The organism is Phocaeicola plebeius (genome assembly GCF_003437535.1).
In the GTDB taxonomy this organism is placed as follows: Bacteria; Bacteroidota; Bacteroidia; order Bacteroidales; family Bacteroidaceae; genus Phocaeicola; species Phocaeicola plebeius_A.
Genome location: NZ_QSQT01000028.1, coordinates 1 through 43,066, shown reverse-complemented (window position 1 = coordinate 43,066; position 43,066 = coordinate 1). Strand labels below are relative to the sequence as shown.

At 45.2% G+C, this 43,066-nt stretch carries 34 protein-coding genes and 1 pseudogene; 25 read left to right on the top strand and 10 right to left on the bottom strand.

Annotation, left to right across the window (positions count from 1 at the left end; genetic code table 11):
• Positions 1-124 precede the first annotated feature (124 nt).
• The 3 genes from DXD04_RS17070 (at position 125) to DXD04_RS13255 (ending at position 3,299) form a co-directional block, all read left to right on the top strand.
• Positions 125-526 carry a glycoside hydrolase family 3 C-terminal domain-containing protein gene (locus DXD04_RS17070; RefSeq protein ID WP_284697872.1) on the top strand — a complete coding sequence of 134 codons (402 nt, stop codon included), beginning with the start codon at positions 125-127 and terminating at the stop codon, positions 524-526.
• Positions 527-532: 6 nt separating this feature from the next.
• Positions 533-769 (top strand): fibronectin type III-like domain-contianing protein, encoded by a 237-nt coding sequence (locus DXD04_RS17065; RefSeq protein ID WP_259319926.1) that lies wholly within the window; start codon positions 533-535, stop codon positions 767-769.
• 67 nt (positions 770-836) lie between these two features.
• On the top strand, positions 837-3,299 hold the full coding sequence (locus DXD04_RS13255; RefSeq protein WP_117673730.1) for a beta-glucosidase: 2,463 nt from the start codon (positions 837-839) through the stop codon (positions 3,297-3,299).
• Positions 3,300-3,357: 58 nt separating this feature from the next.
• Here DXD04_RS13255 and DXD04_RS13250 read toward each other — a convergent pair whose 3' ends face one another.
• Positions 3,358-3,936: an RNA polymerase sigma factor gene (locus DXD04_RS13250; RefSeq protein ID WP_117673729.1), complete on the bottom strand. Its 579-nt coding sequence runs from the start codon at positions 3,934-3,936 to the stop codon at positions 3,358-3,360.
• A gap of 258 nt (positions 3,937-4,194) precedes the next feature.
• On the opposite strand from DXD04_RS13250, the gene DXD04_RS13245 reads away from it, so the two are divergent.
• From DXD04_RS13245 to DXD04_RS13220, 6 genes are read left to right on the top strand one after another with little or no spacing between them, the layout of a single operon-like run.
• On the top strand, positions 4,195-4,845 hold the full coding sequence (locus tag DXD04_RS13245) for a PASTA domain-containing protein (RefSeq protein WP_117673728.1): 651 nt from the start codon (positions 4,195-4,197) through the stop codon (positions 4,843-4,845).
• A gap of 22 nt (positions 4,846-4,867) precedes the next feature.
• Positions 4,868-5,938 (top strand): RluA family pseudouridine synthase, encoded by a 1,071-nt coding sequence (locus DXD04_RS13240; protein WP_007564257.1) that lies wholly within the window; start codon positions 4,868-4,870, stop codon positions 5,936-5,938.
• 5 nt (positions 5,939-5,943) lie between these two features.
• The gene (locus DXD04_RS13235; RefSeq protein WP_117673727.1) at positions 5,944-6,921 is read left to right on the top strand and encodes a D-alanine--D-alanine ligase; all 978 of its coding nucleotides are present in this window, start codon (positions 5,944-5,946) and stop codon (positions 6,919-6,921) included.
• 36 nt (positions 6,922-6,957) lie between these two features.
• The gene (locus tag DXD04_RS13230) at positions 6,958-8,112 is read left to right on the top strand and encodes a 1-acyl-sn-glycerol-3-phosphate acyltransferase (protein ID WP_117673726.1); all 1,155 of its coding nucleotides are present in this window, start codon (positions 6,958-6,960) and stop codon (positions 8,110-8,112) included.
• Entirely contained in the window at positions 8,109-8,774 is a 666-nt protein-coding gene (locus tag DXD04_RS13225; RefSeq protein WP_117673725.1) for a NigD1/NigD2 family lipoprotein, read from the top strand. The genes DXD04_RS13230 and DXD04_RS13225 overlap by 4 nt, the downstream gene beginning before the upstream one ends.
• A 10-nt stretch (positions 8,775-8,784) precedes the next feature.
• The gene (locus DXD04_RS13220) at positions 8,785-9,183 is read left to right on the top strand and encodes a rhodanese-like domain-containing protein (RefSeq protein WP_022054547.1); all 399 of its coding nucleotides are present in this window, start codon (positions 8,785-8,787) and stop codon (positions 9,181-9,183) included.
• 81 nt (positions 9,184-9,264) lie between these two features.
• Here DXD04_RS13220 and DXD04_RS13215 read toward each other — a convergent pair whose 3' ends face one another.
• Positions 9,265-10,227: a Rossmann-fold NAD(P)-binding domain-containing protein gene (locus DXD04_RS13215; RefSeq protein ID WP_117673724.1), complete on the bottom strand. Its 963-nt coding sequence runs from the start codon at positions 10,225-10,227 to the stop codon at positions 9,265-9,267.
• Between the two features lie 72 nt (positions 10,228-10,299).
• The gene (locus DXD04_RS13210) at positions 10,300-11,550 is read right to left on the bottom strand and encodes a glutamate-5-semialdehyde dehydrogenase (protein WP_117673723.1); all 1,251 of its coding nucleotides are present in this window, start codon (positions 11,548-11,550) and stop codon (positions 10,300-10,302) included.
• A gap of 198 nt (positions 11,551-11,748) precedes the next feature.
• Between DXD04_RS13210 and DXD04_RS13205 the strand changes: the two genes are divergently transcribed.
• The 4 genes from DXD04_RS13205 to lacZ all read left to right on the top strand — a co-directional run bounded on the left by DXD04_RS13205 (position 11,749) and on the right by lacZ (position 16,855).
• Positions 11,749-11,976 (top strand): DUF2007-related protein, encoded by a 228-nt coding sequence (locus tag DXD04_RS13205; protein WP_117673722.1) that lies wholly within the window; start codon positions 11,749-11,751, stop codon positions 11,974-11,976.
• Positions 11,973-12,440 carry an amidohydrolase family protein gene (locus DXD04_RS13200; protein ID WP_117673721.1) on the top strand — a complete coding sequence of 156 codons (468 nt, stop codon included), beginning with the start codon at positions 11,973-11,975 and terminating at the stop codon, positions 12,438-12,440. The genes DXD04_RS13205 and DXD04_RS13200 overlap by 4 nt, the downstream gene beginning before the upstream one ends.
• Positions 12,441-12,733: 293 nt before the next feature.
• Positions 12,734-13,702, top strand: a complete 969-nt coding sequence (locus DXD04_RS13195) for a lytic transglycosylase domain-containing protein (RefSeq protein WP_117673720.1) — start codon at positions 12,734-12,736, stop codon at positions 13,700-13,702.
• Between the two features lie 39 nt (positions 13,703-13,741).
• Entirely contained in the window at positions 13,742-16,855 is a 3,114-nt protein-coding gene (gene lacZ, locus DXD04_RS13190) for a beta-galactosidase, LacZ type (RefSeq protein ID WP_117673719.1), read from the top strand.
• A 315-nt stretch (positions 16,856-17,170) separates the two neighbouring features.
• Here lacZ and DXD04_RS13185 read toward each other — a convergent pair.
• The 4 genes and pseudogenes from DXD04_RS13185 to DXD04_RS13170 form a co-directional block, all read right to left on the bottom strand.
• A pseudogene (locus DXD04_RS13185) lies at positions 17,171-18,981 on the bottom strand (mechanosensitive ion channel family protein).
• A 145-nt stretch (positions 18,982-19,126) separates the two neighbouring features.
• Positions 19,127-20,305 (bottom strand): mannonate dehydratase, encoded by a 1,179-nt coding sequence (gene uxuA / locus DXD04_RS13180; protein WP_117673718.1) that lies wholly within the window; start codon positions 20,303-20,305, stop codon positions 19,127-19,129.
• A gap of 30 nt (positions 20,306-20,335) precedes the next feature.
• The gene (locus DXD04_RS13175; RefSeq protein ID WP_007564241.1) at positions 20,336-21,151 is read right to left on the bottom strand and encodes an SDR family oxidoreductase; all 816 of its coding nucleotides are present in this window, start codon (positions 21,149-21,151) and stop codon (positions 20,336-20,338) included.
• Positions 21,152-21,156: 5 nt separating this feature from the next.
• Positions 21,157-22,242, bottom strand: coding sequence for a LacI family DNA-binding transcriptional regulator (locus DXD04_RS13170; protein ID WP_117673732.1), 1,086 nt, complete (start codon positions 22,240-22,242; stop codon positions 21,157-21,159).
• 212 nt (positions 22,243-22,454) lie between these two features.
• Here DXD04_RS13170 and DXD04_RS13165 point away from each other — a divergent pair, with 212 nt between their 5' ends.
• The gene (locus DXD04_RS13165; protein WP_117673717.1) at positions 22,455-24,251 is read left to right on the top strand and encodes a MutS family DNA mismatch repair protein; all 1,797 of its coding nucleotides are present in this window, start codon (positions 22,455-22,457) and stop codon (positions 24,249-24,251) included.
• A gap of 71 nt (positions 24,252-24,322) precedes the next feature.
• On the opposite strand, the gene rd is transcribed toward DXD04_RS13165, so the two are convergent.
• A complete protein-coding gene (rd, locus tag DXD04_RS13160) occupies positions 24,323-24,487 on the bottom strand; it encodes a rubredoxin (protein ID WP_022054538.1) in 165 nt (54 codons plus the stop codon).
• A gap of 76 nt (positions 24,488-24,563) precedes the next feature.
• A complete protein-coding gene (locus DXD04_RS13155; protein ID WP_117673716.1) occupies positions 24,564-25,271 on the bottom strand; it encodes an SIR2 family NAD-dependent protein deacylase in 708 nt (235 codons plus the stop codon).
• 147 nt (positions 25,272-25,418) lie between these two features.
• Between DXD04_RS13155 and DXD04_RS13150 the strand changes: the two genes are divergently transcribed.
• The 5 genes from DXD04_RS13150 (at position 25,419) to DXD04_RS13130 (ending at position 34,081) form a co-directional block, all read left to right on the top strand.
• The gene (locus DXD04_RS13150; protein WP_117673715.1) at positions 25,419-26,003 is read left to right on the top strand and encodes a BamJ family beta-barrel-assembly machinery protein; all 585 of its coding nucleotides are present in this window, start codon (positions 25,419-25,421) and stop codon (positions 26,001-26,003) included.
• 12 nt (positions 26,004-26,015) lie between these two features.
• The gene (locus DXD04_RS13145) at positions 26,016-26,870 is read left to right on the top strand and encodes a BamJ family beta-barrel-assembly machinery protein (RefSeq protein WP_022054535.1); all 855 of its coding nucleotides are present in this window, start codon (positions 26,016-26,018) and stop codon (positions 26,868-26,870) included.
• Between the two features lie 291 nt (positions 26,871-27,161).
• The gene (locus tag DXD04_RS13140; protein WP_117673714.1) at positions 27,162-30,329 is read left to right on the top strand and encodes a SusC/RagA family TonB-linked outer membrane protein; all 3,168 of its coding nucleotides are present in this window, start codon (positions 27,162-27,164) and stop codon (positions 30,327-30,329) included.
• A gap of 19 nt (positions 30,330-30,348) precedes the next feature.
• Positions 30,349-32,172 carry a RagB/SusD family nutrient uptake outer membrane protein gene (locus DXD04_RS13135; protein WP_117673713.1) on the top strand — a complete coding sequence of 608 codons (1,824 nt, stop codon included), beginning with the start codon at positions 30,349-30,351 and terminating at the stop codon, positions 32,170-32,172.
• Between the two features lie 130 nt (positions 32,173-32,302).
• Positions 32,303-34,081, top strand: a complete 1,779-nt coding sequence (locus DXD04_RS13130) for an alpha-1,3-galactosidase-related protein (protein ID WP_117673712.1) — start codon at positions 32,303-32,305, stop codon at positions 34,079-34,081.
• A 112-nt stretch (positions 34,082-34,193) separates the two neighbouring features.
• Here the strand turns inward: DXD04_RS13130 and DXD04_RS13125 are convergent, their stop codons facing one another.
• Positions 34,194-35,888 (bottom strand): Na/Pi cotransporter family protein, encoded by a 1,695-nt coding sequence (locus DXD04_RS13125; RefSeq protein WP_117673711.1) that lies wholly within the window; start codon positions 35,886-35,888, stop codon positions 34,194-34,196.
• Positions 35,889-35,969: 81 nt separating this feature from the next.
• On the opposite strand from DXD04_RS13125, the gene DXD04_RS13120 reads away from it, so the two are divergent.
• The 6 genes from DXD04_RS13120 to DXD04_RS13095 all read left to right on the top strand — a co-directional run bounded on the left by DXD04_RS13120 (position 35,970) and on the right by DXD04_RS13095 (position 42,678).
• Complete coding sequence (locus DXD04_RS13120) at positions 35,970-37,643, top strand: nucleoside kinase (RefSeq protein ID WP_181977485.1); 1,674 nt, start codon at positions 35,970-35,972, stop codon at positions 37,641-37,643.
• A 74-nt stretch (positions 37,644-37,717) separates the two neighbouring features.
• Entirely contained in the window at positions 37,718-39,199 is a 1,482-nt protein-coding gene (gene rpoN, locus DXD04_RS13115) for an RNA polymerase factor sigma-54 (RefSeq protein WP_117673709.1), read from the top strand.
• A 93-nt stretch (positions 39,200-39,292) separates the two neighbouring features.
• On the top strand, positions 39,293-39,889 hold the full coding sequence (locus DXD04_RS13110) for a hypothetical protein (protein WP_117673731.1): 597 nt from the start codon (positions 39,293-39,295) through the stop codon (positions 39,887-39,889).
• Positions 39,890-39,923: 34 nt separating this feature from the next.
• Complete coding sequence (gene gcvH, locus DXD04_RS13105) at positions 39,924-40,304, top strand: glycine cleavage system protein GcvH (RefSeq protein WP_007564194.1); 381 nt, start codon at positions 39,924-39,926, stop codon at positions 40,302-40,304.
• An 18-nt stretch (positions 40,305-40,322) separates the two neighbouring features.
• On the top strand, positions 40,323-40,832 hold the full coding sequence (purE, locus tag DXD04_RS13100; RefSeq protein ID WP_117673708.1) for a 5-(carboxyamino)imidazole ribonucleotide mutase: 510 nt from the start codon (positions 40,323-40,325) through the stop codon (positions 40,830-40,832).
• A gap of 4 nt (positions 40,833-40,836) precedes the next feature.
• Positions 40,837-42,678, top strand: a complete 1,842-nt coding sequence (locus DXD04_RS13095) for a 4-hydroxy-3-methylbut-2-en-1-yl diphosphate synthase (RefSeq protein WP_117673707.1) — start codon at positions 40,837-40,839, stop codon at positions 42,676-42,678.
• Positions 42,679-43,066: the final 388 nt, after the last annotated feature.

The window sequence follows — 43,066 nt, the reverse complement described above, 5'->3', positions numbered from 1 at the left end:
TACGCTGTTTGACAACATTTTAATTGATATACATAAGTTTAAATCACTTCATTGAAATACCAGAAGAACAGCAACAACTTATAAAAGAGTTAAAAAAACAGGAAAGCCTGTTATTACTCTACTGATGTGTGGCAGACCTGTTATTTTTAACAAAGTACGCAAACATTCAAATGCTATTTTATGCACATGGTGGTTAGGTAGCGAAGCTGGAAATGCAATATACAATGTTCTTTTGGGAAAATATAATCCTTCTGCAAAGCTTCCAATGACGTTTCCTACCAATATAGGACAAATCCCAATATTTTACCAATATAAAAGTACAGGAAGGCCAACACGGGAAGGTGTACATTATTGTACTTCTTATATTGACTCATCAACAGAGCCTGCCTATCCATTCGGATTTGGTTTGTCGTATACTGATTTCAAATATAGCAACCTTAAAATAACAGACAACTCTAATAATACTATTAGTTTACAAATAGATATCACTAATACTGGGACTATAGATGGAGAAGAAGTTGTATAACTTTATATACAAGACAAGGTTGCTAGTATCACCCGTCCCGTAAAAGAATTAAAAGGATTCCAGAAAATATTCATTAAATCTAGTGAGACCAAAACTGTAACATTTATAATAGATGAAAAAGCTTTAGGATTTTATGATAATAACATGAACTTCATAGTAGAAAATGGAGTATTTATTTTCATGATTGGAAGTAACAGTAGAGATACACAAAATATTTCATACACTTTTAACAAAAAAATATAGTCATCTCATATTTTAATATTATTTTTGCCATCGGACAATTTTTTATTAATAGCTTAAACCTTAAAACATGAACATTAAACAAAAAGCAAGTTGCTTGCTATTACTGTGCTGTGCTCTGAACTCAACTACAGCACAAGTAAGAATTACTCCCCAAGCGGAGCTAAGGGCAAAAAGCCTAGTAGAAAAAATGACACTAGAGGAGAAAATTGATTACATCTCCGGAGTTCGATCATTCTATATCAGAGCAATACCCCGATTGGGTATTCCTGAAATCAGAATGGCAGATGGTCCTCAAGGAATACGCAACAACACTCAAAGTACAATGTATCCTTCCGGTATCCTGTCTGCCTCTACATGGAACAGAGAATTGGTAAGAGAATTAGGAAACGGACTTGGAAGAGATGCCAAGGCAAGAGGTGTAAGTATCTTGTTAGGTCCAGGTGTAAACATCTACCGTTCGCCTTTATGCGGACGAAATTTTGAGTATTTCGGTGAAGACCCTTATCTAAGCAGTGAAACAGCCAAGCAATATATCCTTGGAGTACAGGATAAAGGAGTTATTGCTACAGTTAAACATTTTGCAGCCAACAATCAAGAATGGAGCAGACATCACGCCAGCTCCGATGTTGACGAACGTACATTGCAGGAAATTTATTTCCCCTCATTCCGTAAAGCTGTACAAGAGGCCGGTGTTGGAGCCGTAATGGACAGTTATAACCCCGTCAACGGAGTACATGCAACTGAGAATGCATGGATGAATATAGAAATACTTAGAAAACAATGGGGATTCAAAGGTATTCTTATGTCTGATTGGACTTCCGTATATTCTACAGTAGGCGCAGCCAATGGAGGACTTGATTTGGAAATGCCTATAGGTAAGTTTATGATAAAAGAAAAACTGATTCCAGTTATCGAAAATGGAATAGTAAAAGAAAAGACCATAGACGAGAAAGTACAGCATATACTGCAAACCTTAATAACATTTGGTCTATTTGACAATCCGCTAGAGGATAAATCTATAGAAAAAGATAACGCAGAATCAAAAGCAACTGCATTAAATTTAGCAAGAGAAGGTATTGTCATGCTAAAAAATGATGATAATGTACTTCCGCTCAAAAAAGGACATACACTTATTATCGGTCCAAATGCAGACATGATTCCTACAGGAGGAGGAAGTGGATTTGTAACTCCTTATTCAACTGTATCAGTTTACGAAGGTTTGACACAAATAAAAGGTGATAAGAAAATAACTCTTTTATCAGACAGTTTACTGTATAAAGATATTTCGAAAAATATTTTTACTGACAACAGCCTGAAAACACAAGGATTTACAGGATATTATTTTAAAGACAAAAAGTTATCAGGTAAACCATGCCATCAGGAAACTACCACAAGAATAAACTATGCTTGGAAATACGGTTCTCCATATCCAGACATTCAGGATGACCATTTCTCTGCTCAATGGAAAGGTATCTATAAGGCTGAACAAAGCGGAACTATACGCTTCCAGATTTCAGGAGATGACGGATACAGAATATTAGTCAATGGGAAAACAATTACAGGAGACTGGGGAAATCATGCCTTAAGCTCAAGAAACGCCTTCATGCAAGTGGAAAAAGACAGTCTTTACCAGTTGCAGATAGATTATTTTGAGAATGTAGGTGAAGCTACTATCAAATTTCAGGCAGGTATGTTGGATAAAAAACTGCTGAATTATGAATTGAAAAAAGCAGACAACGTAGTTATGTGCTTAGGATTTGACAGCAATATAGAATCTGAAGGATTTGACAGACCATTTGCTTTGCCATACGGTCAGGAGTTCCTCATTGATGAAGTAACAAAAGTACATAATAATGTAATAACAGTAATAAATTCAGGAGGAGGCATAGATTTCCGCAACTGGAGAAATAAAGTCAAAGCTATTCTTATGGCATGGTATCCGGGACAGGAAGGTGGAAAAGCAATAGCAGAAATACTAACAGGCAAAATATCTCCAAGTGGGAAATTACCTATTTCTATAGAAGAAAAATGGGAAGACAATCCTACATTCAACAACTACTATGACAAGCGTAATGTTCCGCACAAGAGAGTTCAATACGCTGAAGGCATATTTGTAGGCTACAGAGGTTACGACCGTACAGGAAAACAGCCACTTTATCCATTTGGTTTCGGATTATCATACAGTCAATTCACGTATGAAAATTTGCAACTTAGAAAAAAACAAAAGAACCAAGTAGAAGTGAGTTTTGAACTTAAAAACACGGGAAAAATGAATGCAGCAGAAGTTGCACAGATTTATGTAAAAGACTGTAAAGCTTCTGTTCCTCGTCCCCTAAAAGAACTAAAAGGTTACGAAAAAGTGTTCTTAAAAAAAGGCGAAACGAAACGTATAACAATTCTACTTAATGAAGACGCTTTTAGTTTTTATGATACTGATAAAAAGAATTTTGTCATAGAAAAAGGAGATTTTGAGATTTTAGTAGGCCCATCTTCCTCTGAACTACCTCTAAAAGGAATTATCAATTTATAAATATGCATACTAATTAATCATTTAGCCTGGCCTCTGGCCAGGCTTTTTTGCACACTCCTTATTGAAAATACGGAAGTAGAAAAAGCCACAATACCACTTCATCTTTTAAGGTTTCCATCAATTTTTTCATTGCATACGTCAAATGATTACTCACAGTTTTCACTGAAATATGCAATAAATCTGCGACCTCTGCATATGAAAGACGTTCTATCTTTACCAAATATAACACATGACGACTTTTAGATGGTAAAGAAGCGATAGCCGCATTTAAAATAGACAATTTTTCTTCCCCTATTAACTTTTCTTCTTGAGATGGGACTAACTCAAAAGTAAAGTCTTCAACCTCATCAAAAGACAGATTGGTATATTCAACGCTATCTTTACGAAGAAATGATATTGATTTGTTATATAAAATACGATATAGCCACCCTTTTATATTCTCTATTTTTCCTAATTTTTTCCGATGTTTCCATACTTCTAGAAAAACATCACTTACCACTTCCTCTGCACACTCCTTTTGATGAAGAATATTAAAAGCATAATGATATAAAGCAGAAGAATGATATTCAATAAACGCGATGAAAGCACGTTCATCACCCGCTACTAATTTGTCAATATTTATCTCCTTTTGCTCCACGATCTTATTTTGATTACATATTTTATCCTAGTCAGTACAAATTATAAGAATTCCCTACCTTTTCAGATACAAAGAAAGAAAAATCTTTTTTAAGCAAAAATTTTATTCTTAGTTTTTTATCTGAACAAAGCACTCACAAAAACATTTATTTTCTAAAGCTACAGATAACCATGTTAAAAAGACATAGGTTTCACCCGTAACTCCCCAGTATTCCAACAAAATATTGTATCTTTGCTCCGATTATATACTTGACACAACATGATAACTTTAAAAGAATTCTTTTCATTTAAAAAGAACCGCTTTTTCTGGCTGAATCTCATAGCCATGATTGTCGTAATAATTGGTGTATGCTGGGGTACCTTGCTCTGGCTGGACAGCTATACACACCATGGAGAAGCTTACATGGTGCCGAATGTGAAGAACAAAACATTGAACGAAGCTCAGCAGGCTCTCAGTAACCAGAAGCTGAAAGGGCTGGTTATCGACTCCAGCTATGTGAAAGGTGTGCCCGACGGCATGGTATTAGACCAAAATCCAGCAGGGGGAGCACGCGTGAAAGAGGGAAGAACGATTTATCTGACCGTCACCACTTCTAAGGTTCCTTTGGTAAAATTGCCGGACTTGATAGACAACAGTTCTTTGCGCCAGGCGGAAGCCAAATTAAAGGCGATGGGCTTCAAACTGACGGAACCAGAATACGTTTCGGGAGAGCAGGACTGGATTTACGGCATCAAATACCGTGGAAGAAGTCTGGTTAGCGGAGATAAAGTTCCCCATGAAGCCATGCTGACCCTCTGTGTAGGCAACACGGCGATTCGTGACTCTCTTGCCATGGATTCTACACAAATTACTATCGATATGAATTCGTCTGCCAACAGTGAAGCAGAGGTAGATGACTCTTGGTTCTAAATCTAACCCCCTAAAGAAAAAGATGGCAGAAGATTTGATTGATTACGAACTGGACGGAGAGGCGCCAGACGATATCGAGCCGATTCAGGGTGAGCCTGAATTGTATGAGCATTTCCGTACGGTAGTAGATAAAGGACAGGCTCCTGTCCGCATCGACAAGTATTTATTTGAGCGAATTGTCAACGCGTCGCGCAATCGGATTCAGATGGCAGCCGACAACGGCTTTGTCATGGCCAATGGGAAACCGGTGAAAAGCAGCTACAAGGTCAAGCCGCTGGACGTGCTGACCGTTATGATGGACCGCCCGCGCTATGAGAATGACATTATTCCGGAAGATATTCCACTGAACATTGTATATGAAGACGATGACCTGATGGTCATCAACAAGCCTGCGGGGTTGGTAGTACACCCGGGATGTGGAAATTACCACGGTACCCTGGTCAACGCCATCGCATGGCATCTGCGCGACGTACCGACCTATAACCCGAATGACCCGCAAGTGGGACTGGTGCACCGCATTGACAAGGATACCTCAGGACTATTGGTGGTAGCTAAAACCCCCGATGCAAAAACCAGTCTGGGACTTCAGTTTTACAACAAAACAACCAAGCGTGAATACAATGCGCTGGTCTGGGGGATTGTAGAACAAGATGAAGGAACCATCACCGGCAACATCGGACGTAATCCGCGCGACCGGATGCAGATGGCTGTCATGTCCGACCCGGAACAAGGTAAACACGCCGTGACACATTATCAGGTATTGGAACGATTGGGGTATGTCACACTGGTAAAGTGCGTACTCGAAACCGGGCGTACCCATCAGATTCGTGTACACATGAAACACATCGGGCATACCTTGTTTAATGATGAACGTTACGGTGGTCACGAAATCTTAAAAGGAACTCATTTCAGCAAATACAAACAATTTGTAAACAACTGTTTCGAAATCTGTCCCCGTCAGGCATTGCATGCCAAGACACTGGGCTTTGTACACCCTCGCACAGGAGAGGAAATGTTCTTCACTTCCGAACTGCCCGAGGATATGACCTGCCTGCTGGAACGATGGAGAACGTATATCAGTAACAGAGAATAACAACTATGAAACGTACAATTGCGATTGTAGCAGGAGGAGACTCATCTGAACATGGAGTCTCCATGAAAAGTGCAGAGGGTATCTACTCTTTTATCGATCAGGACAAATATACCCTCTATATCGTGGAACTGACTAAAGCACGCTGGGAAGCGATTCTTTCCGACGGCAGCCGTGCACAAGTGGATAAGAATGACTTCAGTTTCATGGATCATGGACAGAAAATCATACCCGACTTTGCTTATATCACCATCCACGGAACTCCGGGAGAAAACGGTATCCTGCAGGGATATTTTGAACTGTTAGGCATTCCCTACTCTACCTGCGACGTGCTGGTTTCTGCACTGACTTTCAGCAAATTCACTTTAAACCAGTACCTGAAGGGATTCGGAGTACGGGTAGCTGAATCCATGCTGGTAAACAAACGTCACGGTATCAGCGACGAAGATGTCATCGCAAAAATCGGCTTGCCTTGCTTCATCAAACCTAATGCCAGCGGTTCCAGCTTCGGTGTAACAAAGGTGAAAACAAAGGAACAGATTCAGCCGGCTTTGGAAGCAGCTTTCAAAGAGTCGGATGATGTGATGATTGAAGCTTTCATGGACGGTATCGAACTGGCCAACGGATGCTACAAGACCAAGAAAAATGAAGTGGTATTCCCTATCACGGAAGTAGTTAGCCAGAATGAATTCTTCGATTACAACGCCAAATACAAAGGCGAAGTAACAGAAATCACACCGGCTCGTCTCAGTCCGGAATTGACCAGCCGCGTACAGCAACTGACATCTGCCATCTACGACATACTGCGATGCAAAGGTATCGTGCGCGTGGATTACATCATCACAGAAGGTGAAAAAATCAATATGCTCGAAATCAATACCACTCCGGGAATGACGGCCACCAGTTTCATTCCGCAACAGGTACGGGCTGCCGGTCTGGATATTAAGGACGTTATGACCGACATTATTGAAGACCATTTCAATTAATTTTGTATCTTTGGAAAGAACAAGTCACTCAACATCATGAACATACCTGCAGAATTCGACGATATTCGTCCGTATACCCCCGAAGAACTTCCACAGATATTCGAGGAATTACTTTCTGACAAAGACTTTCAGGCTGTCATCCAATCGGTGATGCCGAATGTCCCTTTGGAAATGATTGCCGCACAATTGCGCCACTGCAAGACCAACCTGGACGTACAGAAAACGTTTTTCCACAAGCTGCTGCACGACATCATGCAACAGCACAGTGACGGTTTCGACATGAATGCTTCTTCGCTTCCTGACAAGAACCAAAGCTATACGTTTATTTCCAATCATCGGGACATTGTGCTCGACCCGGGATTTCTTTCAGTAGGCTTGCTGGACAACGGTTTCCCTACCACCGTAGAAATCGCCATCGGAGATAACCTGCTTATTTATCCGTGGATAAAGAAACTGGTGCGAGTGAACAAGTCGTTCATCGTACAGCGTGCTCTGAGCATGCGACAAATGCTGGAATCATCTGCACGCATGTCACGGTACATTCACTTTGCCGTAACACAAAAGCAAGAGAATGTGTGGATTGCACAACGTGAAGGCCGTGCGAAAGACTCCAACGACCGTACACAGGACAGCGTGTTGAAAATGCTGGCTATGGGAGGAGAAGGTGACATCATCGACCGTCTGAAGGAACTGCACATCGTACCGGTTGCCTTGTCGTACGAATACGACCCGTGTGATTTCCTGAAAGCCAAGGAAATGCAGCAGAAGAGAGACTCGGAAACATTCAAGAAGAGCCAGGCAGACGACCTGACCAATATGCAAACAGGTATCTTCGGTTACAAGGGACGAGTACACTTCCAGACAGGACCTTGCATAAACGAAGAACTGGAAGCGCTAAGAGGATTGCCTAAGACGGAAGTTTTCACTCAGGTATCTACACTGATTGACAAGCATATCCACCGTAACTACCGACTTTATCCGGGCAATTATGTAGCTTGCGACCTGCTGAATGGCACAGAAACATTTGCCGGGAAGTATACTCCGGAAGAAAAGAAGCGCTTTGAAGCTTACCTGCAAAAGAAGCTGGACTTGATTCAGCTTCCGAACAAGGACGAAGACTTCCTGCGCCAGCGAATCCTGACCATGTACGCCAATCCGGCTATCAATCACTTGAAGGCCATCGCACAATGAAGAAATTCGGCGTCATCTTATACAGTCTTCTTTGCATACTCCTTTTAGGGGCATGCAAAGAAGATGAATATGTCTATCCCAATGTAATCACCACTTTTATTGATGCGGCCACAGATGAAAGCGGTACACTACAGAAACTGATTACAGACAAAGGAGAGAGCCTGCAAATTCTCAACCGGGAAGGACTGGATGGTCTGACTCCAGACTCTATCTACAGAAGTGTATCCATCTATGAACCGAAAGAATCGGCAGATGAGGGACAAGCGACTGCCCTGCTCTATTCTTGTCAGCTTATTATTGCCGTGAAACCGGTCACAGTGGACAAACTACCAGAAGCGACCGCCAAGACTGACCCATTGGATATTCAGAGTGTATGGAAATCTGGGAACTATATCAACCTGATTCTGTTGCCTATGGCTAAAGAGAAAAGCCACATTTTTCACTTCATTGACGAAGGTATCTCAAATAACGGTGACGGAAGCCGGACACTCCATCTGACACTCTACCACAACCAGAACGGAGATTATGAGGCATTCACCCGCAAAAGCTACCTCTCCATCCCTCTGTGGGCCTACGAAGGACAACTGACTCAGGGGGACAAGGTCATGCTCCGCATCAACACCTACGAAAAAGGCTTTGTAAGCTATGAATTTACTTACTAAAACTACATTTATGATCAAGACTATTTACTTCATGTTCTTTATATGCATGTTTGCCGTAGCCATGGTGGCATGCAAAGGGAAATCAAACGACGACTTCAAGAACGTATCTGCTGATGAATTCGAAGGTTTTATCGGAAATGAACAGATACAGATTGTGGACGTAAGAACCGTAGCGGAATACAGCGAAGGACATATTCCCGGAAGCCTCAACATCAACGTACTGGATGAAAGTTTCTCAGCCAATGCCGATGAGTTGCTGAACCCGGAACAAACCATTGCTGTATATTGCAAAAGCGGTCGCCGAAGCCGGAATGCCGCAAAGATACTAGTCAAAAAAGGATTCAAGGTGTACAACCTGGACAAAGGTTTCGACAACTGGAAAGAGTTGGGTAAAGAAATCGAACAATAACCTCCTTATTTACAACAAGAATGCCGTGATATAAAAGAGTCCTGCTCTCTATATCACGGCATTTTTATAAACTCTATCTGATTACAAATTTTGCAGCATACGTTTCAATACCACCGTAGCAGAAATTTCACGGTTGGCTGCTTCCGGAATTACCAGTGAAGTTGGTGCTTCAATCACATCGTCCGTTACAATCATGTTACGACGTACCGGCAGGCAATGCATAAAGAACGCATTGTTAGTCCACGACATGTGTTCGGTATCTACCGTCCAACTCATATCCTTGCTCAGAATCTTTCCGTAATCTTCCGGACAAGTCACACCCGGGCAAGCCCAGTTCTTCGCATAAATAAAGTCCGCACCTTCAAAAGCTTTCTTCTGATCGTACTCCACCTTTGCTCCACGCACGAATTTCGGATCAAGTTCATAGCCCTGCGGATGAGTAATCACAAAGTCCACATCTGCCTCATTCATGAAATCGGCAAAAGAGTTGGGTACAGCCTGCGGAAGCGCACGTGGATGAGGTGCCCATGTCAAAACCACTTTCGGACGTTCGGTGCGCTTGTACTCTTCAATCGTAATCAAGTCAGCAAATGCCTGCAAAGGATGTCCCGTAGCCGCCTCCATAGAGAAAACCGGTTTACCGGAATACTGAATAAACTGATTCAGAATCTTTTCCGTATAATCATCTTCCCGACTTTCAAATCGCGCGAAAGAACGTACACCAATCACATCACAATAAGAAGCCATTACCGGAATAGCCTCCAGCAGATGCTCACTCTTGTCACCATCCATAATCACGCCACGCTCAGTTTCCAGCTTCCAGGCACCCTGATTCACATCCAGCACAATGACATCCATACCCAAATTACGGGCAGCCTTCTGCGTGCTCAGGCGTGTACGTAAACTATTATTAAAGAAAATAAGCAGACAAGTCTTATGCCTGCCCAACGCTTCATATTTATAACGGTCGTTCTTGATTTCAAACGCTTCTGCCAGGGCAGTCTTCAAATCGCCCAAATCGAATACATTGGTATAAGTTTTCATACGCAAAATTGTATATTAATTTATTTTTCCTCGCAAATATACTATAAAAATACAATACACCACTTATTTTATTCATTTTTTTCGTACCTGTCCGTCACCTTCCACAATCCACTTGTAGGTAGTCATCTCCCTTAATCCCATCGGACCACGAGCATGCAGTTTCTGGGTACTGATACCAATTTCTGCTCCCAAACCAAACTGAGCCCCATCGGTAAACGAAGTCGGCGCATTGACATAGACACAGGCGGCATCCACTGCCCGGGTAAAGAAAGCAGCCGCCTCTTTATCCTCTGTCACGATACACTCACTATGCCCGGAACCGTATGTATAAATATGCGTTACAGCTTCTACTACATCATTCACCGTTTTGATGGCCATCTTATAGTCTAAGAACTCGGTGCCATAACTTTCCAAAGTAGCAGGCTGCAACAATTCTGCCGGATAGTTTCCTTCCAAAGCCTGATAAGCCGGTTCATCTGCATATAGAATTACCCGGCTTTCCGCCAAAGGAGCACACAATGCCGGCAAATCTGCCAAACGTGCCCGATGCAACAGCAGACAGTCCATAGCATTGCAGACACTCACCCTGCGCGTCTTGGCATTATTGACAATGGCAGTTCCTTTGGTTAAATCACCCGCCTTGTCGAAATACGTATGACAGATTCCGGCTCCCGTCTCAATAACCGGTACAGTCGCTTCATGACGTACATACTGAATCAGGTTACTGCTGCCACGAGGAATAATTAAATCCACCCAACCTTCTGCATGCAGAAGCGCTTCTGTCGCCTCGCGAGTAGAAGGCAACAATTCCACGACGTGCGAATCGATACCAAACTCCTCCAATACCTCATGAATCAGCTGCACAATGGCACGGTTGGAGGCATCGGCATCACTTCCACCCTTCAGAATAGACGCATTTCCACTCTTCAGGCACAAGGAAAACACATCAAAACTGACATTCGGACGTGCCTCATAGATTACTCCTACCACCCCAAACGGCACGCTCACCTTCTGTAAACGAAGTCCGCTGGGTACCGTATAAGCTTCTCTCACTATTCCTAACGGTGAAGGCAAAGAAGCCACCTGACGCATATCGGCTGCTATTCCTTCCAAACGTTCCTGCGTCAGCTTCAAGCGGTCGTATTTCGGATTGGACGTTTCCATTCGCAGCAAGTCTTCCTGATTGGCTTTCAGCAGCACATCCGTTTTTTCTTCTATCTTGTCGGCTACGGCACATAACACTGTATTAATGGTCTGTGCATCCATCATCGCCAACTTACGAGATGCTGCTCGAACCGCCTTAAAAGTTTCATTCAGATTCATAATTGTTTTATTCAGATTGCAAATTATCGCAAAAATACAATTTCAAACAAAGTTTCAAAGCACAAACGTCAAAATAATCTGCCATTTCATAAGAAATATATTCCCAAACTGAATATTTATTCCCGAAAGTTTCTTATCTTTGAAATAAATAAGAGAGAGAGAAAACTTCTGATTTATTAACCCTTAAAACATGTGACTATGGAAGCGAAAAATTACGATTCATTGATTGAAGTTTTCAGAGGAGATCTCTGGGAAGCTGAGTTGATAAAGGGCTTATTAAAGTCTGCCGGTGTGGATGCCATGCTAAAAGATGAAACGCCATTGTCTGCCGTAACTTCTTCCTATGGAGGAGGTTCCGTATGCGTGCTGGTTAATAAGGAAGAAGAAGTATATGCACGAAAAGTAGTAGCCGAACGAAAAGTATGAAACATTTATTCTTAACCCTGATTGCATTTTTTTCAGTAGTCATTCCCGCGTTTGCACAAAACCTGAAAACAACCACATGGAGTTCGTATGGAGTTTCTTTCCAGGCTCCAGCCGACTTAGTAGTAGAAGATGATTCTTCCGAAGGATACATTGCCGGGAACGATACCTATTACCTCACCATCCAGCTTTTAGAGGGAGAAGGGCTGAAAAAAGAAGAATTAGGACAGGAATTAAAGGCTATTGCCACAGACGATGAAGTGACATCGCAAAGCAGCGTACAATCTTTTGAGCTGCCCCAGTTCCATGGTGTGCAGCTCAAAGGAAACTGTGAAGAAGAAAAATGCGTTTACAGTTACCTGCTAGCAAAAGACGGAAGCTGCGGCTTCTATGTTTCCATTGTATACCGTCAGGAAAATGACAAAACGCCAGAAACAATCCTGAAAAGTTTCCACATGGAAGAATAATCTTTTATGAGGAATATCATTTTGTGAAATAAATTAAAAAGGTAGCGTTTTCCCAAAGTTTATTTCGTATTTTAGAGCGATTTTTAAACAAAGAGCTGTTGATTTTTTGTGTCCTAAAGGCTCAAAACAGAAAAGGCATGTACATAACCAAACGGGGAATCAAGTAAGTTCAGACTTATTTTGAACGATTTTTACTTGACTTTTGCCTAATTTATGCCTCTGGCTTATATGAATAAGTCTTTATTTTTGCCACAGATTCACAAGAAATCGATAGTTACAAGAAGACCTTGAATATGAAATTGACAAAACGCTTATATACTTTATCGCTTACAGTTACTTTATTCGTAACCGGTTTTTTGTTACCCGGATTTTCCACTTCCTGCACCGCGCAGACCGAAACAAACTCATCTCCTGCTTACAGCTGTATCGAAGTCCCTAAAAGTATCAATTTTTGCGGCACGGAAATAGACCTGACGCGCTATGACCGGCGCGAACGAGTGGATAGGGAACTGATGGCATTTACTTACATGCACAGCACTTCCCTGCAAATCATCAAAAGAGCCAACCGCTATTTCCCCATCATTGAATCAATCTTAAAGGAACAAGGTGTACCCGATGACTTCAAGTACCTGATGGTCATCGAAAGCAATGTGAACCCGCTGGCACGGTCGGGAGCCGGAGCCGCCGGATTGTGGCAGTTCATGAGCGGCACCGCCCGTGAGTTCGGTCTGGAGGTCAATCATCATGTGGACGAACGTTATCATGTGGAGAAATCTACCGTAGCCGCCTGCAAGTACCTGAAACAAGCTTACCGTAAATTCGGTAATTGGGAAACCGTAGCTGCCTCCTACAATGCCGGACAAGGAAGAATCAGCCAGCAGCAGGAAAAACAATATACAGATAATGCACTAGACCTGTATTTAGTGGAAGAAACTTCCCGCTATGTATACCGGATACTGGCAGCCAAGCTTCTGCTTACCGACCCTACCCGTTTCGGTTTTCACCTGAGAGCCAGCGACCTGTATCCTCCTATTCCTTATCGTACCATAAAAGTGACAGAAGATATTGACGACCTGGCACGCTTTTCCAAAGGCCAGGGCATCAACTACAGTTTGCTCAAGAGCATGAATCCCTGGCTTAGAGGAAGTTCTCTTCCCAACCATGGCGGAAAAGAATACCAGATTCGTATCCCCGACTCTACGGAGATGTATTACAATCCGAGGGTGACACACCCTCATAACCCCGCGTGGGTGAGTGAATAAAGACACATAGTTATCATTTTTTATTATAATCATTAATCCATGAAAAAACAATTAGTGTTAGGACTCTTAGGTGCCTGTGTGCTTTCGGGCAATGCACAGACATTTAAAGAATGGCAGGACCCGGAAATAAATGCCATCAACCGGGCACCGATGCACGCAAACTTCTTTGCGTACGAAAATGCAGAAATGGCTGCCAAGGCAGTCAAGGAAGACTCCAAGAACTTTATGAGCCTGAACGGAACCTGGAAATTCTTCTGGGTGCGGAATGCAGATGCACGCCCCACAGATTTCTGGAAAACCGGCTTCAACGATAAAGGTTGGGACAACCTTCAGGTGCCAGGAGTATGGGAAACTCACGGATACGGCGACCCTATCTACATCAACGTAGGTTATGGATGGCGCAGCCGTTTCGAAAACAATCCTCCTTACGTACCGACTGAAGAAAACCACGTAGGTTCTTACCGTCGTGAAATCATGGTTCCGGCCGACTGGAAAGGCAAAGACATCATCGCTCATTTTGGAGCAGTCAGCTCGAACATGTACCTGTGGGTAAACGGTAAGTTCGTTGGCTACAGCGAAGACAGCAAGCTGGAAGCTGAATTCAATCTTACTCCGTACCTGAAACCGGGACAGAAAAACCTGATTGCTTTCCAGGTGTTCCGCTGGTGTGACGGTTCATACCTGGAAGACCAGGACTTCTTCCGTTATACCGGAGTGGCACGCGACTGCTATCTTTATACCCGCAACAAGAAACGCATCGATGACATCCGCGTGACTCCCGACCTGGACAGCGAATACAAGAACGGTTCACTGGCCATCAACCTGAATTTGAAAGGAAGCGGAAATGTCAGCCTGGAACTGCTGGATGCCCAGAACCAGACCGTAGCTTCTACCGAAGTAAAAGGTTCAGGCAATGTTTCTACTACACTTCAGGTAGAAAATCCGAAAAAATGGAGCGCAGAAACTCCTTACTTATACACACTGCGTGCTACACTGAAAGACGGCAGCCAGGCCAGCGAAGTTGTACCTGTGAAAGTAGGTTTCCGCAAGATTGAACTCAAAAACGCACAGATTCTGGTCAACGGCCAGCCAGTACTCTTCAAAGGTGCCGACCGTCATGAACTGGATCCGGACGGTGGATACGTGGTTTCACGCGACCGCATGATTCAGGACATTCAGATTATGAAGCAGTTCAACATCAACGCCGTAAGAACCTGTCACTATCCGGACGACAACTTCTGGTACGAACTCTGCGACAAATACGGTATTTATGTAGTGGCCGAAGCCAACATCGAATCTCACGGAATGGGATACGGCGACAAGACACTGGCCAAGGAACCGACTTACAAGAAGGCACACATGGAACGCAACCAGCGCAACGTACAGCGTGGTTTCAACCATCCGAGCATCATCTTCTGGTCATTGGGTAACGAGGCCGGATACGGTCCGAACTTCGAAGCTGCTTACGACTGGATCAAGGCAGAAGACCCCAGCCGTGCCGTACAATACGAACAAGCCCGCATCGAAGGAAAGACTGATATCTACTGCCCGATGTATGCCAACTACAAATGGTGCGAAGAATACAGCAAGGACGACAAATACCAGAAACCGCTGATTCAGTGTGAATATGCACACGCCATGGGAAATTCACAAGGTGGATTCAAAGAATACTGGGACTTGATTCGCAAGTATCCGAAATATCAGGGTGGATTCATCTGGGACTTCGTAGACCAGTCTATCCGCTGGACAGGCAAGAACGGCAAGATGATTTATGCTTATGCCGGTGACTTCAACCGCATGGATGATTCTGGCGACAAGAACTTCTGTAACAACGGACTTATCAGCCCTGACCGCAAACCGAATCCGCATGCATACGAAGTACAGTACTTCTACCAGAACATCTGGACTACTCCGGGCGATTTGGCAAAGGGAGAAATCAAGGTATACAACGAAAACTTCTTCCGTGACCTGTCTGCATACGCACTGGAATGGGAAGTACTGAAAGATGGTAAGGCTATCCGTAGCGGACGCGTTGAAAACCTGAACGTGGCACCTCATCAGACAGCCAGCGTGAAACTTGATCTGGGCAAGACCTGCCAGTGCGGTGAATGGCTGCTCAACGTGAAATACATCCAGAAGAACCGTGAAGGTTTGATTCCGGCCGGTTTCGTAGTAGCTAAAGACCAGCTTGTGCTGAATCCGTACAAAGCACCGGCTATGGAACTGAAGAACGTAGCTGAAACCAACCAGCAGGTAGTTGAACCGCAAATCAACCCGAACTATCCGGACTACATCACTGTAGAAGGCGACGGATTCTATCTGGAATTCAGCAAACGCAACGGTTATCTTGACAGATACGATGTAAACGGAGTAAGCATGTTGAAAGAAGGCGAAGCACTGACACCGAACTTCTGGCGTGCCCCGACCGACAACGACTTCGGTGCTGGTCTGCAGAACAAATATGCTGCATGGAAGAACCCGGGCATCAAACTGACTGACTTCAACTACAAGGTAGAAAACGGACAGGCCATCGTAAACTCTACTTACGACCTCAAGGAAGTATCTGCCAAGTTATATCTCACTTACCAGATCAACAACCAGGGAGCAGTGAAGGTGACACAGAAGATGGTAGCCGACAAGAATGCCAAGGTTTCACCGATGTTCCGTTTCGGTATGCAGATGGTAATGCCGAAGTCATTTGAGAAGATTTCTTACTACGGACGTGGTCCGATAGAAAACTACAGCGACCGTAACCATTGCACTGACTTAGGTATCTACAACCAGAATGTAAGCGACCAGTTCTATCCGTACATCCGTCCGCAGGAAAACGGCAACAAGACTGACATCCGCTGGTGGAAACAGGTGAACATGGCTGGAAACGGACTGATATTCGTAGCTGAAGCACCGTTCTCTGCTTCTGCTCTCCACTACACCATCGCTTCACTGGACGACGGTACTGAAAAGAAACAGAGCCACTCGTTCGAAGTAGAAGAAGCTGACCTGACCAATCTGTTGATTGACAAGGCACAGATGGGCTTAGGTTGTGTCAACAGCTGGGGTGCCCTGCCGGAAGACAAGTACATGCTTCCTTACGGAGATTATGAATTTACGTTCATCATGACTCCGGTGAAAGGCTATATCGCACACGAATAAATCAGTACAACATATCTGATTCACTGTAACGCCTCGGTTTCCAAAGCCGGGGCGTTCTTTTTATCCCCTTACGTTACCACCATCTCTTATCACACGAATAGCTTTCCATCAAGAGAGAAACGCCTCAGAAAAGAGAGCACAGTCTATTTTCACTTTCTACGTTTTCCACGCCGGAGCCTTACGTTTCCACCTGCGGAAACATACGGTTCCGCCCCCAGAAACCTACGTTTTTGCCTTGGGAAACATAAAAAACGGGCCGAAGTTTATCCCAAAACTCCAGCCCTTATCATAAAATAGAAAATGTATGTAGAATAATTATCCTTCCTCGTCCGCTCCTTCCTTTGGAGGTATGGTAGACGCATTTCCATCGCGTACAGCCATGTAATGCGGCGACATAATTTCCACGCCCTCTTCGTTGAAGCGATCCTGAATGTTCTGATGCAATGCCGAATAAATATCAGCCAGCCGGTCTGCATCCTTGATATACGCATTCACCTGATACACCGGATACCAGTCGCTGAGCGAGGTGGAAAGTACAAACGGACGCGGGTCGTCCACCACTCCGGGAGTATTCAAGGCAGCTTCAATCAAAAGTTTGTTGACCACTCGCCACGGCACGTCATAACCGATGCTTACCTCCGAATGGATAATCAGCCCATATTCCCGGGCCGACTGGCTGAAGTTCACCGTATGCGAAGACATGACAAAGGAATTAGGAATGGTCACCACCTCATTTTTCGGGGTACGGATACGTGTGACCAGCGGAGTTTTCTCCACCACATTTCCCATCGTATCATTCAGCTTAATACGGTCGCCAATCTTGAAAGGACGCATGTAAGTAATCACCAGTCCGGCAATGATGTTGCCAATCACCGTACTTGAACCAAGCGATACAATCAAACCGACAAATACGGATATTCCCTGGAATACACCGGAATTGGAACCCGGCAGATACGGATAAATCATGGCTATCATAAACGCATAGAGCAAGAAACGGACAATATGATAGGTAGGCATCGCCCAGTCGGGATAGAATCCGCTCAATTTCAACCGTTCGGACTGTACTTCTTCGGCCAGGTAACGGAAGAAGCGTACCAGATATTTGATGGCCATGTAAATCACGAAGATAGTGAACAGGTTCGGAAGATAGTCGAGTATTCCGGTAAGAATGCTCTTCACCGGATTCCAGATGTAGGAAAGCAGCCGGTAGGCCAGGTTCTTAGTCTGCGGGAAAATGGAGAACAGCAGCGGAACCGTAAGCAGCAACTGCAGGAACATAAACGCATAACGTACCAGATTGGCCAGGAATATCAGCAGTTTCACCTGCTTCCTGGTGTCCAGCAACTCATACCCCTGAATGGAGAAGGGTTTCAGCCGCGTCTTTTCCAGTCGCATAATACGCAGCTTCAACTTACGGAACAGCCAGTTGGTTCCCCAGAACAGAAGGAACTGCCCCACAATCACCAGCACGAAATAACCAATCCGCTTGAATAACTGCATCAGTCCATGTTCCTCCTTCATCACTTTCAATTTTTCGATAATGACCAACCGATTCTTCGCAGCCAGCTGGTCGCGTGTACAGCTTTCCCACAAGCCGTCCTGGTCTGTAAAGGAAACAAGAACTTTATTATCATACATCACATCCGTCACGATGTCACTGGTCTCAATGTATACAGAATCAGGTTTCAGGTTAAAGCGTTTGCCCAAGGCCGTAATATCATTCGCCACGTTCTCTGCACGCTGCTGGGGAGTATGTCTCCTCCTCGCTTGGCATAAAAATAAAACAGCGTATCCCCATCTACCACAACCGGAACACCCCGTGTTTCATGACGCAAGAAGTCAATACGCCGTCTCTGACTGGCCAGTTTCACCGAATCGGCAGTATATGCAGCCAACTTCATCTGCTCAATCTCCATCCGGAGATTGGCTTCATTCAACCGGGCAGCCGCCAGTTCCTTTTTCACAGTCGACAAGTGAACCGAATCTGAGTCCGCCGTTACCGCCACGTTTGAACCGGGCAGACTGTCTGCTTCGAAAATATCAAGTACCTTTTCCACTACCTGATCCGATGCACCCCACACAGAGAAGCCAAGCAGGCACAGACAGAATAAACAAAATCTTTTCATGATGCCATAAATTGTTATTTCCGGCGATAAAAATACGAATAAAAGGCACAAAATAAAATAGTCCATGAACAGAAAAAAACTTCCTTCATGAACCATTTCTTCACTTCGACAATTTCAGCTTATCGAATATGCGCTATACACTTCCTTAATTTTGCTCTTCCATAGACTTGGCAATACCCATTTCCAGCCCTCTCAGCTCAGCCAGCCCTCTCAGACGGCCCAGACAAGAATAGCCTGGATTGGTCTTCTTCTTCAAGTCGTCAATCATCTGATGACCATGGTCCGGACGCATCGGAATAGACACCTTGCGGCGCTGCTGCATGAGCAGGAAGTTCTTCATCACATGATACATGTCTACGTCACCCTCCAGGTGATTCGCTTCATGGAAGTTGCCTTCTGCATCGCGCTGTGTGCTGCGCAGGTGTACGAAGTTGATGCGGTCGCCCCAACGTTCCATCATGCCGGCCAAGTCGTTCTTGGCACTGACCCCCAGTGAACCAGTGCAAAGACACAAACCGTTGGATTCATTAGGTACGGCTTCCACCAGCTTGCGGAAATCTTCTTCCGTACTCATGATACGCGGCAAGCCCAAAATTGACTGAGGCGGATCATCCGGATGAATCACCAGTTTGACACCTACTTCATCAGCCACCGGACAGATTTCTTTCAGGAAGAAAATCAGGTTGGCACGCAACTGTTCTGCGTCAATATCCTTGTAACGGTCCAGTTCATGCTGGAACTGCTCCAGCGTAAAGCTTTCTTCCGAGCCCGGCAGTCCGGCAATCATGTTACGGGTCAGGCGATGAATTTCTTCTTCGTCCATCTGCTCGTAGCGTGCTTTTGCCTTGGCCTTTTCTTCTTCCGAGTAATCCTTTTCAGCTCCCGGACGTTTCAGGATAAACAAGTCGAAAGCCACAAACGCCGCACGTTCAAAGCGCAGAGCCTTGGAACCGTCGGGCATGGTATAAGCCAAGTCCGTACGTGTCCAGTCGAGCACCGGCATAAAGTTGTAAGTCACAATGTAAATGCCACATTTGGCCAGATTACGCAGACTTTCCTTATAATTCTCGATATACTTCATGAAATCGCCGGTCTGCGTCTTGATATGTTCATGCACCGGCACACTCTCGACCACGCTCCATGTCAAGCCCACTTCTTCAATCATCTGCTTGCGTTTCATGATTTCTTCTACCGTCCAGACTTCGCCGTTCGGAATATGGTGCAGCGCATTGACGATACCCGTAGCACCTGCCTGCTTGATGTCCCACAAAGACACCGGATCGTTCGGGCCGTACCAGCGCCAGGTTTGTTCACATAAATACATAACGTTTCTTTTTAAAGGTTCATACTTCAATTAAATAGAGAAGGCATCAAATCCACCGTCGATGACAGCTACCGTACCTGTCACAAAGTTAGAAGCGTCACTGATCAGGTAGTGAATGGTGCCATACAAATCTTCCGGTTCGCCGAAACGGCCGAACGGAGTGTGAGCCAGAATCGTTCTGGAACGGTCGGTCAGTGAGCCGTCTGGATTAGTCAGCAACGTACGGTTCTGCTCGGTCAAGAAGAAACCCGGAGCAATGGCATTCACACGCAAGCCATCACCAAACTTGATAGCCAATTCGCCTGCCATGTATTTTGTAAAGTTGGCAATGGCTGCTTTTGCTGCACCGTAACCTACTACACGTGTCAACGGACGTAAAGCAGATTCAGAGCAGAAGTTTACGATAGAACCTTTTTTCTGTTTCACCATTACATCGGCAAAGACCATCGTAGGCAATACAGTTCCGAAAAGATTCAAATCGACTACTTTTTTAAAAGCATCTACCTGCAAGTCGAAGAAAGTCTTGTCCGGTGCAATGGTTGCACCAGCCATATTTCCACCAGCAGCATTCAACAAGACGTCAATGCGTCCGTACTTTTCCAGAATGTCTTTCTTGTTCTGTTCCAGCACTTCCTTGTTCATTACGTCTGTATAGAGGAAGGTAGCTTCATGCCCCTGAGCTACAATCTCATCTACCAGTGCTTTACCAGCTTCTTCACTGCGGTCGAGTACGACCATTTTTGCACCTTGTGCAGCCAAATACTTGGAAATACCTTTTCCCAACACACCGGCTCCCCCAGTCATTACAACTACCTTGCCGGCCACGTTAAATAATTCGTTTGCCATAATAATCAGATTTGCAATAAATTGGATACTCTATTATAAAATTGATAATTCTCTTTCAACAGAATGTCTATCGGCAGCAGATTCACCACCTGCGGTTTTTCATCGAACAGCAACAGCCGGCTCAAAGCCTTCACTCCGTTATAGCCCTGGAGTTCCGGACGCTGTGCAATCAGTGCCTGCACATATCCCTCGTTCAGTAACCGCACATTCGGGTCAATCAAATCATAGCCTACCAGCCGAATCTCGTGCTTCTGCCGCTTTTCCAGATAATCTCCCAAAATGTAGCAGGAAGAGTTGAACGTAACCGCTCCACGAATGCCCGGATGATTTCGGAAAGCCTCATCCAACACCTGTTCGTTATGAGCCTCATCGCCTATCCATAAATCTACCTCCACCAGATTCACTTCATAGCCCTGTTGTTTCAGGTATTGCAGGAAACCGGAATAGCGTTTCTGCCCTTGGGTGGACATACTGCCTTTGTCATGCTGAATATGAGCGACCAGAATATCTCCCTGAAAGGCCATGGAAGCCAATAGCATACGGGCTCCAATCTCTCCCCCGGCCACAGAATCCGTGCCATAATAAGCCAGACGGCCTTGCTCTTCTATATCCGAGTCGACATACACATAAGGAATCTCACGCGCATCCAGATGTTCGGAAAGCTGGATGACAGCCTCCTTGAAAAGCGTACCGACAATGACTCCGTCCACCGTTTCAGTCATCTCCTGCAAACGTGAAACAGCCTGCTCAAAGCTGACCTTGCTGTACTGGTCAAAAGTCAGTACGGAAACCTTCACTCCATAGCTTTCCCACTCCTCTTCTGCCCGACGAATGCCATATTCCATCGCACTCCAGTAATCTCCCGGACGGAAATCCGGAATCAGTGCCACCAGATGACACGGCTTCTTCACCGCCAACGAACGCGCTATCAGGTTAGGCCTATACCCTACCTGCTCCATGATTTCCTTCACACGCCGGATGTTTTCTTCCGATACGCGTCCACGGTTATGAATCACTCTGTCCACCGTACCAACCGACACATTCGCCAAGCGGGCAATGTCAGTAAGACGTATGTTTTTATTTTTCTGCATACCACTTCGAAAGAACATGTGTGTGCGGACACGCATTTACTGAAAAAGAAAACGCGTTACCGCGCACACTTCAATAAGAAATATTCTTGATTTCATTGCAAAGAAGGGATTTATTCATGAATTATACAAATGGATTTCTTCTTTTAACAGTTTTTTCAATCATGTATCTAGAGTTTTTCGTTCCTTTGCGCAACTAACACAAACACAATAACATGAACCCAGAAAATCACTACACAGAAAGACTGTCCCTCACTGAAGGACAATTGCAACAGGTAAAGAAGCAAATCTTCCGCATCAGCATGCTACGCCTTGCTTTGTTCATAGCAGGAATAGCAGGACTTTACTTTTTCTTTAATCAAACCACTCTGCTAATTATCTGTATCTGTCTTACCTTCCTTCCGCTCTTTATTTTGGTAAAAATACACAACCGTTTTTTTATCCGCAAAGAATGGCTAGAAACACAGGCACGTATTATACAAGAAGAGCTGCAAGCCCTTTCCGGTGATTACAGTTCTTTTGAGGACGGGAAAGAATACGTCAACCCAGAGCATCCTTATTCATTCGACCTGGATATATTCGGACGACGCTCCCTGTTCCAATCAATCAACCGTACTTGTACTTTTTTCGGAAAAAACCGTCTGGCAAAATGGCTGCAAAACCATCTGCACGAAAAAACTTCCATCGAAAAACGGCAGGAAATGGTACGGGAAATAAGCGAACATACCTTGTTCCGCGAACAGTTCCGCGTGGCAGGACTGGTACACCACGGTCAGTCATCCGATGGCGAAAAAATACAGGCATGGAGTCAGAGTCCTGCACAATACCTGCACGCCGGATGGGTGAAAGCCTTTATCTGGGGAGTACCAGTTATTAACAGCCTCCTGTTGATAACTTCACTGGCAGGATGGACTTCATTTTCCTGGTTGGGACTTTCATTCGGTATCTTCCTGGTTCTTAGCTTTGGAATTATCAAACGGGCCACCTATATACAGGAAACCTACGGAAAACAGTTGAAAAGCCTGAACGGATATGCCCGACTCATCGCTCTAGCAAAAGCAGAAAACTGGAAGTCAGCTGGCATGCAGGAACTGATGGAACGGTTCAACCTGAACGGCCAGTCACCTATACAGGCTTTGCAACAATTATCCAAAGAACTTGACCGGCTGGATTTACGCAACAACCAGTTTCTTTATGTGTTATTGGAAGGAAGCATCTTTTTCCAACTTCAGGAAATCGTCCGCATAGAACGATGGAAAGCACGCTACGGACAGCATATCAGCAAATGGCTGGAGACCGTAGGCGAATTGGATGCCTTATGTTCACTGGGTACCTTTGCCTACAATCATCCGCAATACACCTACCCGGAACTGACAGAAAAGCCTTTCTGCTTTCTGGCCACACAAATGGGGCATCCCCTTATGCCAGCTTCCCAATGCGTGAAAAACGATGCCACCATTCCGTCGCGTCCGTTTTTCCTGATTATTACCGGAGCCAATATGGCCGGAAAAAGCACTTACCTGAGAACTATCGGCGTGAATTACCTGCTGGCCTGTATTGGAGCCCCCGTATGCTGCGAAAGGCTCAAGCTTTACCCGAATCAGCTCATTACCAGCCTGCGCACCTCTGACTCACTTTCCGATAATGAATCATACTTCTTTGCCGAACTGAAACGGTTGAAACGCATTATCGACCTGCTAAATCAAGGACAGCAGCTATTTATTATTCTGGATGAAATATTAAAAGGGACCAACTCCATGGACAAACAAAAAGGATCTTTTGATTTGATCCGTCAGTTTATGCAGCTGAAGGCCAACGGCATTATAGCCACACACGACCTTCTGTTAGGAAGCCTCATCAAACAGTTCCCTGAAGAAATACGGAATTACTGTTTCGAAGCCGATATAAAGGAGAATGAACTGACCTTCTCCTATAAACTGCGCGAAGGAGTGGCTCAAAACATGAACGCCTGTTTCCTGATGAAAAAAATGGGAATTATTCTACAAGAATAAAGATACGAAAACGGCCTTCTAAAAGTATATGGCATACTTTTTAGAAGGCCGTCCTTATCAAGAAAAGTTTATTAATCTTCTACTACCTGGAAATCTTCTTTTCCAACTCCGCAAACCGGGCAAACCCAGTCTTCAGGAATATCTTCAAAAGCTGTACCCGGAGCAATTCCACCTTCTGGATCCCCTACTTCCGGATCGTAAACCCAATCACATACTGTGCAAATGTACTTTTTCATAATCAGTCAGTTTATTAAAACAATAATTAGTATCTATTCTCAGTTTAAAATGATAACAAATATAGAAAGAATTTGTTTAATCTCGTATTTCCAATAACATTTTTTTTAATTCTTCCATTCCTTCGGAAGCCCCTTTCTGAATCACATGTACCGCGCGTCCGGAAGCAATACGTACTTCCTTAGGGTCTATCAGATAGACTGGTACCCCGGAATGTACATAGTTCAGCAAACCGGCAGCGGGATAGACATTCAGCGAAGTACCAATTATCACAAAAATATCTGCTTTATCCACATAATCAATAGCAGTTTCAATCATCGGCACAGCCTCTCCAAACCAGACAATAAAAGGCCGGAACTGCGAGCCATCGGGTGCCTTGTCTCCCATCCGCACCTCATATTCCTCCGGTTTAAGCTCTTTTATAAAACGCGGATTATTGGGCTGAAAGCTGGAAGTCACTTTCGTAAGTTCCCCATGCAGATGAATTACCTCTGTACTCCCTGCACGTTCGTGCAGATTATCCACATTCTGGGTAATCACAGTCACATGAAAATATTTCTCCAACTCTGCTAAAAGTTCATGCCCCCTGTTCGGCTTCACCTCAAGCAGTTGCTTTCTGCGTTCATTGTAAAAATTAATCACTAACTTCGGATTGGCAGCATATCCTTCAGGGGTAGCCACCTGCTCCACCGGATACTGGTCCCAAAGCCCTCCTGCATCGCGAAACGTACTGATTCCACTTTCCGCACTCATGCCGGCTCCTGTCAATACTACCAGATTTTTCATCTTCTTATCCTCCTGATTTTAGATACATTATCATTAAAAAGTTTCATCGTCCAAAAATAAGAAATTTTATCAATCAAAATTCCTCACATTCACAGAAAAAAGATACCTTTGCTCCCCGTTAATCATTTATTAATACAAAATCTGTTTATGGATAAATTTAGCTACGCCATTGGTCTGGGGATTGGCCAAAATCTATTGAGCATGGGTGCTCGTTCAATTGATGTAAATGACTTTGCACAGGCTATCAAAGACGTATTGGAAGGAAACCAAACTGCAATTTCTCACAATGAAGCACGTGAAATCGTCAACAAATATTTCACTGAATTAGAAGAGAAAATGAACGCAGAAAACATAGAAAAGGGAAAGGCTTTCCTGGAAGAAAACAAGAAAAACCCGAACATCGTAACCTTGCCAAGCGGATTGCAATACGAAGTAATCACTGAAGGAAACGGTAAAAAACCGAAAGCAACCGACCGCGTACGTTGCCACTATGAAGGTACATTGATTAACGGAACATTGTTCGACAGCTCTATCAAACGTGGTGAGCCTGCTGTGTTCGGTGTGAACCAGGTAATCAAAGGATGGGTGGAAGCACTGCAACTGATGTCAGAAGGTGCCAAATGGAAACTCTACATTCCGTCAGACCTGGCATACGGCGCACAGGGTGCAGGCGAAATGATTCCGCCGCACAGCACATTGATTTTCGAAGTAGAATTAATTGAAGTATTATAAAAAATAAAGCAAATGAAAAAAGGTACATTCTTTATGATGCTTGCCGCTGCAGCCAGCCTGGCATCATGTACAGCACAGGGACCGAAAGCAAACCTGAAAAGCGATGTAGACTCTTTGTCTTATATGATGGGTGTTACAAACACTCAGGGATTGATGGAATATGTACAGGGTCGTCTGGGAGTAGATTCAGCATACGTAGCAGACTTCATCAAAGGTCTGGAACAAGGCTGCAAGGAAACTGACGCTAAGCAGAAAGCTTATTTGGCAGGTATGCAGATTGGCCAGCAGGTAAGCGGTGACATGTTCGACTACAACAACCGTCAGATCTTTGGACAGGATTCTACTCAGGCTTTGAACAAAGATAACTTCCTGGCTGGATTCATCGCTGCTGTAAAGAAACAGAGCATCGTAACAACTGACTCTGCAAGTGCTTATGTACGTCTGAAAGCAGAATTGATCAAGTCAAAAGCATTGGAAGCTAAATATGCAGACTACAAGAAACAGAATGAAGAATTCCTGGCTAACAACAAGAGCAAGGAAGGTATTCAGACAACTGCCAGCGGTTTGCAGTACAAAATCATCACTAAGGGTACAGGAGCTTTGCCTGCTGACACTTCACGTGTAAAAGTAAACTACAAAGGTACAATGATTGACGGTACTGAATTCGACTCTTCTAAAGAGCCTATTACATTGGCCGTTAACCGTGTAATTCCGGGATGGACTGAAGCACTGAAGATGATGCCAGTAGGTTCTAAATGGGAATTGTATATTCCTCAGGAACTGGGATACGGTGCTCAGGAAGCTGGTAAAATCAAACCTTTCTCTACTCTGATTTTTGAAGTAGAACTGGTAGACATTGAAAAATAATTTCACTGTATAACTGAAACAAAATCCCCGCTTTGTTCAATAAACAAGGCGGGGATTTTTGTTTTTAACTTCAGAGTAAATAATAAAAACAGACTTAGCAAACTACAATTATCAACTAATCCGGCATAAATATGATAAATATTTTACTCTTTTCCACCATTATTGTTTACATTTATCTAATACAGAAAAACTAAAAGAAATATTTTAATAAAATACCGTTGAGCTATTTAATATTTTCATATATTTGCGGGCGATTAAAAAATTCTTAACCTTAAAAGAACATCTTAGATTATGAGAAAAAATCTTAAGCCTGTGGGAGTTATATTATTTACCATAGGTATCATCTCTGGATGGACAGCGACCGCATTCGCTAACATACCCCATCTTCAAATCACTCAACAAGCCTCATCTTGTAAAGGAACAGTAAAAGATGTCATGGGAGAACCCATCATTGGAGCATCCGTCATGGTAGAAGGTACCACAAACGGTGTAATTACCGATTTGGACGGAAATTTCTCTTTATCAAACGTACAAAAGGGAGCCTCTATCATCATTTCTTATATCGGCTATGGAACACAAACCATCAAATGGGATGGGCAACCTTTAAGTATTACATTAAAAGAAGATACAGAAGTACTAGATGAAGTTGTTGTAGTAGGATACGGTACTCAAAAAAAAGTAAACCTAACCGGTTCTGTTGCCTCTGTTAGTACCGATGAAATTAAAGACCGCGTACAAAGCAACGTATTATCAGCAGTACAAGGTACTGTACCTGGTGTTACCGTCATCTCTCGCCCAGGTTCGAGCCCAAGTATCAACTTCCGTGGCCGTGGCAATTTAGGTACATCAGAACCCTTGTATGTCATTGACGGTGCTATCGCGGACGCAACTTTCTTCTCCAACCTCGATCCGAACAGCATTGAATCCATCTCTTTCCTGAAAGATGCAGCCTCTTCTTCTATTTACGGATCACGTGCTGCCTACGGTGTAGTACTCGTCACCACCAAGCAAGGTAAGAAAGAAAAGATGAACGTATCTTACAGCGGCATGGTGGGTGTGAAAATGCCGACCTATCTGCCGGACGTATTGGATTCATGGGATTATGCCAGCCTGCTGAACGAAGCCAAATACAACGAAGACCCGGCTGGAGGTAAACACCAAGCCTACAGCAATGAGGAAATCCAGTGGTTCCGTGACGGTAGCAAACCTGACTATTATCCGAACACTAACTGGGCCGACCTGGTACTTGACAAGCACGTGCTCACCACCCAGCATTCGTTGAACTTCAGTGGTGGAAGCGACAAGGTACGCTTCTTCAGCAGTGCAGGCTACCTCTACAACGACGACTTCATGCCGGGCGTAAGCAACGACCGCTATAACCTAGACCTGAACGTACAAGCAGACATTACCAAATGGCTGACCCTGAAAAGCGGTGTCAAATACATCCGTAACCAATCGGATACCAAACACGGCACCGCATGGATAGCCAACTTTGTGATGGTACCTTCTATCATGGTGGCCCAACAGTCGAACGGAGAATGGGGAAGCATTGCTGGAGGAAAACAGGCCACACAGACCTTCATGAACAACAACCCGTTACGTGCCCTAAGCGACCCCAATTGGTCAAAAAGCACAACTGAAAACTCCATGTACAGTCTGGGATTCGACCTTAAGCCACTCAAAGGACTGACAGTTTCTGGACAGATGGACTACAAGCGCTATGAATACAAAAGCAAAAGCTACACGGGCAACCGCTCTGCTATCAACGATTTCACTACAGGAGAACCTATTCCAGGCACGGAAAGTACCAGCCCGAACTCCATGGCAATGCACTGGATCAGCAACAGCACCATGCTAACTACCCTTACTGCTAAATACGACATGAACTTCGGTAAACATGCTATCAACCTGCTGGCAGGTACGTCATACGAACACTATAACTATGAACGCCTTTACAGCAAGCGTACCGACTTCGTCAGCGACGGACTGGAAGATATAGAGCAGGGAAACGAAGTATCCAAGGAAACTCCGGGAGGAAGTTCCATCATGGAAAGCAAGATGTTGTCCTACTTCGGCCGTGTGAACTACTCCTGGAATGACCGCTATCTACTGGAAGTGAATGTCCGTGCCGACGGTTCTTCCCGCTTCTACAAGGACAATCGTTGGGGTATATTCCCTTCTGTATCTGCCGGATGGCGTATCAGCGAAGAGTCGTTCATGAAACCCGTCACATGGATTAATAACCTGAAGCTCCGTGCCTCTTACGGTACACTAGGAAACATTAACAACGTAGGATACTATGATTATTTCCGTCTGATGTCCAGCGGCAGCAACTACAACTTCAGTGACACAGCTGTGAAAGGTGTTGTGGAAGCACAAATTCCGAACACCTCGCTCGGATGGGAAACGGTGGCTCTGACCGATATTGGTCTTGATCTGGATGTACTAGACAACAAATTAAGTATTTCAGCAGACTATTATATAAAGAATACCAGCGACATCCTGCTTGGTTACAATGTACCGAGAGAAACCGGTATCTGGTCCAATCCCAGCCTGAACCTCGGTAAGGTGCGCAACAAAGGATTCGAAATGTCGGTAACTCACCGCAACCAGATAGGTGATTTCTCTTACTCAATCAGTGCCAACATCGCCACAAACCACAACGAAATCACTGACCTGGCCGGTTCTGACAACATGATACAGAATGCTGGCGACAACATACGCTGGATTTTAAAAGAAGGTGAATCCATCGGCTCCTTCTACGGACTGAAGACCGACGGGCTCTACACACAGGAAGAAATAGACGCAGGCCGCTACTACATTTACGGACGTGCTCCACAAGCAGGTGACATAAAATATGTGCCACAGCGTGAAGGAGTGAAATACGTATGTGACCTGGCAAAAGGCGAGTCCACAGCCAATGCATCCATTACCGACGACGACCGTACTATCATCGGAAAAGATGTGCCCGACTTCACTTACGGTATCAACCTGAGTCTGCAATGGAAGAACTGGGAACTGAGCGCCTTTGGACAGGGTGTTTCCGGTACCAGCGTCGGCTTTGAATCAGAACAGGTGTTCGCTTTCATGCTGAACTCCAACCCGAGAAAATACCACCTGCAGCGCTGGACAGAAGAGAATCCGAATGCTCATGCACCAGTACCTCGTCTGTACGGAGGAACTTCCATGGATGAATACAACAAACATTTCTCTGACAATCAGTTATTCGATTCCGACTACTTCCGTATCAAGACCATGTCACTGGGCTACATGGTCCCGAAAAACGTTGTGAGCAAATGGGGTATCTCTTCCTTGAAACTTTTCCTTACCGGAGAAAATCTCTTCACACTCCGTGCGGACAAAATCATGAAAGACTTCGACCCGGAATCTTCTACCGGACGCGGTATCTCTGCTTTGGGAACCAAATCCATAGCTTTTGGTGTAAACTTATCATTCTAAAACATAATAATCGATTATCATGAAACTCAACTATATCACCTTCTCGGCACTCTTCTGTGCCGCACTAGCTACTTCCTGCGATCTGGAAGTGACCCCACCTTCAGACATCTCTACTGAGACATTCTGGAAAAACGAAAATGATGCCTGGAGCGCTCTGAACGGCGTATACGCACAAATGCCAGGCTTTGACATCTGGGATGAAATGTACACAGACAACGCTCACAGCCATAAGCCTTGGGAAGGTCCTTACGAACTGCTTCAAATGAACGGCATCACAGCCGGAAACGACTTCGGCTACGACTACAGCACCGTGCGCATCGTCAACACCTTCCTGCAGAACATTGATCAATGTGACATGGACGAAACCCTGAAAGCACGAATGAAGGCAGAAGCCCGTTTCTTCCGTGCCTGGAATTATCTCCAACTTGTGACCCGTTTCGGCAAGGCTTACTTATTCGAGGATGTACCAGAATACAATGCTCCCCAAGTACGCTGCAATTCCAAAGAAGATGTACAAGCCTATGTACTGAAGGAACTGGAGGAAATCGCCGAACTCCTACCGGATGAATACAATGGCAACAAATTCTATGAAGCAGGACGTATCACCCGTGCAGCTGCCCTGTCTGTACGTGCACGTGCCGCACTCTATTTCGGGAACTATCCAGAAGCGGAAAAATCAGCCGGATTAGTTATCAGTGAAGGCCACCACGACTTATTCTATGTGACCAGTCTGAATGCTAATCAGCAAAAAGAAGCCCAGGAAATGGAAAAATACATAGACTTCAATCAGCATCCAGAAATCAACAAAGATAAATTCATCAAAGGTATATTCAACTACGAAAACCTGTGGCATGCTGAGAATGCGAATCCACAGAATCCGGAATACATCCTGACCAGAGAATACATGGCCGATGACAACAACAACGACGGCTCACGCTACACTTACATCCGTCCGAGTCAAATGGGCTCCGGCTATTGTTCTTACGAGCCTATGCAAGACTTGGTGGATGCCTATTGGAGCATTGACGGAAAAACGCTACCTACCCCGATTACTCCGGAGCAGCGAATGAGAGCCTATGCGGACATGTGGCAGACCTACTTCTTCACAAAAAATGAAGACACAGGACTCAACGAATCGATAAAACCCGATAAATATCGGGAGAAAGTGGCTACACTGGATATCAAGGCCATCCCCTACATGCAAGAATTCCGCAACCGCGACAGTCGTTTGTACGCTTCCATCCAATTTCCGCTGAAAGGCTGGCAGGAAACTGATTTCCCTGGAGAATATTACTTCATGTGGGACCCGTTGAAAGCAGGTATAGACGGAAATGAGTCATGGACAGGCTACTGCTACCGTAAGATGGTATCGCTCACTCCCTACAAAGGCTACAATAGTGCAGAAGACTATCCGGTGCTCCGCTATGCGGAAGTGCTGCTGACTTACGCCGAAGCACATATCATGACCACAGGATGGGACGAGAAAGTAACTACCGAACTGAACAAGCTACGTGACCGCTGCGGTATGCCGCCTGTACCGACCTCTTTATCCAAGGACGATGCCATTGAGTTTGTACGCAACGAACGTCGCATCGAACTGGCTGGAGAAGGACACCGCTACGAAGATATCCGCCGCTACGGAACAGAGTACTGCGCCAAGGTCATGAATGGCACAACCTATGCCCCATGCGGAGTATATGACTCTCAAAAACAAGCATGGAGCACCACCCCCTATAGAGTAGTAGAAAAAACATGGGATGACCGTTTGATGTGGATGCCAATACCGACTTCTGCTATTGATGTCAATCCACTGCTAAAAGAGGATCAGAATCCTGGATATTAAAGTAACTTTACAAATCACTCATTAAGAGAAAGGCTGCCAATTTGTATTCAGATACAACTCGTCAGCCTTTCTTTATAATAATCAATACTTTACTATAAAATAACAACTCTTATTCTCAAAATGTAACACTATGAAAATGAAACTAGAATGCTTGGCATTGTTTGCCGTATTCTGCCTCCCTTTATGTGCACAACATGTGTATGACATGGCTCGTTTCGGTATTCAACCGGGAAAGAAGAGCAACATGTCTACTCGTATGGAGAAGGCACTTGCAAAAATTAGAAAAGAAGTAAAAGAAGGCAAAGCAGTAACCTTACGCTTTCAAAGCGGGACTTATCATTTCTATCCTGAAGGAGCTGCAGAACGTACTTACTACATCTCCAACCACGACCAGGATAATCCTAAAAGAGTGGGACTGGCACTGGAGGATATGAAATCGCTGACAATAGAAGGAAACGGGGCAGAATTCATCTTCCACGGACAGATGATTCCGGTATCCCTTCTCAGAAGTACAGACTGTACCCTACAAAACTTCAGCATCGATTTTGCCAACCCACACATAGCTCAAGTGGAAATTATAAAAAATGAAGGAGAAAAAGGAATCACCTTTCAACCCGCTCCATGGGTAGAGTACCACCTGACAAAAGACTCAGTTTTCGAAACAAAGGGAGAAGGTTGGAAACTTCGCCCGATGTCGGGTATCGCTTTTGAAAAGGCTAGCCGACATATTGTATACAACACCAGCGACATCAGCTGCCCGACCAAAGGTTGTTCCATGGTAGGAAAGAATTTGATATATGCTCCTAAATGGAAAGACAAACGACTTCCGGCAGGGACTATTGTTGCCATGCGTTCATGGGACCGTCCGACTCCTGGCATTTTCTTGTCACACAACACCCGGACCACAATAAAGAATGTCAAGGTACACTATGCACAAGGTATGGGCCTACTAGCCCAGCTATGTGATGACATCACGATGGATGGTTTTGGTGTATGTTTGAAAGGAGAAAACGACTCCCGCTATTTCACTACTCAGGCCGATGCAACCCATTTTTCTCAATGCAAAGGAAAAATCATCTCTGTCAACGGATTGTATGAAGGCATGATGGACGATGCCATCAATGTACATGGAACCTATCTGAAAGTTCTCCAACAAATTGATGCCCACACCCTCAAAGCACGTTACATGCACGACCAGTCATGGGGATTTGACTGGGGATTTCCCGGCGACAGCGTACAGTTCATCCGTTCACAAACCATGGAACTGCTGGATGGAAAGAATTGTATAGAATGCATTACAGCCTCAGATAAACCAACAGCAGACGGCGCCCGTGAGTTTATCATCCGTTTCAGTCAGCCACTTCCTGAAGCTTTAAACGAACAGACTGACTTCGGCATTGAAAACCTGACATGGACACCAGAGGTTTATTTTGCCGGTAATGCCATCAGCAATAACCGCGCAAGAGGTTCTCTGTTCAGTACACCTAAAAAAACAATCGTAGAAAACAACCTGTTTGACCATACTTCAGGAGCAGCGATTTTGTTGTGTGGTGACTGCAACGGCTGGTATGAAACCGGTGCCTGCCGGGAAGTAATCATCCGTTACAATCGGTTCATTAATGCACTGACCAACATGTTTCAGTTTACCAACGCCGTGATTTCCATTTATCCGGAAATTCCCGATTTGGAGCATCAGGTAAAATATTTCCACGGAGGAAAACCAGGCGCCATCCAGATTACAGACAATGAATTTGATACATTCGATGCACCTATTCTATATGCCAAATCGGTAGACGGATTAATCTTCAAACAAAACAAGATTAAAACGAACAATGCATACAAGCCTTTCCACTGGAATCAAAACCGATTCTTACTGGAGAAAGTAAACCGAGTAGAAATCACTGAGTGACATTGCTTCAAGGAGTACTCAAAGCCTTTTGCACTCAACTTATACCATACAAATAAAGCTGTTCAAAATAAGATTTGAACAGCTTTATTTGTATGGTGATATCCACTTATTTTCAGGCTTTCTTTTCCTTCACATCCCGATGAGCCTCTACCACATTCACCGCATAATCGCCTAACTTCTCACATTCGGCGATAATGTCCATGTAGTGTACACCCATCTGATAATCGTATTTCTTTTCATTGACGTCAATCACATTCTGGTTCTTCAACTGGTTACGATAGTTGTTGATTTCCATCTCGATATTGAACGACTTGTTGACATCCACCTGCTGATGCATGTCTTCCACCAGTGCAATCATCTGTGTCAGGGCATCGTCCGTCAGTTGGAACATCTGTGAGATATGCTCATATTGCGCACCCGTGAAGTCTTCATTTCCACGTCGTTTCCGGTTGATGGTACGGGCCAGATTATAGCAACTGTCGCCAATGCTTTCTATCTCCGTCACCTCGCGGAGCATCCCCCGTATCTGCAGCTTGCTTTCGGAACTTAACCTGCCCTCCGACACCTGCGTAAGATAATTGGCAATCTCCACTTCCATGTTGTCGCTGATATTCTCATACTTCTCAATCCGGCTGAACAGCTTGTTGAAATCATTTTCATTCTCCGTATGCAACAAGTCACGCACCATGCGGAACATACGCTGTATGCGTTCGGCAAACAGATTGATTTCCTTCCGTGCCTGAAGGATAGACAACTCTGCCGTAGAAAGCATGCCCCCCGTAATGAACTGCAAGCGGTATTCTTCCTCCTGCTCTTTCTGGGGAACAATCTTGCAGACCGTTTTCTCGATAAGATGTACGAACCATATCAGAATCAGCACATTGCAGACGTTGAAGCAAGTGTGGAACGCAGACAATTTGAAAGAGACAGCCACCCCGTCGGCCTCACTTACCTTCATAAAATCGGAAATAATCCAGTCTACCATCGACAAGAAAGGCTCAAACAACATCAGTACCCAGATTACACCGAACACATTAAACATCAGATGAGCCATTGCCGCCCGGCGTGCCTGCGTATTGGCAGTCAAGGCCGCCAGGTTGGCCGTAATCGTGGTTCCTATATTTTCTCCCAGCACCAAAGCGGCTCCCAGTTCAAAACTAATCCATCCGTTGGCACACATAATCAACGTAATGGCCATGGTAGCCGCCGAAGCCTGTACAATCATGGTCAGTACAGTACCAATCAGGACGAACAGCAGGACAGAAAAAAAGCCCATGTCCGTATAATTCTGAACAAAGGCCAGCATATCCGGATTCTGACTGAGGTCCGGAGCGTTCGTCTTCAGGAGATTCAATCCCATGAACAGAAATGCAAACCCGAAGATAAACTCACCCACAGATTTACGTGAACTTTTTTGAGAGAAAAGCAGTGGAATACCAATCGCCAGAAGCGGCAGAGAAAATGCAGATATATCTACTTTAAAACCGAGAGCTGAAATAATCCACGCCGTCACCGTGGTTCCGATATTCGCTCCCATAATCACCCCGATAGACTGAGAAAGCGTCAGCAAGCCGGCGTTTACAAAGCTGACCACCATTACTGTTGTAGCAGAAGAGGACTGAATCAGAGCGGTAATCAACATACCTGTCAGCACCCCCGTCACACGGTTCGTGGTCATTGCGGTTAAAATACTACGAAGGCGGTCGCCCGCAAACTTCTGAAGTCCCTCACTCATGATTTTCATTCCATAAAGGAACAGCGCCAGTGATCCAAGAAGCGCTAAAAAATCATAAAAAGAATATTCCATTTGTAATTAGTTAAGTTGGAAAGAGGCTTTTAATTGTTTAATGAGTAAATTAACTGCCTATTCACAAGGTTAGTAACACATATTACATTTATGCTACAAATATATTGCAAAAATAATAATTCGACAAGAGAATTCCCGGAGGGAAGCTCACTTTTGGATATTTATAACGGTTTTAATCTGGCCATGCCCTACGGTCCGGTCAGTGCCAAAGTCAACAATAAGGTAGAGAGTCTCGACTTCCGGGTGTACTACAATAAAGACATTGAATTTCTTGACATTACCAGCTCTTCCGGTATGCGAACTTATGTCCGTTCGCTCTTTTTCATCCTGGTCAAAGCGGTAGAAGAGCTCTATCCGCAAGGCAGTATTTCACTGGAACATCCCATCTCAAAGGGATATTTCTGCAAACTGCATATCGACCGTACCATCGGACTGGATGACGTGCAGCGCATCAAACAGAAAATGCAGGAAATCATCGCGGCCGATATTCCCTACACACGCACTGAAAGTCACACGGAGGAAGTGGTTCGTCTGTTCGAAAAACGAGGGATGATGGATAAGGCACGACTGTTGGACACTTACGGTCAGCTTTATTCTTACTACTATCAATTGGGCGACACGGTGGACTGTTATTATAGCAGCCTGGTACCCAGTACAGGATACATCCGCCTGTTCGACATTGTGAAATACTACGACGGACTGTTGCTGCGTATCCCCAGCCGTGAAAACCCGACCAAACTGGAAGAAGTGGTGAAGCAGGAAAAAATGCTGGAAGTGTTTCAGGAATACCATCGCTGGAACCAGATTCTGGGCATCAGCACGGTAGGCGACCTGAACGTGGCCTGCAACGAAGGTCATGCCACCGACCTGATAAATGTGTCGGAGGCCTTGCAAGAAAAAAAGATTGCCCAGATAGCCGATGAGATTACCCACCGCGACCAAGACGGGAAACGGGTAAAGCTCGTGCTTATATCCGGTCCGTCTTCTTCCGGAAAAACCACCTTCAGCAAGCGGCTGAGCATCCAGCTTATGACCAACGGCCTGAAGCCTTACCCCATTTCACTGGATGACTATTTCGTCAACCGGAACGATACCCCGCTGGATGAAAACGGCAAACACGACTTCGAATCGCTGTATGCCGTAGACCTCCCTTTCTTTGAAGAACAGCTGAGCACCCTGCTCAACGGAGGAGAAGTGGAACTGCCACGCTACAACTTCACCACCGGAAAACGAGAGATGAGCGGCAAGAAACTCCGGATAGACGAACACATGATACTGATTATTGAAGGTATTCATGCACTGAATCCGGCACTGACCCCGCACATTCCCAACGAGAACAAATACAAGGTGTACGTGTCGGCACTCACCACCATCCTGCTGGACAACCATAATTACATTCCTACCACCGACAACCGCCTGCTGCGACGTATCATCCGTGATTACAAGTACCGGAACTATTCGGCAGAAGAAACCATCGCACGCTGGCCAAGTGTACGGGAAGGAGAAGAAAAATGGATTTTCCCCTACCAGGAAAATGCCGATGCTATGTTCAACTCGGCCCTGCTGTTCGAACTGGCTGTATTAAAAGACTACGTGGAACCCGTTTTGCGCAAGGTGCCCAACCGTTGTCCGGAATACTCCGAAGCACACCGTCTGCTCCGCTTCCTGAACTATTTTGTTTCCGTACAAGATAAGGAATTGCCCCCTACTTCCCTGCTACGAGAGTTCTTAGGCGGCAGCAGTTTCCAATATTAAAAATTTTGCCTTTTTCTTTGAAGTTCATTTTAATTATTATTTTTGCACGCTGTTAACTCAAGACAACAATAAAAATGGTACAAGGTTCACGTCAGGTACAGACACAGGCACAACAACAAGTACAGACCCTGTCTCCTCAACAGATACTGGCTGTCAAGTTGCTGGAACTTCCGACTCTGGAGTTGGAAGAACGGATTCACGCTGAATTGCTGGATAATCCGGCACTCGAAGAAGGAAAAGAAACTTCCGACGCTTCCGATGCCCTCAATGATGAGTACAATACGACTGACCAAGACGGAGAACCTAATACCGATTCAGGTGAGGACATCGAGCTGGGTGATTACCGCACGGAAGACGATATTCCGGATTACAAATTGCAGGAGAACAACCGCTCCAAAGAAGACCGGGCGGAAGACATTCCTTTCTCAGACAACGTATCTTTCTACGAAACGCTGAAAGAACAGCTCGACATGCAACACCTTACTCCGGAACAGAAGCAATTAGGTGAATACCTTATCGGCTCACTTGATGACGACGGACTGCTGCGTAAATCCACTGAAACGATTCTCGATGAACTGGCTATTTACCAGGGAGTCTACACTTCCGCAGAAGAGCTGGAGCATGTGCTCTCAGTGATTCAGGACTTTGACCCTGCCGGCATCGGTGCCAGAAGTCTGCAAGAGTGTCTGCTCATCCAGATTCGCCGGAAAGAAGATTCTCCGCTCAAGCAGATTGAGCTGGACATCATCGGAAAGTGCTGTGAGGACTTCACCCGCAAAAATAAAGACAAGATTATTCAGAAACTGAATATTACAGAAGAACAATATAATGCGGCTGCCGCCGAACTGACCAAGCTGAATCCGCGTCCGGGAAGTTCCATGGGAGAAGCCATCGGGAAAAACCTGCAACAGATTATCCCTGATTTTCTGGTAGAGACGGAAGACGACGGCACGATTAACCTCAGCCTCAACAACCGGAACGTGCCGGAACTGAGGCTGAGCCGGGAATTTACCGAGCTGCTGGACGAACACACCCGCAACAAGCAGAACCAGAGCAAAGAATCAAAAGATGCCCTGATATTCCTCAAGCAGAAGGTAGATGCGGCACAAGGATTCATCAACGCCGTGAAACAACGCCAGCAAACGCTGCTCAGCACCATGCAGGCCATCATCGACTTGCAACGCCCGTTCTTCGAAGAAGGGGACGAGTCTCTGCTTCGTCCGATGATTCTGAAAGACGTGGCTGAACGTACAAAGCTGGACATCTCCACCATTTCCCGTGTGAGCAACAGCAAATATGTACAGACCAACTACGGCATTTACCCGTTGAAATTCTTCTTCAGCGATGGCTACACGACTGAAAACGGTGAAGAACTGTCCGTCCGTGAAATCAAGCGCATCCTGAAAGAATGCGTGGCCAGTGAGAACAAGGAAAAGCCTTACACTGACGATGAGCTGGCCGATATGCTGAAGGAAAAAGGATACCCCATTGCCCGCCGCACTGTGGCCAAGTACCGCCAGCAGTTGAATATCCCCGTAGCAAGATTAAGAAGATAACATATTGATATGGAAGAAACCAGTATCCCCGATGAACTGACTTATCATGAACCCGCTCCCCACCATGCTGGGGAACCCCGCGATGCCCTGTTTATGACTGCCCGCATCGTATCGCTCATCTTTACGCCGTTCATGGTACCGTTTGTGGCATTCTGCCTGCTTTTTTTCTTTACTTATCTGAACATCATGCCCCTGCAGTACAAACTGATGGTTTTAGGGCTGGTGTATTGCTTCACCATCCTGCTACCGATGCTGGGCATCTATCTGTTTCAGAAAATCAACGGCTGGACACTCCACGAACTGGGACACCGCGAAAAGCGTTTTATCCCTTACGGAATGACCATACTGAGCTACATGGCCTGCCTGCTGACGATGTATCGCATACACCTGCCACGCTATATGAGCGGCATCATCGTAGCCACCCTGATTTGCATGGTCATCTGCACAGTCATCAACACACGCTGGAAAATCAGCACCCACATGGCCAGCAGCGGCATGATGGTGGGCGGATTACTGTCCTACAGCTTCATCTTCCAGTTCAATCCAGTGGAATGGCTCTGCTTCTTCATCCTGCTTGCCGGCATGTTAGGTTCAGCCCGCATCATCGTCAAGCAACATACTTTAAATGAAGTGACAGGCGGGTTTTTCGTCGGTTTATTTTGTGGTATCACGGGAATTTTGTTTATTTGAAAACTGATTATCTTAAACTTTAAATTTATTCAATATGGAATTCCCGACTAACATCAAGTACACCAACGAACACGAATGGATTCGTTTGGAAGGCGACACTGCCTATGTAGGTATCACAGACTATGCACAGCAACAGCTGGGCGACATCGTTTTCATCGACGTAACCACAGAAGGTGAAACGCTGGATAAAGGCGAAGTATTCGGTACCATCGAGGTAGTGAAAACAGTTTCAGACCTGTTCCTCCCCATCGGAGGCGAGATTCTGGAAGTCAACCCGCAACTGGAAGAACATCCGGAACTGGTAAACCAGGATCCTTACGGCGAAGGCTGGATTATCAAGCTGAAACCTACGGATGCCAGCGAACTGGACGATCTGCTGGACGCTGCAGGCTACAAAGAGATTATTAACGAATAACTAAAATAAAAACAACGAATGAAGCCAATTGTAAGTATCATTATGGGCAGTACTTCTGACCTTCCAGTAATGGAAAAGGCCGCCAAGCTGCTCGATGAAATGCAAGTCCCGTTTGAAATGAATGCCCTGTCGGCTCACCGCACTCCTGCTGAAGTAGAGAAGTTTGCGAAAGAAGCTGCCGGACGTGGCATCAAGGTAATCATCGCGGCTGCCGGAATGGCTGCTGCACTGCCGGGAGTAATTGCAGCCAACACCACCCTTCCGGTTATTGGAGTGCCTGTAAAAGGTTCTGTACTCGACGGTGTAGACGCACTCTACTCTATCATCCAGATGCCTCCCGGAATACCTGTGGCTACAGTAGCCATCAACGGTGCCATGAATGCTGCGATCCTGGCCGTACAGATGCTGGCCCTGAGCGATGCAGAACTGGCTCAAAAGTTTGCAGCTTACAAGGAAGGTTTGAAAAACAAAATCGTAAAAGCCAACGAAGAGTTGAAAGAAGTCAAATACGCTTATAAGACAAACTAACTGAATGAATTACTTCAACTATTCTCGCCGACAGGCGAACGAGGTATATGTAGGCGCCACTCCTATGGGTGGCGCTTATCCTATCCGTATACAGAGTATGACGAATACCGTCACCATGGATACAGAAGCTTGTGTGGAACAGGCCAAGCGTATCATTGAGGCGGGAGGAGAATACGTACGTCTCACCACACAAGGAGTACGTGAAGCAGAGAACCTGCAACATATCAATGCATCTCTGCGTGCCCAGGGATACCAGACTCCTTTAGTGGCCGATGTACATTTCAATCCGAAAGTAGCCGAGGTAGCGGCCTTGTACGCTGAGAAGGTACGTATCAACCCAGGCAACTATGTAGATGCTGCCCGCACCTTCAAGCAACTGGAGTATACGGATGAAGAGTATGCAAAAGAAATCCAGAAGATACGCGACCGTTTCATCCCCTTCCTGAACATCTGTAAGGAAAATCACACAGCCATCCGCATCGGAGTGAACCACGGTTCGCTGTCCGACCGCATCATGTCGCGCTACGGAGATACTCCGGAAGGCATGGTAGAATCGTGCATGGAGTTCCTGCGCATCTGTGTGGAACAGAATTTCATGAACGTGGTCATCTCTATCAAGGCTTCCAATACGGTCATCATGGTACGCACCGTCCGCCTGCTGGTAGAACAGATGGAAAAAGAAAATATGGCCTTCCCGCTCCACTTAGGAGTGACAGAAGCCGGTGACGGAGAAGACGGCCGTATCAAATCAGCCTTGGGTATCGGTGCCCTGCTGTGCGACGGACTGGGTGACACCATCCGCGTATCACTGAGTGAAGCGCCCGAAGCAGAAATTCCCGTAGCCCGCAAACTGGTAGATTATGTATTGAAACGCGAAGGACATCCCTATATTCCAGCTACCGAAGCTCCGGAATTCAACTACACGCACCCCAGCCGAAGAGAAACCGTAGCCATAGGTAACATCGGAGGCGACCAGCTTCCGGTAGTCATCTCAGCCCGTCTGAACAACGACCTGGAAGTAAGCGAACAGTTCAAGCCCGACTATCTGTACTGTGGCCAACGCTTGCCAGAAAACCGCAGAGCAGACATCGGTTATATTGTGGATGCCTGTGCATGGGAAGGCAGCGAGCACACCTATCCGGCTTTCAACTACCAGCAGTTGATTGAACTGCATCACCATCCAGCCAAAATGAAGTTCCTCTTTACTTCTTATTTAGGACTGAATGAAGAGGTAATGGCTTGCCTGCGTCTGCATCCGGAAGTGGTCATCGTAGCTCAAAGCAACCACTACAACCGCTTAGGTGAGTTCCGTGCATTGGCACATCAGCTGATGAACCAGGGACTGAAAAACCCGCTAGTATTCTTCCAGCTTTATCAGGAAACCGAAACAGAGGATTTGCAAATCAAGTCGGCTGCCGACATGGGTGCCCTGATTATCGACGGTCTGTGCGACGGTATCCTGCTCTACAACCACGGCAACCAAATCAGTAACCTGAAAGTGGACGAAACCGCCTTCGGTATCCTGCAGGCAGGACGTATCCGCACTTCCAAAACCGAATACATCTCTTGCCCGGGCTGCGGACGTACATTGTACGACTTAGAATCAACCATTGCCCGCATCAAGGCTGCTACGGCTCACCTCAAGGGACTGAAAATCGGTATCATGGGCTGTATCGTCAATGGCCCGGGTGAAATGGCCGATGCCGACTATGGCTATGTAGGTGCCGGAAGAGGCAAAATCAGTCTGTACAAAAAGAAGGAATGTATTGAAAAGAACATTCCGGAAGAACAGGCTGTAGAAAAACTGATTGAGCTGATTAAGGCAAACGGAGATTATAAAGACTGATTCTCTGGCTCAGATATACAAAACCGTCTGCATGGATCTTGATTTTTTCCAAGGCATGCAGACGGTTTTGTTTTATGCAGAATAAGAGTAAAATATGCTATAAAGTACTTATTTTCTTTTGAGTTCCCCTTAAATACACGAAGCCCACGAAAATCATCTCACCAGAGACTTTTTCTTAATATAATTGTCCTTTTATTGCTGTAAAAGTATATGTTTCTGTTTCCAAGTCTAAAACTATCTGAACTGTTATATTTTCTTTTGAAGGATATCCATTGGGGTACCCACCTAAATAATGGGTAGCATTAAAATTAATATTATATGTACATCCTTCATTATGCATATTCCGGCGGATACCCGTTCAGCATTTCCGGTGATATCCGTTCAGTCC

Bases quoted from the DNA above. Each gene is read 5' to 3' on its own strand.
- DXD04_RS17070 (WP_284697872.1), top strand. From the start codon at position 125: ATGTGTGGCAGACCTGTTATTTTTAACAAAGTACGCAAACATTCAAAT.
- DXD04_RS13255 (WP_117673730.1), top strand. From the start codon at position 837: ATGAACATTAAACAAAAAGCAAGTTGCTTGCTATTACTGTGCTGTGCT.
- DXD04_RS13245 (WP_117673728.1), top strand. From the start codon at position 4,195: ATGATAACTTTAAAAGAATTCTTTTCATTTAAAAAGAACCGCTTTTTC.
- DXD04_RS13240 (WP_007564257.1), top strand. From the start codon at position 4,868: ATGGCAGAAGATTTGATTGATTACGAACTGGACGGAGAGGCGCCAGAC.
- DXD04_RS13235 (WP_117673727.1), top strand. From the start codon at position 5,944: ATGAAACGTACAATTGCGATTGTAGCAGGAGGAGACTCATCTGAACAT.
- DXD04_RS13230 (WP_117673726.1), top strand. From the start codon at position 6,958: ATGAACATACCTGCAGAATTCGACGATATTCGTCCGTATACCCCCGAA.
- DXD04_RS13225 (WP_117673725.1), top strand. From the start codon at position 8,109: ATGAAGAAATTCGGCGTCATCTTATACAGTCTTCTTTGCATACTCCTT.
- DXD04_RS13220 (WP_022054547.1), top strand. From the start codon at position 8,785: ATGATCAAGACTATTTACTTCATGTTCTTTATATGCATGTTTGCCGTA.
- DXD04_RS13215 (WP_117673724.1), bottom strand. From the start codon at position 10,227: ATGAAAACTTATACCAATGTATTCGATTTGGGCGATTTGAAGACTGCC.
- DXD04_RS13210 (WP_117673723.1), bottom strand. From the start codon at position 11,550: ATGAATCTGAATGAAACTTTTAAGGCGGTTCGAGCAGCATCTCGTAAG.
- DXD04_RS13205 (WP_117673722.1), top strand. From the start codon at position 11,749: ATGGAAGCGAAAAATTACGATTCATTGATTGAAGTTTTCAGAGGAGAT.
- DXD04_RS13200 (WP_117673721.1), top strand. From the start codon at position 11,973: ATGAAACATTTATTCTTAACCCTGATTGCATTTTTTTCAGTAGTCATT.
- DXD04_RS13195 (WP_117673720.1), top strand. From the start codon at position 12,734: ATGAAATTGACAAAACGCTTATATACTTTATCGCTTACAGTTACTTTA.
- lacZ (WP_117673719.1), top strand. From the start codon at position 13,742: ATGAAAAAACAATTAGTGTTAGGACTCTTAGGTGCCTGTGTGCTTTCG.
- uxuA (WP_117673718.1), bottom strand. From the start codon at position 20,305: ATGTATTTATGTGAACAAACCTGGCGCTGGTACGGCCCGAACGATCCG.
- DXD04_RS13175 (WP_007564241.1), bottom strand. From the start codon at position 21,151: ATGGCAAACGAATTATTTAACGTGGCCGGCAAGGTAGTTGTAATGACT.
- DXD04_RS13170 (WP_117673732.1), bottom strand. From the start codon at position 22,242: ATGCAGAAAAATAAAAACATACGTCTTACTGACATTGCCCGCTTGGCG.
- DXD04_RS13165 (WP_117673717.1), top strand. From the start codon at position 22,455: ATGAACCCAGAAAATCACTACACAGAAAGACTGTCCCTCACTGAAGGA.
- rd (WP_022054538.1), bottom strand. From the start codon at position 24,487: ATGAAAAAGTACATTTGCACAGTATGTGATTGGGTTTACGATCCGGAA.
- DXD04_RS13155 (WP_117673716.1), bottom strand. From the start codon at position 25,271: ATGAAAAATCTGGTAGTATTGACAGGAGCCGGCATGAGTGCGGAAAGT.
- DXD04_RS13150 (WP_117673715.1), top strand. From the start codon at position 25,419: ATGGATAAATTTAGCTACGCCATTGGTCTGGGGATTGGCCAAAATCTA.
- DXD04_RS13145 (WP_022054535.1), top strand. From the start codon at position 26,016: ATGAAAAAAGGTACATTCTTTATGATGCTTGCCGCTGCAGCCAGCCTG.
- DXD04_RS13140 (WP_117673714.1), top strand. From the start codon at position 27,162: ATGAGAAAAAATCTTAAGCCTGTGGGAGTTATATTATTTACCATAGGT.
- DXD04_RS13135 (WP_117673713.1), top strand. From the start codon at position 30,349: ATGAAACTCAACTATATCACCTTCTCGGCACTCTTCTGTGCCGCACTA.
- DXD04_RS13130 (WP_117673712.1), top strand. From the start codon at position 32,303: ATGAAAATGAAACTAGAATGCTTGGCATTGTTTGCCGTATTCTGCCTC.
- DXD04_RS13125 (WP_117673711.1), bottom strand. From the start codon at position 35,888: ATGGAATATTCTTTTTATGATTTTTTAGCGCTTCTTGGATCACTGGCG.
- rpoN (WP_117673709.1), top strand. From the start codon at position 37,718: ATGGTACAAGGTTCACGTCAGGTACAGACACAGGCACAACAACAAGTA.
- DXD04_RS13110 (WP_117673731.1), top strand. From the start codon at position 39,293: ATGACTGCCCGCATCGTATCGCTCATCTTTACGCCGTTCATGGTACCG.
- gcvH (WP_007564194.1), top strand. From the start codon at position 39,924: ATGGAATTCCCGACTAACATCAAGTACACCAACGAACACGAATGGATT.
- purE (WP_117673708.1), top strand. From the start codon at position 40,323: ATGAAGCCAATTGTAAGTATCATTATGGGCAGTACTTCTGACCTTCCA.
- DXD04_RS13095 (WP_117673707.1), top strand. From the start codon at position 40,837: ATGAATTACTTCAACTATTCTCGCCGACAGGCGAACGAGGTATATGTA.